Annotated in this window: 46 protein-coding genes and 5 pseudogenes; 26 read left to right on the top strand and 25 right to left on the bottom strand. The window is 60.3% G+C overall.

Going from position 1 to position 56,720, the window contains the following annotated elements; genetic code table 11:
• The coding region (locus tag EOA13_RS27615) for a hypothetical protein (protein ID WP_164780365.1) at positions 1-187 on the bottom strand (187 nt) is incomplete at its 3' end.
• A 49-nt stretch (positions 188-236) separates the two neighbouring features.
• On the bottom strand, positions 237-1,316 hold the full coding sequence (locus tag EOA13_RS27610) for a LacI family DNA-binding transcriptional regulator (RefSeq protein WP_127296741.1): 1,080 nt from the start codon (positions 1,314-1,316) through the stop codon (positions 237-239).
• A 301-nt stretch (positions 1,317-1,617) separates the two neighbouring features.
• On the opposite strand from EOA13_RS27610, the gene EOA13_RS27605 reads away from it, so the two are divergent.
• The 3 genes from EOA13_RS27605 to EOA13_RS27595 all read left to right on the top strand — a co-directional run bounded on the left by EOA13_RS27605 (position 1,618) and on the right by EOA13_RS27595 (position 5,216).
• Complete coding sequence (locus EOA13_RS27605) at positions 1,618-2,406, top strand: ABC transporter substrate-binding protein (RefSeq protein WP_245490501.1); 789 nt, start codon at positions 1,618-1,620, stop codon at positions 2,404-2,406.
• An 83-nt stretch (positions 2,407-2,489) separates the two neighbouring features.
• On the top strand, positions 2,490-4,031 hold the full coding sequence (locus tag EOA13_RS39435) for an amino acid ABC transporter permease/ATP-binding protein (RefSeq protein ID WP_127296736.1): 1,542 nt from the start codon (positions 2,490-2,492) through the stop codon (positions 4,029-4,031).
• A 60-nt stretch (positions 4,032-4,091) separates the two neighbouring features.
• Positions 4,092-5,216, top strand: coding sequence for an FAD-binding oxidoreductase (locus tag EOA13_RS27595; protein ID WP_127296735.1), 1,125 nt, complete (start codon positions 4,092-4,094; stop codon positions 5,214-5,216).
• Positions 5,217-5,466: 250 nt separating this feature from the next.
• On the opposite strand, the gene EOA13_RS27590 is transcribed toward EOA13_RS27595, so the two are convergent.
• The 9 genes and pseudogenes from EOA13_RS27590 to EOA13_RS27550 all read right to left on the bottom strand — a co-directional run bounded on the left by EOA13_RS27590 (position 5,467) and on the right by EOA13_RS27550 (position 16,646).
• Positions 5,467-6,324 carry a hydroxymethylglutaryl-CoA lyase gene (locus EOA13_RS27590; protein WP_127296734.1) on the bottom strand — a complete coding sequence of 286 codons (858 nt, stop codon included), beginning with the start codon at positions 6,322-6,324 and terminating at the stop codon, positions 5,467-5,469.
• Positions 6,324-7,824, bottom strand: a pseudogene (locus EOA13_RS27585) (sugar ABC transporter ATP-binding protein). Before EOA13_RS27585 ends, EOA13_RS27590 begins: the two are co-directional and overlap by 1 nt.
• Positions 7,821-8,963 carry a strictosidine synthase gene (locus EOA13_RS27580; protein WP_127296733.1) on the bottom strand — a complete coding sequence of 381 codons (1,143 nt, stop codon included), beginning with the start codon at positions 8,961-8,963 and terminating at the stop codon, positions 7,821-7,823. Before EOA13_RS27580 ends, EOA13_RS27585 begins: the two are co-directional and overlap by 4 nt.
• The gene (locus EOA13_RS27575; protein ID WP_127296732.1) at positions 8,960-11,074 is read right to left on the bottom strand and encodes an SMP-30/gluconolactonase/LRE family protein; all 2,115 of its coding nucleotides are present in this window, start codon (positions 11,072-11,074) and stop codon (positions 8,960-8,962) included. Before EOA13_RS27575 ends, EOA13_RS27580 begins: the two co-directional genes overlap by 4 nt.
• Before the next feature lie 69 nt (positions 11,075-11,143).
• Positions 11,144-12,148, bottom strand: coding sequence for a sugar ABC transporter substrate-binding protein (locus EOA13_RS27570; protein ID WP_127296731.1), 1,005 nt, complete (start codon positions 12,146-12,148; stop codon positions 11,144-11,146).
• Between the two features lie 32 nt (positions 12,149-12,180).
• The gene (locus EOA13_RS27565) at positions 12,181-13,203 is read right to left on the bottom strand and encodes an ABC transporter permease (RefSeq protein ID WP_127296730.1); all 1,023 of its coding nucleotides are present in this window, start codon (positions 13,201-13,203) and stop codon (positions 12,181-12,183) included.
• Between the two features lie 2 nt (positions 13,204-13,205).
• Positions 13,206-13,958, bottom strand: coding sequence for an enoyl-CoA hydratase/isomerase family protein (locus EOA13_RS27560; RefSeq protein ID WP_127296729.1), 753 nt, complete (start codon positions 13,956-13,958; stop codon positions 13,206-13,208).
• Positions 13,959-15,197: a CoA transferase gene (locus EOA13_RS27555; protein ID WP_245486249.1), complete on the bottom strand. Its 1,239-nt coding sequence runs from the start codon at positions 15,195-15,197 to the stop codon at positions 13,959-13,961.
• Positions 15,198-15,326: 129 nt separating this feature from the next.
• Positions 15,327-16,646: a hydroxymethylglutaryl-CoA reductase, degradative gene (locus tag EOA13_RS27550; RefSeq protein ID WP_127296727.1), complete on the bottom strand. Its 1,320-nt coding sequence runs from the start codon at positions 16,644-16,646 to the stop codon at positions 15,327-15,329.
• Between the two features lie 111 nt (positions 16,647-16,757).
• Here EOA13_RS27550 and EOA13_RS38045 point away from each other — a divergent pair, with 111 nt between their 5' ends.
• Positions 16,758-16,934: a GntR family transcriptional regulator gene (locus tag EOA13_RS38045; protein WP_245490498.1), complete on the top strand. Its 177-nt coding sequence runs from the start codon at positions 16,758-16,760 to the stop codon at positions 16,932-16,934.
• A 44-nt stretch (positions 16,935-16,978) separates the two neighbouring features.
• Complete coding sequence (locus EOA13_RS27545; RefSeq protein WP_164780357.1) at positions 16,979-18,130, top strand: PLP-dependent aminotransferase family protein; 1,152 nt, start codon at positions 16,979-16,981, stop codon at positions 18,128-18,130.
• A 35-nt stretch (positions 18,131-18,165) separates the two neighbouring features.
• On the opposite strand, the pseudogene EOA13_RS27540 reads toward EOA13_RS27545, so the two are convergent.
• The 4 genes and pseudogenes from EOA13_RS27540 to EOA13_RS27525 form a co-directional block, all read right to left on the bottom strand.
• Positions 18,166-18,507, bottom strand: a pseudogene (locus EOA13_RS27540) (ISNCY family transposase); the annotation flags it as partial.
• Between the two features lie 397 nt (positions 18,508-18,904).
• The gene (locus EOA13_RS27535; protein ID WP_127296725.1) at positions 18,905-19,495 is read right to left on the bottom strand and encodes a hypothetical protein; all 591 of its coding nucleotides are present in this window, start codon (positions 19,493-19,495) and stop codon (positions 18,905-18,907) included.
• Positions 19,485-19,781 carry a hypothetical protein gene (locus tag EOA13_RS27530; RefSeq protein ID WP_127296724.1) on the bottom strand — a complete coding sequence of 99 codons (297 nt, stop codon included), beginning with the start codon at positions 19,779-19,781 and terminating at the stop codon, positions 19,485-19,487. The genes EOA13_RS27535 and EOA13_RS27530 overlap by 11 nt, the downstream gene beginning before the upstream one ends.
• 505 nt (positions 19,782-20,286) lie before the next feature.
• Positions 20,287-21,012, bottom strand: a complete 726-nt coding sequence (locus tag EOA13_RS27525; RefSeq protein WP_127296723.1) for a hypothetical protein — start codon at positions 21,010-21,012, stop codon at positions 20,287-20,289.
• Positions 21,013-21,410: 398 nt separating this feature from the next.
• Between EOA13_RS27525 and EOA13_RS27520 the strand changes: the two genes are divergently transcribed.
• Positions 21,411-21,899, top strand: a complete 489-nt coding sequence (locus EOA13_RS27520) for a hypothetical protein (RefSeq protein WP_127296722.1) — start codon at positions 21,411-21,413, stop codon at positions 21,897-21,899.
• Positions 21,862-22,530, top strand: coding sequence for a hypothetical protein (locus EOA13_RS38040; protein WP_164780356.1), 669 nt, complete (start codon positions 21,862-21,864; stop codon positions 22,528-22,530). Before EOA13_RS27520 ends, EOA13_RS38040 begins: the two co-directional genes overlap by 38 nt.
• Before the next feature lie 563 nt (positions 22,531-23,093).
• Here EOA13_RS38040 and EOA13_RS27510 read toward each other — a convergent pair.
• Positions 23,094-23,585, bottom strand: a complete 492-nt coding sequence (locus tag EOA13_RS27510; protein WP_245490499.1) for a LysE family transporter — start codon at positions 23,583-23,585, stop codon at positions 23,094-23,096.
• Between the two features lie 412 nt (positions 23,586-23,997).
• On the opposite strand from EOA13_RS27510, the gene EOA13_RS27505 reads away from it, so the two are divergent.
• Positions 23,998-25,107 (top strand): helix-turn-helix transcriptional regulator, encoded by a 1,110-nt coding sequence (locus EOA13_RS27505; protein WP_127296720.1) that lies wholly within the window; start codon positions 23,998-24,000, stop codon positions 25,105-25,107.
• Between the two features lie 22 nt (positions 25,108-25,129).
• On the opposite strand, the gene EOA13_RS27500 is transcribed toward EOA13_RS27505, so the two are convergent.
• From EOA13_RS27500 to EOA13_RS38915, 3 genes are all read right to left on the bottom strand, one after another.
• On the bottom strand, positions 25,130-25,744 hold the full coding sequence (locus tag EOA13_RS27500) for a LysE family transporter (RefSeq protein ID WP_127296719.1): 615 nt from the start codon (positions 25,742-25,744) through the stop codon (positions 25,130-25,132).
• 129 nt (positions 25,745-25,873) lie between these two features.
• Positions 25,874-26,560: a helix-turn-helix transcriptional regulator gene (locus EOA13_RS38920; RefSeq protein WP_245490497.1), complete on the bottom strand. Its 687-nt coding sequence runs from the start codon at positions 26,558-26,560 to the stop codon at positions 25,874-25,876.
• A 57-nt stretch (positions 26,561-26,617) separates the two neighbouring features.
• Positions 26,618-27,016, bottom strand: a complete 399-nt coding sequence (locus EOA13_RS38915; protein WP_245490496.1) for a hypothetical protein — start codon at positions 27,014-27,016, stop codon at positions 26,618-26,620.
• 336 nt (positions 27,017-27,352) lie between these two features.
• Between EOA13_RS38915 and EOA13_RS27490 the strand changes: the two genes are divergently transcribed.
• The 8 genes and pseudogenes from EOA13_RS27490 (at position 27,353) to EOA13_RS27450 (ending at position 37,865) form a co-directional block, all read left to right on the top strand.
• Positions 27,353-28,639, top strand: a complete 1,287-nt coding sequence (locus EOA13_RS27490; RefSeq protein ID WP_164780354.1) for a YadA-like family protein — start codon at positions 27,353-27,355, stop codon at positions 28,637-28,639.
• Between the two features lie 173 nt (positions 28,640-28,812).
• Positions 28,813-29,319 (top strand): hypothetical protein, encoded by a 507-nt coding sequence (locus EOA13_RS27485; protein WP_245490495.1) that lies wholly within the window; start codon positions 28,813-28,815, stop codon positions 29,317-29,319.
• A gap of 67 nt (positions 29,320-29,386) precedes the next feature.
• Positions 29,387-29,605 carry a hypothetical protein gene (locus EOA13_RS27480; protein WP_245490494.1) on the top strand — a complete coding sequence of 73 codons (219 nt, stop codon included), beginning with the start codon at positions 29,387-29,389 and terminating at the stop codon, positions 29,603-29,605.
• Between the two features lie 405 nt (positions 29,606-30,010).
• Entirely contained in the window at positions 30,011-33,460 is a 3,450-nt protein-coding gene (locus tag EOA13_RS27475; protein WP_127296718.1) for an autotransporter domain-containing protein, read from the top strand.
• Between the two features lie 482 nt (positions 33,461-33,942).
• Positions 33,943-34,102: pseudogene (locus EOA13_RS38370) on the top strand (ATP-binding protein); the annotation flags it as partial.
• A 632-nt stretch (positions 34,103-34,734) separates the two neighbouring features.
• Complete coding sequence (locus tag EOA13_RS27460; protein WP_127296717.1) at positions 34,735-34,914, top strand: hypothetical protein; 180 nt, start codon at positions 34,735-34,737, stop codon at positions 34,912-34,914.
• 175 nt (positions 34,915-35,089) lie between these two features.
• Entirely contained in the window at positions 35,090-35,800 is a 711-nt protein-coding gene (locus EOA13_RS27455; protein WP_127296716.1) for a glycosyltransferase family 2 protein, read from the top strand.
• Positions 35,793-37,865, top strand: a complete 2,073-nt coding sequence (locus EOA13_RS27450) for a DUF2298 domain-containing protein (protein ID WP_127296715.1) — start codon at positions 35,793-35,795, stop codon at positions 37,863-37,865. Before EOA13_RS27455 ends, EOA13_RS27450 begins: the two co-directional genes overlap by 8 nt.
• A 596-nt stretch (positions 37,866-38,461) precedes the next feature.
• On the opposite strand, the gene glf is transcribed toward EOA13_RS27450, so the two are convergent.
• From glf to EOA13_RS27420, 5 genes are all read right to left on the bottom strand, one after another.
• Complete coding sequence (gene glf / locus EOA13_RS27440; protein ID WP_127296714.1) at positions 38,462-39,604, bottom strand: UDP-galactopyranose mutase; 1,143 nt, start codon at positions 39,602-39,604, stop codon at positions 38,462-38,464.
• Between the two features lie 336 nt (positions 39,605-39,940).
• The gene (locus EOA13_RS27435; RefSeq protein WP_127296713.1) at positions 39,941-43,411 is read right to left on the bottom strand and encodes an AAA family ATPase; all 3,471 of its coding nucleotides are present in this window, start codon (positions 43,409-43,411) and stop codon (positions 39,941-39,943) included.
• On the bottom strand, positions 43,408-44,667 hold the full coding sequence (locus EOA13_RS27430; RefSeq protein ID WP_127296712.1) for a DNA repair exonuclease: 1,260 nt from the start codon (positions 44,665-44,667) through the stop codon (positions 43,408-43,410). Before EOA13_RS27430 ends, EOA13_RS27435 begins: the two co-directional genes overlap by 4 nt.
• Before the next feature lie 308 nt (positions 44,668-44,975).
• A complete protein-coding gene (locus tag EOA13_RS27425; RefSeq protein WP_127296711.1) occupies positions 44,976-45,671 on the bottom strand; it encodes an SMC-Scp complex subunit ScpB in 696 nt (231 codons plus the stop codon).
• A gap of 5 nt (positions 45,672-45,676) precedes the next feature.
• On the bottom strand, positions 45,677-46,714 hold the full coding sequence (locus EOA13_RS27420; protein ID WP_127296710.1) for a DUF1403 family protein: 1,038 nt from the start codon (positions 46,712-46,714) through the stop codon (positions 45,677-45,679).
• A gap of 125 nt (positions 46,715-46,839) precedes the next feature.
• Here EOA13_RS27420 and EOA13_RS27415 point away from each other — a divergent pair, with 125 nt between their 5' ends.
• From EOA13_RS27415 to EOA13_RS27380, 7 genes and pseudogenes are all read left to right on the top strand, one after another.
• Positions 46,840-48,048 carry a site-specific integrase gene (locus tag EOA13_RS27415; protein ID WP_127296709.1) on the top strand — a complete coding sequence of 403 codons (1,209 nt, stop codon included), beginning with the start codon at positions 46,840-46,842 and terminating at the stop codon, positions 48,046-48,048.
• 109 nt (positions 48,049-48,157) lie between these two features.
• The gene (locus EOA13_RS27410; RefSeq protein ID WP_245486246.1) at positions 48,158-48,337 is read left to right on the top strand and encodes a hypothetical protein; all 180 of its coding nucleotides are present in this window, start codon (positions 48,158-48,160) and stop codon (positions 48,335-48,337) included.
• 1,215 nt (positions 48,338-49,552) lie between these two features.
• A complete protein-coding gene (gene repA, locus EOA13_RS27400; RefSeq protein WP_127296708.1) occupies positions 49,553-50,755 on the top strand; it encodes a plasmid partitioning protein RepA in 1,203 nt (400 codons plus the stop codon).
• Between the two features lie 77 nt (positions 50,756-50,832).
• A complete protein-coding gene (repB, locus tag EOA13_RS27395) occupies positions 50,833-51,798 on the top strand; it encodes a plasmid partitioning protein RepB (protein WP_127296707.1) in 966 nt (321 codons plus the stop codon).
• A gap of 155 nt (positions 51,799-51,953) precedes the next feature.
• On the top strand, positions 51,954-53,159 hold the full coding sequence (repC, locus tag EOA13_RS27390) for a plasmid replication protein RepC (protein ID WP_127296706.1): 1,206 nt from the start codon (positions 51,954-51,956) through the stop codon (positions 53,157-53,159).
• A gap of 88 nt (positions 53,160-53,247) precedes the next feature.
• On the top strand, positions 53,248-53,670 hold the full coding sequence (locus EOA13_RS27385) for a DUF2384 domain-containing protein (RefSeq protein ID WP_127296705.1): 423 nt from the start codon (positions 53,248-53,250) through the stop codon (positions 53,668-53,670).
• A pseudogene (locus EOA13_RS27380) lies at positions 53,667-54,145 on the top strand (RES family NAD+ phosphorylase). The gene EOA13_RS27385 and the pseudogene EOA13_RS27380 overlap by 4 nt, the downstream one beginning before the upstream one ends.
• A gap of 132 nt (positions 54,146-54,277) precedes the next feature.
• On the opposite strand, the gene EOA13_RS27375 reads toward EOA13_RS27380, so the two are convergent.
• Positions 54,278-55,450 (bottom strand): tyrosine-type recombinase/integrase, encoded by a 1,173-nt coding sequence (locus EOA13_RS27375; RefSeq protein WP_127296704.1) that lies wholly within the window; start codon positions 55,448-55,450, stop codon positions 54,278-54,280.
• 83 nt (positions 55,451-55,533) lie between these two features.
• Between EOA13_RS27375 and EOA13_RS27370 the strand changes: the two genes are divergently transcribed.
• The 3 genes and pseudogenes from EOA13_RS27370 to EOA13_RS27360 all read left to right on the top strand — a co-directional run.
• Complete coding sequence (locus EOA13_RS27370; RefSeq protein ID WP_127296703.1) at positions 55,534-55,836, top strand: type II toxin-antitoxin system Phd/YefM family antitoxin; 303 nt, start codon at positions 55,534-55,536, stop codon at positions 55,834-55,836.
• A 9-nt stretch (positions 55,837-55,845) separates the two neighbouring features.
• The gene (locus EOA13_RS27365; protein WP_127296702.1) at positions 55,846-56,277 is read left to right on the top strand and encodes a plasmid maintenance toxin (PemK-like); all 432 of its coding nucleotides are present in this window, start codon (positions 55,846-55,848) and stop codon (positions 56,275-56,277) included.
• Between the two features lie 224 nt (positions 56,278-56,501).
• A pseudogene (locus EOA13_RS27360) lies at positions 56,502-56,720 on the top strand (hypothetical protein); the annotation flags it as partial.

Below are 56,720 nucleotides of genomic sequence, written 5' to 3'. Positions count from 1 at the left end.
AGAAGGTGGTGCGGGTGGTCGGAATCAAACCGACGCTCCTTGCGAACGATTGGTCATGGATTTCGCCACGCTCGTGGAAAAGACGGCGCGCTTCAGCTTGCACGGCCTCGCCCTTATTTAGGCCGCCCCCGACATCCCCGTAGAGCTTCAGCGTGTCGATCAGTTCCAGAACCTGCGTGCGTTCCATCAGCTTGCCCTCCTGAGCTGCCGCGTCGCTCGCTCTTGACGTTTAACATCTACCGCCCTCTGTTTGAGGGGGGGGCAACGGATTCGCGCTCAATGATCGCGGTCGGCAAAATGAGCCTTTCCGCCGGGCGTTGATCTCCATTCAATCGCCGGATGAGCAATTCCGCGACACTCTTGCCAAGCGCATAGACGGGCTGGTCGATGACAGTGATGGGCGGTGTGGTGACGCTCGTCCAGTCCGCATCATGGAAGGTGATCAGCGAAATGTCCTCGGGGACCCGCAACCCGCGCTGACGGATCACCTTGAATATCTCCAGCGCTATGACGCTGTCGGAAGCGAGGATCGCTGTCGGCCGATCTGGTCCGGACAGCAGCTTGTCGGCAATCCTTCGCGTTTCGACAGGGCTTGTTGCACCAAGGCAAACGTGACGCTCTGGCCGGTCCATTCCGGCCTCTCGGCACACGGTGAGGAAACCGTCGATACGCTCGCGGACCGACGAGGTGTAGATTTGCCCGAGATGGCGGTATTCATGCCCTTCGGCGTCGACCGCCGTCACATAGGCGATCTTTCGGTGGCCGGCATCCGCAAGGATGCTGGTTGCCCGCATGGCGATGCCGTGATCGTCGACGGTGACGGTGTCGACATCCAGATCGGGCAGCGCCCTGTCAAGCAGCGCAAGCGGCCGGCCAGAACGATGGATGTCGCGCAGATGCGAGATGTCACGCGATTCCGACGGCGTAACGATCAGCCCGTCGACACGCTTGCCGATCAAAAGCCGCACGGCTGCCTTTTCGACTTCGATCCTCTCGCCCGAGTTGGCCAGGATCACGTTGAACCCGGCCGCCCTTGCCGCATCGCTGATACCCCGCACCGCCAGGCTGAAGAACGGGTTCTCGATATCGCCGACCACCACCCCGATGATGCCGGACCGGCCGGTCGTCATGCTGCGGGCCAGCTCGTTCGGACGATAGTCTAGTGCCTTGGCCGCGGCCATGACGTCCGCGCGGATCGTATCGCTGACAACGCCGTATCCGCCGAGCACGCGCGCGGCTGTCGCTTTCGACACGTCCGCCGCGCGGGCGACGTCGCTGACTGTTATCGAGCGGGTTTTGGGCGCGGTTCTTTTCATCGGATGAACGACTACAAGAGTTGTTGACGGAAGGTCAATCTGGCGATAACGATTACCAAAGAGACCGGTCTCACACAATAAGAGACCGGTCTCTTTAAGAAATACCTGAGCAGGAGGCATAAGGACAGCCCGCAGTGCGGGCCGCTGCCACGGACGACGAACTATGTGAGGCCTGAAATTACGGCCTCGACGCAAATGCCAAGAAGAACGTGCCAAGAAAAACAAACCTTCAGAGTGGAGAGAAGACATGAGCAGGATTGGAATTCTCAAGTCGTTGATGTCGCCGGTCCAGGCCGGCGCAATGGCTCTTATGGTTGCATGCATCGGAGCGGGTCTGGTCTCGCGGGCCGCAGCGGCGGATGACAATCCCTATGGTCTCATTGACGCCAAGGTGATCAGCGTCGGCACAATGAGCGACGACAAGCCCAGCACTTTCACGCTGGCGGATGGCACATTTACCGGGTTCGATGTCGAACTTTTCCTAAACGTCGCCGGCCGGCTTGGCTTCAAGCCTGAACAGGTGATCTTCACCGGCCAAGAGTTTTCGGCGCTCATGCCATCCGTCGCCAATGGTCGGTTCGACGTTGCCGTCGCCTCAATTGGCACGACGGAAGCGCGCAAGAAGACTGTCGACTTTTCCGATGGGTACCGTGTCGGCTATCTCACGGTCCTTACGGCCGACAAGACGATCACCGACATCCCAGCACTCAAGGGAAAACGCGTCGGGGTTGTACAGGGTACATTGCAGGAGATCTATGCCACAAAAAACTTTACCGGCGCAGATCTCGTTAGGTTTCCCGACAACAACTCGGCTGTGGTGGCGCTTAACAACGGGACCATCGACGCACATTTTCTCGATGACGAGCCTGCCAAGGATTATGCCAAGCGCTATTCCGACCTTAGGCCCGCCATCAGTTTTCCATCCTTCGACGCGCCTGCTGGGTTCGTTGTGCGCAAAGGCAACGACGCCTTTCGCGCTGCGCTGAGCACCGGACTGCATGCTGCAATGGAAGATGGAACCTGGAAGACGCTCTACCAGAAGTGGTTTCCTGGTGCGCCGATGCCGGATCAATATCTTCCCAAGAATTGACAATAGGGCCGCCGGTATAAATCCGGTGGCCTTTCGGTCTTCCACGACAAACGGAATAGCGAAGCGCCGACAGAGGGGAAAGAATGAACTGGCTAGAGAATATGCGCCGCAGTTTCCTGGATTGGCAGGGGATGGCGGAAGTTCTTCCCACCATGATAACGGTTGGGTTGAAGAATACGCTGATCTTGGCTGCGGCATCCACGGTGCTCGGTGTTGTTCTAGGCATGGCCCTTGCCGTCATGGGCATCTCGCAATCACGCTGGTTACGCATTCCTGCCCGGGTTTATACGGATGTTTTCCGTGGCCTTCCTGCAATCGTGACCATTCTGCTGATCGGCCAGGGCTTCGCCCGCATCGGCCGCGAAATCTTTGGGCCTTCGCCCTATCCGCTCGGCATCCTTGCCCTCAGTCTGATCGCCGGCGCCTATATCGGGGAAATCTTTCGTTCGGGGATCCAGAGCGTGGAGCGCGGACAGATGGAAGCCTGCAGGGCTCTGAGCATGAGCTATGGGCAGGCCATGCGCCTGATCGTGATCCCTCAGGGCATCCGCCGCGTGTTGCCGGCTCTGGTCAATCAGTTCATCGGCAACGTCAAGGATTCGAGTCTTGTCTACTTCCTCGGGCTGCTCACGTCGGAGCGCGAGATTTTTCGTGTCGGCCAGGACCAGGCGGTGGTCACCGGAAACCTCTCGCCATTGCTGCTGGCCGGCGTGTTCTATCTCGTCATCACCGTGCCCCTGACCCATATGGTCAATTACATCGACAATTCGCTGCGGGTCGGAAAGCAAAAGGCTGGCCTCGTCACCAGTGGTCTTGCCGAGGTTAGCGAACTGGAAAGCGCCATCGGCGGCCCGTCTTCGCAGACCAGCCCCGAAGACCGCTCGGCGCTTCCACGGTTCAAGGGCGGCAGTCTCGCGGTCAGCAATCTCGACATGGCCTATGGCGACCTCGATGTCCTGAAGGGCGTCAGCCTGACGGTCAAGCCCGGCACCGTCACCTGCGTCATCGGTCCGTCAGGGTCGGGCAAATCGACCCTGCTGCGCTGCCTCAACCGGCTGGTCGAACCCAAGGGCGGTGACGTCCTGCTCGACGGCGCGAGCATCCTGGCGATGAAACCCGAAAAACTGCGCCGGCGTGTCGGCATGGTGTTCCAGCAGTTCAACCTGTTTCCCGACCACACGGCTCTGGAAAACGTCATGCTATCGCTGACCAAGGTCAAGGGAATCCCTGTGCGGGAGGCCGAGCGCATCGCCGAGGCGCGCCTGGCCGATGTTGGCCTGGCGGCCCGCAAGCATCATCGCCCCGGCAGCCTGTCTGGTGGTCAGCAGCAGCGTGTGGCGATCGCTCGTGCGCTGGCAATGGACCCTGAGGTTATCCTGTTCGACGAGGTGACCAGTGCTCTCGATCCCGAACTGGTGAAGGGCGTCCTCAACCTGATGGCGGACCTCGGCAGCCGCGGCATGACAATGGTGGTCGTGACCCATGAAATGGGCTTTGCCCGCAAGGTCGCCGACCAGGTCATCTTCATGGATGAAGGCCGCGTCATCGAGGCCGGCACGCCTGCCGCGATCTTCGACACGCCAAAAAGCGCACGCCTGAAGCACTTCCTGGCCGAAGTGCTGTGAGCCGTACTCGCCTCCGCCCCGGCCGCCCAATCCAACCTCTACCCGGTGAAAGAATATCTCATGGCTAAATTGCATTCTGTCTCAAAGGTCGTCGTTGTCGGCGGCGGTGTTTTTGGCGCGTCCTCGGCCGTTCATCTTGCGCGACTCGGCATCGAAACAGTCCTCATCAATGATGGACCGCTCGCGAAGGGAGCTTCCGGCCGCTCGCTTGCGTGGCTCAATTCCGCGCGCAAGCGGTCGCCGGAGTATCATCGCCTGCGCATGGTCGGTATTGATCGCTACCGAACATTGTCGGCGAGATATCCGGATGCTGCCTGGCTGCGTTTCGACGGTGGCTTGACATGGGACGCGGACGACGCCTCGAACGAGATCGCGGATGTCTTCGCTCATGAAAAGGGCCTCGGCTATGATGCGCAACATCTGTCCGCGGACGCCATAGCGCCAGTCACGCCAGGTGTCTCGGCAAGCGCAGTCACGCCTCAAGGTGCGATTTTCAACCCAGGCGAGGGCTGGGTCGACCTGCCGTCGCTGATCGAGCTCTTGGTTGCGGAATTCATGGAGCGCGGCGGGCATCTGGTCACCGATGCTGGAAGCGCGGCGGTCACGGTCGTCGACGGCAGCGCCACTGGCGTCACCACGACAAGCGGCATCAGCTTCGCTGCCGACGCGGTGCTGCTGGCGACCGGTGGTGATGTGCCGCGAATGGTCGCGGACTCCGGCCAACATGTTGCCGACGGGACGCCGATCGCGTTGCTGGTCAGGACAAAGCCGCTACACTTGCCTCTCCGGGCTGTGCTCAACACGCCGCGCGTCGCCATCCGCCCGACGCCGGACGGAGCCCTGGCGCTTGATTCCGCCTGGTCGGAAGAAGAGGTGGTCGTCAATTCGGATGGTACTTATGGCGTGAAGGGTTCGACCATTCAGGGGCTTCTCGACGAAGCCTCAAAGGTTCTCGAGGGCCATCCGAAGCTGGAATTGGAAAGCTATGGTGTCGGCCCCAAGCCGATCCCCGCGGACGGCGAGCCGGTATTCGGCCAATTGAAGGGCATCAAGGGATATTACGTCGCCTTCAGTCACAGCGGCGCAACGCTTGGCCTGATCGCCGGCGAGCTGCTTGCCGGCGAGATCGCCACCGGAAGAGAGCACCCACTCTTTGCAAACTTTCGGCCAGCTCGGTTTGCTTGAGGTCGTTGCGAAATCTGAACTGCCGCGAACTCATGAAGACGGTCATTGGGCGCGGCGTCGATCTGGTCTTGCGTCGGGATCCAGAGTGGTGCGTCGGCAGCCATGATCGCCTCCACGGTCGCCACCGCTTATGCAAATCGCAGAGCAAGATTTTGCACGAGGGCCGGATCTGAGCCACGTCGTCTCCGAGGCTCAAGCCTTAAAATGCGTTCGCTCAAGCATGGCACTTCTTGGGGTGATCCCAGACTGCTCAAGCCCTTAGTCCCAAGGCAAATGCCTCGGCAAATTCCAACTCGGCAGGATTGATGCCTGTGACGCAGCTTCTTTGTGACAAGTGGGAAACGACGGCTCCCGTAGCAACGTTACCTGCCGATCCGGGAGCGTACGGGCAACCACCAAGCCCACCTGCGGAACTGTCAAAAGTCGCTATCGTTCGCTCCAAAGCAACGTCAATATTTTCCAGAGCTCGCCCGAAGGTATCGTGGAAATGGCAGGCCAGCATCGATGCCGGAACTACTTCAAGCACTCGAGCCAGCATGGCATCCACCTGTTCTGGTGAGCCTCTGCCGATCGTATCTGCGACGGCAATCTCAAAACAGCCAAGTTGCATCAGTCGCGAACAAACCATCGCAACCACATCGGGTGCGATTTCGCCCTCGTAGGGACATTCGACGGCGCAAGAAACGTAGCCGCGAACTGGAATGCCATGCGACTTCGCGAGGCTGATCACCGGCACGAATCGCTCCAGGCTTTCGGCTATGGTGCAATTAATGTTTCTGGACGCGAACGTTTCCGAGGCACTGGTAAAGACCGCCAATTGGTCTGCGCCCGCGGCAATCGCGGCGATGGCACCCTTGTCGTTGGGCACCAGCACGGAGCGTATCAAGCCTTCTCGCGCCGGCGTCCGCCGCATCACCGCGTCATGATCGGCCATCTGGGGCACCCATGCTGGCGAAACGAACGCGGTGACTTCGATACGAGAGAGACCAGCATCAGCCAGCAGACGGATAAGCTTTAGCTTGTCCTCCGTCGAGACGATGCTTTTCTCGTTTTGCAGGCCGTCACGAGGACCCACCTCGACAATCGTGACCTTGCGATCGCCGCTCATCAATGGACGGCCGCGTACATGATCGTTTCTTCCGTAGCAATTCGACGGTCATTCCTCGACGATCTTGCCCTGCCGGGCAATGAGGATGCGATCGGAGAGGTTGAGTATCTCGGGCAGGTAAGACGAGATTACAGCGACAGCGATTCCCTGGTCAGCAAGCTGGTTGATGAAGGTATGGATTTCGGCGATGGCGCCGACGTCGACGCCGCGCGTCGGCTCATCGAAGACCACAAGTCTTGGCTTCTGGACGAGCGCCTTGGCAATCACGACCTTCTGCTGATTGCCTCCGGACAGTTCGATGACTTTCGCGTCCGGGTCGATGGCTCGCACATTGAGACGTTTACGCCATTCCTCGGCAACAGACCGTGCTTGCTTCATCGACACGATGTTGAAGCCGCCAAACGATTGTCCGCCGAGTTGGCCCATATAGATGTTTTCGGCGATGCTCATCGTCTCGAAGAAGCCTTCCGCCTTTCGCTCCTCGGTCACATAGACAATGCCGTCACGCACAGCCGGCGCGGGCACCAGATAGCGCTTGGCTTGGCCATCGATCTTGACTTCTCCGCCATGAAAGAAGTCGCGTTTCAGAACCCCGCATACCACCTTCAGCGTCTCGGTCCGGCCGGAGCCGACCAGGCCGAAAATCCCGGTCACCTGCCCCGCATACAGCGAAAACGATGTGTTGCGCACCATGTTGCCCATTGAGAGATTTTCGACCGAGAGCACTTTTTCGCCACGCGGCCTTGGGGCGCGCATGCGCGAGGCGCCGCTGTAGATCTCATCTGTCAGCGTTCGGCCGACCATGGCCTGAATGATCTTCTGGCGGTCGAACGCCGCAGCCTCGTCCGAGGCCACCAGCCTGCCATCTCTCAGGATTGTAATCCGATCCGCAACCATGAGCGCCTCTTCAAGCGCGTGCGAAATGAAGATGATGGAGACCCCCTCGTCCTTCAGCTTCCTGATTAGCTTGAAGAAATAGCTCTTTTCCTCCGGGGTAAGGGTCGCCGTGGGCTCATCGAAGATGATTACCTTCGCCTTGTGATGCACCGCTCGCGCGATCTCGACCATCTGCTTCTGTGCGGCGCCTAAAGAGCCCACGATGGCTGAAGGATCGACATGGAAGTTCAGTGACTGGAGGAATTGCTGCGCGGAAATGTAAATGCCGCGAAGCCGGTTCAGAGGCTTCTCTTTTCCCAGATAAATATTCTGAGCGACGGACATCGACGGGACCAGGCTGTTTTCCTGGTAGACCATGGCTATCCCTTTCGCGAGCCCCTCAGCCGGGGTTGCGAGCTTCTCCTCACGGCCGTTGATGAACATCTTGCCGCTGCTGAGCGGATAGACGCCGGCAAGGATCTTCGTCAGGGTCGACTTTCCGGCACCATTCTCGCCAAGCAGCGCATGAATCTCACCGGGCAGCAGCCGAAAGTCGACATCCGAGAAAGCGGGATTGCCACGAAAATCCTTTGTAGCGGCCTTGAGTTCGACAATCGGTGTCATGCCGCCGACCCCATCAAGACCGAGAGGTCGTCCGGCTCGGTCGGCGAGAGATGATGGAGCGCAAGGACTTCGCCTCGACCTTTGGAGGCGACGAGCAGCCTGTCGCCGGTCTCGACGCAGGATGTGATGCCGTGCCGCTGGCCGTCGGCCCTGCTATGGGCGCTCCAAACGGGCTGGAAGCTGTCATCGAGGCGAAGCAGAAGACCATAGGAACGGCTCGGTGCCCAGGGTTTGTGGATGCCCAATCGGATAACGCTGCCTGCTTGCAGCGGCTCCTTGAAGCTGCGTCCGCTGGAGAGCGCCGGCGCGACCCAATATTCCGGTGCAATTGTTTTCATCATCTCGCGCCTGTAGCGGTCTTCGCGCAGCACGAATTCCTGCAGCTGGGAGCGCACCGCAAACATCGTCAGCCAGTATCCAGTCTGGCTGGCGGGCTGAATCCGCCCGGGATAGGCGGGCAAATCCGCAACCACGGCAATGCAGTCGCCGCCGGCAATGTCCAGCGTCAAGAGGCGATGTTTCCAGGCTTCAGCCACGACCAGTTTGCCGGCCCCGGCAACGGCAACGCCCGAGGGAAATCCCAGTCCGCCTTTGATGAGGCTTGCAGTTCCCGATCCGAGATCAAGCCTCACGACACTTCCGCTGCGGCCAAGATTCAGGAGATCCCGGCTCCATTCGAGGGCCGAATGGGCGCTTGAACCATTGCAAACGACCAGCGTGTCTTCATCCAGGAAAACAGCGGCCGTCGGGCAGTTGAGCTGCTGGCCGGACGGGTTCGCGGCAAGTCGCTTGCCATGATGGCGACCGCCGACAATCGCGATGCCAAGCCTGTCCAATCCCAGGGCAAGAGCGCCCTGCGGTGATGCGGACAGGAATGTGATCTCGGCATCGAAAGTGCTTCGAATCGATGTGCTTCCGCTGTCGTGAAGCTCAACCAGCCGATTGCCGGAGGTGAGCAGCACCTGGCCACCCCCGATCGTCAGATTATCCGCCGCCTCCACCATCGAGACGCTGGCAATGCGCTCCAGGTAATTGTTGGGCTTGAGCGCGCCGTCCATGACCGGAACCGTGATGGAATGTTCGCCACGCCCGCCCATGAACTTGTCGAAGATCCTGCCGATGCGGCCAGACATGCTCATGCGTTTGCTCCCCAATAGGACGTTTGTGACGTCCAGTCTGGATCAGCATCTGGCAGCTTGAGACGACCTATCCGATCATTGTAGAGCCCGCCGAGATACAGATATCCCTTGTGCTCGCGCATCGACGTCACCATCGGATGGTTCTTGCCTCCAAGGTCCCAATAGGATTCCACGATTTCGCCGTTCGGCTTGAATTTGAGCACGCATCCCGTGTTGATGTTCGGAAAGAGCCATTCATCGCGGGCGACACGCTTGGCCATGCGTTTGCGCAGCGACGGCATTCTCATCGCCAGATCGAGAGCCGGCGATCGCATGCCGACAAGAGCCACCCAGAAGCTTCCGTCCGAGGCCCGATTGATGTTGTCTGGATACCCTGGAAGATTTGGAATCGTCGTCTCGCAGGTGCCCTTCCTGGGACCGTCGAACCAGTAGCGGTTTACACGGCAGCCCCAGGTTTCGGCGAAGAAGAACGATTGACCGTCGCCGGCCATGCAGACCCCGTTTGGAAACTGCAAATTTCTGAGGATCGTTTTCGTCGAACGATCGCGGGGATTAAAGCAGATTAAGCGGCCATTGCCCCGGCTCTCCAGCGCATCCGTCGCCCAGTCGTGCATGTCGTAGCGGATGGTTGCCTCGGAAAAGAAGATGCGGCCATCCGGCGCGATGTCGAGATCGTCGGCAAGATTCAGACGGGAATCGTCGATCACCGAGAGAGCCGTCCGCTTGGTCTCGTCGGTCAGCTTTGTCACCTGCCGATCCGGCGAAACCTGATAGAGGCCCATCCCACCGATACAGACATTCAGGTTCTCGCTGGCGTCAAAAGCCAGCCCCAGCGGGTGGCCTCCGATATGAACGAATATCTCCCATTTGGTGTAGTCCGGCGCGAAGAAGCGAACGATGTCGCCGTGCCGATTTGGAGAGTAGAGATTGTCGTTCCGGTCGAAGATGACGTCCTCGGGACCTTCGATCTCGCCCTTGCCGATGAGCGAAACATCCTTCAATCGATCGTTGAGCGCGTAGGGACTGTCGGATCCCGCGTCGGTCTCGGGAAGGGCCGGGAGACGGAAGTAGCCGGGTGACACGTAAACCTTGTTCAGGAGCTTGTGCCGGTTCTTCAGCCAGCGGACGTCGATGGCCACGACTGCGAGCAGGACAATGCCGAGGATCATCGAACTGATGCCGCCGCTGATCCCGATGCGAACCATGCTGTCAGTCAAAATGAGCACGACAACCGCGCCCAGCACCGATTTTACCACCGAGCCACGCCCGCCCCCGAGACTGTTGCCGCCAAGAACGGCGGCGGTCAGCGCCGCGATCTCGAGGCCGACCCCGGTATCTGATCCCGCACTGCCCAGGCGTGCGGCGAAAAACACGCCGGCCAACGACACGAGCACGCTCGACCAGACATAGGTGGTGAAGATCGTGAACTTGACCCGCAGGCCGGCATTGTAGGCGGAACGACGGCTGCCGCCGACCGCCGTGATATGCCACCCGGCCCGTGCTCTGGTCAGGATGACGTGCCAAAGCCCTATGACGACGATGGCGACGAGGAAAGCGAATGGAATGCTAAGGACCTGACCTTCTCCAATAAAGTACCAAAGGTCGGACTCCGGGAAAACCGCCGAGATCTGGACTGCGTAACGCAGGAGAAGGATGTCGACGATCGATCGGATGATGATCAGCGTGACCAGCGTTGTCAGGAACGCCCGGATGCGCAGATAGCCGATCAGGAAGCCGTTGACCGCACCGCAGAGGGCGCCGACGGCCAGCGTGGCCATCACGGTGGCCCACACCGGCCATCCCAGCAAGGTGATGCAGATAAGGGCCGTGATGTTGGCCAAGGCAAACACGCTGCCGACCGAGAGATCGAGGCCGCCAGCAAGCAAGACAATGCCCATGGCGACGACGACCAGCGAAAACTCCGATAGCTGGCGCGACGTTTCCGTCAGGCTCGACAACGTGAAGAAATGCGGATTGTGGAGAACAAAAAAGCCAATCGTCAAGATCGTCGCAAGCACGGGAACGGCGTTGTCGCTCCAGCGCTTGGTCAGCACTTCGCCAAGCACCTTTTCCGGAAAATAGCGAAAATAGAGGCGCTCGATGGCTTCCATCTAAAGATCCTAACTGCAGACATGGCTGGGAAGGCCTGCCGCGTTTCCACGCGGTGGCCTGATACAAAGTTACTTTTTGAGCTGATCCAAATCCCAGCAGCTGTTCGTCGACATCGTTTCCTTGCTGATGATCTTGTTTGGCGTGTACAGCGCGAACTTCACGGCGCCTGCTGCTTCCTTCGATTGCAGCAACACCTTGATCGCGTTGTTCAGATCGCGGCCCTGGCCTTCGACGTCGTAGGAGATAACCTCCTTAAACGTTCCGTTTTCCACCCCTTGGCATGCCGTCTTGTTGCCGCCACCGGATGTGATCAGATAGATATCCTTGCCGGATTCCTGGATCGCGGCCCCCGTTCCGGCGTCCATCACATCCCAGAAGCCGATGATGCCGCACAGGTCTGGGTTCTGCTGGATCACCGTCTGTGCGATACCGCGCGCCTTCGACTGATCCCAGTCGCCGGTCTGGCTGGAAACGATCTTGATGTCGTCATGACCCTTCAGCGTCTCGGAGATCGCGTTGAGCTGATAGACACTGGCCGCTGCCGTCGCCGGCCCCTGGATGACCGCGATCTTGCCGCTCTTGCCGCTCGCCTTGCCGCACTTCTCGATCATGCGATTGGCAGCATACTGGCCGATGCCAAACCAGTCCGCCCCGACAAAAGCGTCCGTCTGGTAACTCGACTTCATGTTGACCTGGATGACCTTGATCCCCGAATCCTCGGCCTTCTTCAGCGTGCGCGCGTAGGACGCGACGTCGAAATTCTGCACCACGATCACGTCGGGTTTTTCGGTGATCGCCTGGGTCAAGGCACGCGTGCCGGTATCCGTGCTCCAGTTGGCGTCGCGGATATCGAGGGTGTAGCCCAGCCGTGTCGCCTCCTTCTGCATGATCGCTGCCCAACCCTCCGGCAGATCGAAACTCATGGACATCGGCACGAAGATGACCTTCTTGCCGGCGAGTGAATCAAGCGTCGGCTGTCTCAATTCGTCGACCATGCCCTCCTGCGCATGGGCAGCGCCCAATGAGAGCATGCCGGCCACAACCGCTGCCGCGGCATATTTCACTATCATCATGTTGGTTTCCTCCCGTTGGATGATATTGAGCGTCAGATGTCTCCCTGCTGCGACGTCTGTTCATCGCGAGGGTTGAGAAGCGCGTCCACGATCAAGGCTCCAAGCAGCACCGTGCTTTTGACCAGGTTCTGGACGGTGTAGGAGATGTCGAGGATCGTCATGCCGTTGAGCAGGAGACCGATCAGCACCGTGCCGACCAGCACGTTGCGGACGCCTCCCCTTCCGCCGGTGAGGCCGATGCCTCCCAGGATGACCACCAGCAGAACGTCGTAGATGAGCGTGGAATTGACCATCCTCATGTTCATGCTGGCGACGGAGGCCGCCGTCACGCAACCGGCGAGAAAGGCCATGACGCCGGACAGCACGTATTGGAAGATGATCATCGGCCTGACGGGAATGCCCGTGATCCGCGCGGTCGAGATGTTGTCGCCGATGGCGTATATGAACCGCCCGAGCCCTGTCTTGCGAAGAAAGAAATAAAGAGCTGCGGCACAGACGGCGAAAAGCCAGATCGGTACCGGGATTCCAAGCAGGCTGCCGCGCCCCAGGAACAGGAACCAGTTCAAATTGTCCGGCACATTGTTGACATCGAGCGTGGCAATCACGCCGCGCCCCAATCCGTAGACGATCGCCGATACTGCAAGGGTCGCAAAGATGGCGGGGATTTCGACATAGGCGATCAGAAAACCCATGATGATCGCGACAGCGATGACGAAGGCAAGGCCGAGCACCAAGGCCGTTGAAAAGGCATAGCCCTGGTTGGCCAGAACGATCGAAAAGGTCAGCGACACGGCCATCACCGCGACCAGCGAAAGATCGACGCCGCGCCCGATCACGACGACCGCCATGCCAAGGCTCAGCATGCCGAGCATGGCCACGTTTCGGATCAGATTAAGGATGTTGTCCCGGCTGAGAAAGTTGTCGAGCGTGATCGAGAAATAGGCGAAGAGGGCGATCGAGACGAGGAATACGATCAGCTCCTGCGTCACGCCAATGCGATGGCCAGCGCCCTTGCGCGGGGCATTCGATGCCAGGTCTTGGGGAGCGCTCGACATGGTCACTTCCCCTTTCCGGCGAAAGCAGCAAGGCCGCGCTTGGCGTCATCGCTCCTGAAAGTCCGCTGCCCCAGTATCGCTTCCTGGCGAAATGCCTCCGTGAGCGGCAAGTCTTGCAATGTGAGGGCGGCTTCCTTGATCGTCTGGACGGCGGTCGGGCTCAGGCTTGCGATATGTTGCGCCGTTTCAAGAGCGACACGCTCGACGTCCTGGCTATCCACCGCCTGATTGACCACGCCTTTGGCGAGCATCTCGGCCGCCGTAAAACGCCGCGCGGTCAACATGATCTCCATCGCATGGGCGTAACCGATCTGCCTGACGAGACGCACCAGCGTCCCGCCGGCAGGCACAAAACCGAGCGTCGCTTCAGGCAGCTGGAAAATGGCGTCATGCGCCACAATCCGGATATCGGTCGCGAGCATGATCTCGAAGCCACCGCCAAAGCACATGCCCCGGATCGCGCTTATGATCGGCTTGAAGAACCCAGGGAACTTGATGTGGGCCGGGTCCCAGGCAGAGATGTCGAAAGTACCCGCGGCAAGCGCCGGAATGGATTCTTTTAGATCGGCTCCGACGCAGAAGGCGCGCTCGCCGCTGCCCGCGAGGACGACTGCCCGAATGGCATCATCATCCTTGGCGGCCTTGAAGGCGCGGCCCAGATCCTCATACATGGCCAAGGTCAGCGCATTGAGCTTCTCCGGTCGATTGATCCGGACAGTGGCAACGTAACCGTCTTGGGTAAGATCAATCCCCATCTAGATCGCTCCCCCGGCCCTGAGCGCATGCAGCTCCTCTGGAGAAAGGCCTGCCAATTTCCCAAGGATCAGTTCATTGTGCTCTCCTGGCGCGGGCGCCGATTGGGGCGCAGCCTCAACCGCTCCCGAAAGCTTTATCGGCAACCCAAACATGCCGATAAGCTTGCCGGCAATCGGAACCTTGACGATCATGTTCCGCGCGGCGATGTGCGGGTCCTCGACCACTTCCGCAATCGTCTTGATCGCGCTCAGCGGGATCTTGTCGCCCGCGATCTCCTCCAGTTCGGCCTTGGTGTAGCGGCTGAACCAGCGGTTGAGCAGCGGATTGACCTTCGTCTCCGCCACTGTCGGATCGAACCGCTTCTCCATCGTGTCGATGGCAGGGTCGGATGCCTTGTCGGGCTCGCCGAACAGGCCGCAGGTAATCGCCCAGAACTTGTCCGTGTAGCCGCCGAAGAACACATAGCCATCCTTGCAGGGGAACTGGCCGTAGGGGCGCACGAAGGGGTGGTCATTGCCGAGTGGCGAGGCGATTTCGTTCTTCACCGTGTAACGAACAACAGCATTTTCCGTCAGCGTCAGCACGGAGTCCTGTTGCGAGACGTCGACCACCTGTCCGAGGCCGCTTTTGTCCGCCTCGCGCAGCGCTGCGAGAGTGCCGATCGCAGCATACAAGGACGCCGCGAGGTCGCCGATGATAGTGCCCACCCGAACCGGCGGCCGATCCGCATAGCCGTTCATCGACCACAGGCCGCCTGACGCCTGTCCGGTGTTGTCATAGGCAGGCTTTGATGCGTTTGGCCCGCTGCGGCCATAGCCGCTGATCGCGGTGTAGATCAGCTTGGGGTTTTCGGCTTTGAGAACCTCGTATCCGAGATCCAGCCTGTCCATGGTTCCCGGTCGAAAATTCTCGACCAGCACGTCGGCCCGGCGCACGAGCTTTTTCAAGAGCGCCTTGCCGTCAGCGGATTTGAGATTGATCGTGATTCCCAGCTTGTTGCGGTTGAACTGCGAAAAGAAGGCGCTGAGTTCCGCACCCTCGTCGCCGAAGAAAGGAGGGAAGGTACGGGCGTAGTCCGGTTCGTCCGGATGCTCCACCTTGATCACGGTCGCGCCAAGGTCGGCCAGCAACATCGAGCAGAAGGGGCCGGCGACGACACGTGTGATATCGAGAACGGTCAACCCGCTTAGAGGGCCCGTCCGTGTTGGAATCGCGTCATTCCCATAGGCTTCGGTCACGTCATTCTCCCGGAAAACAATCCTGAGAGATATCTGCCCGGATTCTTGGGTCGCGCAATCGAGCATTGCCGGCCGCCGCATCGCCAACCGACGGCAATCGATTTTTCAGCATCGCGGTGCCGCATGATCTCAGACCTTTTCCGCCCGGATCAGCTCAAGCACATCCTTGGCGCGATCGACGCGCACGTCATGGTTGGAGGACAGAGTCGACGCCACCCTGTCGATCTCGTCACCGGTCGCGCCGGCGACGATTGCGATGTTGCGGGCATGCAGCGCCATGTGGCCTCGCTGGATGCCCTCGGTGGCCAAGGCGCGCAGTGCCCCCATGTTCTGGGAAAGCCCAACCGCCACCGCCACCTCGGCAAGCTCCTGGGCACTTTCGACCCCGAGGATCCTGAGGGCGGCGCGGGCTGCCGGATGGGTCTTTGTCGCGCCACCCACAAGGCCTAGGGCCATGGGCATCTCCAGGGTGCCGACGAGATGGCCCTTGGCATCAAGCTCCCAGGTCGACAACGCGGTGTAACGCCCTGAGCGCGAAGCCCACACATGCGCGCCCGCTTCTATGGCGCGCCAGTCATTGCCCGTGGCCACCACGATCGGATCGATGCCGTTCATGATGCCCTTGTTGTGGGTGGCGGCACGATAGGGGTCGACGATGGCGAGGGCGCATGCCTCGACAATGCCGCGGGCGATGCGGTCACCCTTGTATTCGTCGGTCTGCAGCGTCTCGGGGGCGACGGTCACCATTGCGCGCGCGATACGGAGATCGGCGAAGTTCGACAGGATGCGAAGCCGCACCACGCCGCCGCTTATCGCTTCGATCATCGGCGCGACGGCTTCAGCCATCGTGTTCACCGTATTTGCGCCCATCGCATCACGCACATCGACGATCAGGTGAACGACAACCATGGGGCCGGCATTCGTCTGATCGAAGACGTGGACTTCGACATCGCGGCACCCTCCCCCAAGCGATATCAGGACCTTGTCCTTGAGATTTGCAGCGGCGATGATCGCCTCGCGTTCCCTCAGGATGCGGGCGCGGGCACCATGCGGGTCACGCACCTCAAGCACCTGCACCTGAGCCCGCATGATCGGCCCGGTGCTCGACGTGAAGAAGCCGCCGCTCTTGCGGGCAAGACGAGCCATGTACGACGCCGCGGCGACGACCGAAGGCTCTTCGACGGCCATGGGTATCAGGTAGTCCCGGCCGTTGATCGTGAAGTTCGTGGCAACTCCGATTGGAAGTTCGAACGTGCCGATCACGTTCTCTATCATGCCATCGGCAAGCGCAATCGGGAGGCCGCCGCCGACAAACACGCGGCGCTCGGCGTCGGTCAGCGACACGACATCGCCCACCCGGCCAAGTCTCTCGGCTGGCGAAAGATTACGCAGGTTCTCGATGCGCGAATTGATGACGGAACGCTCTCCGCCCTTTTCTGTGCCGGTCACAGATGCCTCCCACGCAATTTGTCATTTTCCTCTTGAAACAAGCATGATCATTGTTACCATCCCAAGAAAGGTACAGATCGGAGAATTTGTCTGAATCTGTACCCATCGGAGGTGACGTTGAAGGCGACAGAACCCGGCGGGAAATCTGGTGCCACTCTTGCGGAGAATGTCGCGGCGCGGCTGGTCGAGGATATTGTCGCCGGCAACCGGGCGCCGGGAAGCAAGCTGCCTTCGATCAGGAATGCGGCCCGCGAATATGGCGTGTCGAAGAACACCATGGTCATGTAACGCCGAAGGCCCGGGCCGGATTCACGGTCAGCAAGACCGCGCAAATGAATGGAACGAGGCCGAGGCACGTATCGGAAGCCGTCGACATCGCTTCGCTCCTCAATGCGCAGCTGGAGGAGAGTTTCGAGATCCGGGTCGGTGACGGCCGCCCGCCCCCGGCATGGGCCGAGGAGTCCGAGATAAGGCGCCATCTTGGGCTGTTCGGTCGCGGCCCTTCCCAAGGAGCGGACGGCTACGGGTCCGCCTGGGGCTTTCCTCCTCTGCGGCAGCAGATCGCGCGACGCCTGTCGAACCAGAACATTCAGGCGACTGAAAAGGAAATCCTGCTCACGTTCGGCGCCAATCATGCGCTCGATCTTGTCGTTCGGGCGTTCCTGGCGCCTGGCGATGTGGTGCTCGTCGACGAGCCCGGATATTACCCGCTCTTCGCCAAGCTCAAACTGGCGCAGGTTCGGGTCATCGGCGTCCGGCGCCTGCCTGACGGACCAGATATCGAAGACTTTGCCGAGAAGGTTTCGGCAGAGCGGCCAAAACTGTTCTTCACGCAATCAATTGGCCACAACCCAACCGGCGGCTCGATTAGCCTATCGGTCGCTCATTCAATTCTCACCGTCGCAGCGAGGCATAACGTCACCATCGTTGAGGATGATCCCTTTGCGGATCTCTCCCTGGTTCCACCCAATCGGCTTGCAACGCTCGACCAACTCAACCACGTGATTTCGATAGGTACTTTTTCCAAAACCCTGTCCGCCAGCCTGAGGTCAGGCCATATCGCAGGCCGCGCCGACAAGGTCGCGGCACTTGCGGAACTGAAGATGCTGACAACGGTAAACAGCTCTGGTCACGTCGAACGGCTTCTTCACCGCCTGATCTCCGAAGGCCACTATGATCGCCACCTCAGGCGCCTCGCCCAACGCATCGAGACGGCAGCAACTCGGGTGCATTCAGCCCTCAGCCAGAATGGGTATTCGATCTTCGCCGGCAACGGCGGCGGCTACTACCTCTACCTTATGCTACCCCGAGGCATAGACGACATAGAACTCGCTCGACTGGGCGCCAAGGAAAGCATTTTCATAGCGCCTGGAAGCGTTTTTTGCATCGACAAACAGAGTCCAATGGCGGCCGGCATCCGCATAAATGTGTCACGGGCGGATGACGAAAGGTTTTTCGACTTCCTATTGAGAAAGCTTTCTTAGTTCCGACCACCGCTCATCGTGACCTAACACTTGCCGATGTGGCGCTCCAGCATCGCCAAGAACCGCTCGCTGTCGGCCGGGTTTCCGGCTTCGATGACGAGGTCAAGGATCAGCCCGCTTCGGCCGGCAGTCAAATTGAGCTTGTGGGCATAATCGACGTCGCGGCTGCCCTTGACGATGATGCCGGCATGCGGCTCGAACAAGCTGACCAGCCTGTCGCCGCACTGTAGCGCCTCGCCGCCCAGGACCCACCGCTCTGTCTGGGCGATGATCTGTTCAATCAGCGGCCGGTAATGGCGGATCTGGGCCTGGCACAGTTGGCCGGCCGGGCCCGTGGCCAGGGCCAACTGCGCAGCTGCCTGCTCGACATAACCCACGACGACGCCGGGCTTGCCCTTGGCATCGGCATAGGCCCAGTCGGCCGCGGCGCTGGAGACCTGCATGGCGTCAGTCCAAACATTGGCGAACACGCTGTTCTTGAGGCCGTGAATGTGTCTGAGCTCCAGTTTCGGGAGATTTCCTTATCAATCCAAGACTGCCATTTATGCGACGTCTTGAGCCACCGACGAGACAGGCCAAGCCGAGCTGCCGCAATACTGAGGCAAGCGAAAATCGCAGTATGGAGCCAGTTCTAATCTGGGGGTATCGAGTTTGACATAACTCCGCAAAACGCAGAAACGCCGGAGTGTTCTGCAGGTGATTAACGTCAGTCGCCGGCGCCCGACCCAGCTGTTCCAGTTCGTGGAAATATCGACAGGAGGGCCGACCGCACGTTCATGATGTCTGCGGTCCCGGCGGAGCTCGATAGAGAATGATCCGTCCGGTCGGCAGAATCTGGGTAAGGAAATCAAAATCGCGGACGTTGCCGGTCAGCACGCCCGCGCCCAACTGACGCGCCTGCAGGAATACGAGGGCGTCATTTACGAAGCGGCGCTCGTGCCCCTCCCCCTTGGGCAGATTGCTCAGCCGGAAGAGCAAGCCAGCCAACACACCGGCCTGTCCCCACATCGCTGCATCCGGGGCATGAAGACGGTGGTCCGGAATGTCCTCCACCGTGGCTTTGATTGTCTCGAGGACAGCTTTTGTGGAGGCATGCTTTGGGTCGAGCCGGCCAAAGGCGTGGGTCAGCTCAGAAAGGCAGACCGTGGAATGGTGGCATCGGCGATAGGTAAGCAGCGTATCGACTTTAACCGGTGCTCGTCCTTGCAGGACATCCAGATAGACGCACGTATCCAGAAACACTGGTCCCCCGATCGCGGGTTCGTTTGCAACCCATGGGAGATCATCGTCGGCCCTACGCTCCAGCGTTCCGGTGTACTTTTGCGGTTTGAGCGATCGGAGGGTCTCGGAAAGATCAAAACCCAAGATCTATGTCCGCCGGGATGCTGCCCTTGCGTCCGACCAAGCGGGCGCCAAAGTCATCTTCGAGAGCCAGGCGCGACAGCGCCAGTTCCAACAGCTCCGTGTCCGAGGTGACATGAGCGCGCTTCTTGGCCGCCTCGATCAACTCCGAAGGCACTCGCCCCGAAAGGCGGGTATTCTTCGCCGCGCCGAGCAGTCCGGCGGCTTTCGCTTGCTCGAGTACAAGCTTATTGCGGGTCGATGCGACCTTTGCTTCGCTTTCTGAAGCGGTCCGTGTTTGCGCGGCCATCAGAACCTCCTGTGTTCAACAGAATATAGATTGCGTTGAACGCATAAGCAAGGCTTAGTAGACCCCGCGAGTTGGGGTTGCATCGGCTTCGCCGACGAGGCCAAGCGCAACCGCTATCTGAGACTGTCCAGCCCCAGTACATTGGTGGCGATCTACGTCACCAAGGGCAAAGGGCCAGAGGATGCGGGGTAAGGTCGGCTGCGCAAGGTGCGAAGGGTATGGCGGTCGGACCTCCTGCAGTTCCCGCTTGGTTATCCCTGCAGTGCCTACGTCCCGAACTTGCAAGGATCGAGTGGAATCATGTTGCGGTGCCCGCAATCGTCTCGTAGGCCGGCGGCCGCCTTTGGAGCGAACTGAACCTCGATGAATGCGTCAGCAATGTCCGCTCCTCGAAGCGGGCTAGAGGCTGTGCACGGCCGACATTGGCGCATTGCAGTCCGGCAGCCTGATTTCTCAGAATTGCCGATAGCGGATCGTTTTACAGTCCACCGTCGCATGTATCAGATCAGGCTGTTATCTTCTCTCCCAACAAGGCTCGCAGCTGCGGTAACGCCGCGTGCGCCACCGCCTTTGGTGGTTGGGTGAACATGCAAGGCGGTTCAGCAGCGCCTAAAAGGCAGGTCTTTTGCCAATCCTCAGTGATGGACCAACAATCGCCGCAGACACGGGGCGCAATATTGATATTGTTTGGGTAGGCGTAATAGCCGATCGGCGTCGGACCGAAAACGACACCACACGGCGTCCCTACACAGCTTGCGATATGAACAAGCCCGCCCTCCATGTCGAAATGCATGGACGAGTTCGCAAGAACGGAGGTGATTTGCGGCTGTGTTGTCTTGGAAGAAAGATTGTAGTCAGCCGAACTGAGGGTGCCTCCTACCACGCCGACTTGAACAACCGGAAGATCCGGCAACTGCACCTTCACCTCTTTCACGACATCATCCATGAACGGATAATCTCGCGTAGTTCGAGGACGACCAGACACCTCGCTGAAGGAATTATGGACGGTAATGTAGGCTCTACGATCCAGTCCCAGGCTTTGAACCAAAGACGCATCCTGAGGCAACGGATATGGATGGCCGCCAAAGGGCACACCGCTGACATGGTTCAGAAAGGTGTCTCGCCCCACGTTATGAAATTGGGCTACAAGTGCAGGATGAAAGTCCAAGCGAGGATGTGCATCAATCGCATGCGAAAGCATTTTCCGGTAAGGTTCGATGCTCTTCAGCATTTCTGAAAGCTTTGGCCACCGTTCAGCAGCGCCAGAACCCACGTGCACAACATCTACAGTGTGTGTGATCTGCAAGGCTAAAATGTATCGGTTCGCGCGGCCTATGTGTTTTCGACGTCAACAGCACTGGCTCACTTCGGCTAGCGCCGGCTTGTGAATGACCGGAAGGGGGCCGGGAGGGGACTGTCCGGTTTCGGCAGCAGGAGCGGAGTAAGCGGTCGTTTGCCGATCGCGATCGGCTAGCCCGTCACGCGCTCGTCGCTGGCGCCTTGTTCGCTGGCACGGTTGCAACAGCAACGACCGCGCCGACTTAGAGGTTCATTGCGCGCGCCGCCATACTTATCTATGGCTCTCGATCCGGCGCCTAAGCGCGTCGCGAACGGGCTTGGACTGCGACAATGGAGAAAACGACGCTGATGAGTCCGCCCCTTTTACCCGGAAATCGGAACATTACCGAAGAGGAGGTTCGCCGCATTCTCAATCTTCTGCCGGGGTCGCGCCGCGCCTCCAATGGCGTGATCGTCGATAATGGGGATGGGACCTCCTACTACATAACCGGCTTCATCACATCGGACCCCGAGATGGCGGATGTGGAGAATCTTCATCTTGCCTATGCAACAAAGCATGAGATCATCCGGCTGCGCGAGCTTCGAACAGCGCTCGACTATCTGCTCCGTGTTCGACTTGAGGCAATCGCGGCCTCACCGCGCGTGGTTCGGACTTTCCGGAAGCGGCGGGCACAGTTCGAAGAGCGCGGGCGGCGCTGGACGCTCACGGACTATTACAATGCGCAGAACATTGACGCGAAGCGCTACGTTTCCCGCTTGAGCCGCCCCCCTTCAGCGGATCGTGAAGTCCATTCCGTACGGCTTGGCACCCATCAATGAAGTGAACGCCGTCGCGCGCAGAACCATGCTCGGCGACGTTGTGATGGTCGCGGAGAACCTGCGCTACTTCTTCTATTTCATGAACATCGCAATGTACGGTCCTTATTCCGAGATACGGACCGACGACTGCATCGACACTGCGATAATCGCGCTGCGCATTATGCGCGGCAGCGAGTCGTTCGATTTCGATCTCGACCCCCGGGCCACTTTACCGGCCCAGATCGAGCGCGAAATCCAATCAAAAACGGGCCGACAGATGGAATTCACCTTTGGCCACGAGTTCGCGCACCTGCTGGAGGGCCACCTAGTCGATCGCCTCGGCAGTGACGATTTGCGGGTCTATTCGCACGAGTGCGAGTTCGCCGCGGATTGCAGCGCGGTGCTGGCGGCCGACTCCGAACATGAGACCAAGAGGACACTCGCTCGTGGAGCATTCGTACCGGCACCCGGCTTGCTGGTCCTTACGGGGACTGGCGGAGAGAACCAATGGAGGCTCATGGGTCGATTATGTCTCCTCGGGCGAGCCTTCTTGCAACGTCCTGTGTATTTAGGACATCCGCCATTTCATTGGCATACTCCATGTCCAGGTCGACGTATGGGTGGCCGTCAATCTCAGCCGGGAGACCGGTGAACACATCGAACACCGTCCACATCCCGTCGATTTCCTTCCTGCGGTCGTACCGTAGAGTGGCCATAGGTAAATCTAGCGTGGGTCGGGAATGTTTGGTGAAAAATTCGCCTGATCCTCAATAATGTACCGCGCCACGCCCCCCGTACCCCGTCCCATTCCGCGATAAGAGCCCGACCGTTTCGCCGTGACGATGACCGTTGCGGTTTACTTGTATCAAGCGGCGGTCCTCGGGCACGAAGAGCGGCGCAAATCGATCACCTTCGGGGTGTATTCACACGGACCGAGCGAGAAACAGCGAAGGGCGTGTGTGGAAGCCGTCAAGTTGCCGGCGGCACGGGCGATCTGAAAGGACCAGATGCTCGGGGCCAAATTAGAGCCTGCCTGCGTCTTGGATGTCTACCTTGACCACGCCGTCCCACACATCACTGTCGAATGGCACGCCGACCGCCGCATAATTACAGAAGGAGTCTCATCATTAAATGCAGCGCGACAGGAACTCTTAGAGCACAGCCCTGCGGCGGCGACCGGTCCTCATCTCTCGCCCCACCTTCTCCCAGTTTCATCTAGGCGGCTAACATGCCCGCAGCCCATTGTCCCTGACGAAGGTAGAATCGCCGCGAGACCGGTTGGGAGATCGAAAGACCGACAAGGCCGAACCAGGTGATCGCGACGATAAACACCACTGGGACTGCGATCGCCGAGATCTTGGTGGTCCCGTGAACATTTAAATTCAGCATGGAGGACGCGAAAAACAATGCGGTCGCAGGATTTGCGGCTGCCGTGGCAAACGCCAGCCTGAAATGGCTAATGATCCGCCTCGGCTTCGGCTCTTCGATCCCAGCACTGGCCGAATGCGCCCTCCTCATCGAGTTCCAGTCGATGAAAACCAGCATCGCACCATAGAGGCTAGTGGCCACCTTGTGTGCGATGCTCCCTACCGGCAGCGTCCCGGCTCCGATCACGATGACGGCCGCCAAGACGCTCGCGCCAAGAGCGGTACCGGTGGCAGCAGATAGGGCGGTCGCGCGCGAAGCTCTTAGCTCGGCCTGAACAATGACAGCAAAGTTGGCCCCGGCAGCATTGCCACCAGAGCATAAGAAACAGCAAACGGAAGCACTTCCGCCGCGACAGCGCGTCCAGTTTCAAACATCGATTGGCCCCGCACAATCAGGACCCACCTCTCAGGCAGACCGCTGCAATCGAAGCGGAAACCTGGACGAAAGTCCTGGCTCTCAACAATCGGCAAATGACGACTGTTGGATAATTTGAAAGGCCGGCCGCAAACCGCATCGGCCGAAGTGGTGTAGGATCTCTCCGCCGTTTGCCTCAAACGGGATCAACCTTCGGCAATCAGCGGTTGACCTCAGTTCTTGGCATGGCATTTTGACAGGTAGGAATCGATTGGCGTCTGGGAGCGTTGGCGATCCGAGCCGGTAGCTTGCTGACTCCGAAAGAGGCTATGCTCTCATGTTCGATGATCTTACGGACAAGATCTACGAGGCCGCCTTCGTTCCCGACTTGTGGCCGGGTGCGCTTGAGGTGGCCAGCGGCCTATCGGGCTCGGCCAGCGGTTCCATCTTCGTTATCAGCGACAATTGTCCAACCCGCGGCAGAATCAGTGATAATTCCTCAGGTCACGGCAAATCCCTCGAAAAGATCCGGCCTGTGTTCGACGAATTCCTGGCCGGCGACTGGAAACTGTCTCCTGGCGTCTTGCGGATGTACGACATGCATCCGGCGAGCTTCGTCCATGTCGAAGCGTTCATGACCGAGGAAGAGATCGAGCGCGACGCGGTGCGGATGCTGCTGAGGGCGTCGGGCATCGGCGCGCACCTTTGTTCGGCGGTAGCCATGCCGAGTGGTGAGCTCGTCACATTCGTCTTTCAACGCTGGACCAAGGATGGCCTTTACGATCAGGCGTCGGTCGATCAGCTCGACCAGCTTCGCCCCCATTTCGCACGGGCTGGCCTGGTATCGGGACGACTTGGAATGGAGCAAGCCAGAGCTACCGTTTCGGCGCTCGAGGCCATCGGACTGCCAGCCGCGGTGATGACCGCATCGGGGCGCGTGCTGACGGCCAACAGCCTCCTGGAACAGATGCCTGAGATTTTTCTGCCGACCGCGTATGGAGGCATGGCAATCGCCAATGCCTCGGCCAACGCGCTTTTCCAGGAGGCCATCGTCGAGAACCGACATCGTTTCCCGGTGCGCTCCATTCCAGTGGCGGCGAACGAAAGCCGACCGGCTCTTGTCCTCCATCTTTTGCCGTTGCGCCGCGCCGCGCATGATATTTTCACGGGTGCGGACATGCTGGTTGCGGCGACAGAAGTCAGCGCCAGTTCCGTGGTGCCGTCGCCAACGCTGCTTGCCGGATTGTTCGACCTGACGCCCGCCGAAGCGCGCCTGGCTGCGGCCCTTTCGCAAGGGCGCCCATTGAAGGACGCCGCGTTCGACTTGAAGATCACGGTAAAGACCAGCCGGACCTACCTGGAACGGATCTTCGCCAAGACCGGAACGCGCCAGCAAAGCCAACTCGTCGCGTTGCTGAAAAGCACAGAACCGCTCAACCGCCGATGACAGGGCACGAAAATATCCCGCTTCAGTGGCCAAATGCGGCAAAGCCGAGCGCCACCAGGGCTCCTCCCAGCACGATGTCCGCATGCTTTCGAAAACGACTGTAAAATTGCCGGATGGCCGGTTCGGAAATACAAAGGCTGAGAAGGCCGAACCAGACGATAGCAATGGCAAAAACCAACACAGCCAAGGATATGTGAGTCGCCCCGCGAGCATCCAGCTTCAGCGTAGAGGACGCAAAAAACAATGCGGTGGCGGGGTTAGCCACTGCCGTGACAAATCCCAGCCGGAAGTAACGAGGGACTGGAACAGGCTTCGGCTCGTTGACGCCAGCCTTGATCGACAGCGCCCGCCGCATCGAATTCCAGCCGATGAAGACCAGCATTGCACCGTAGAGGCTGGCGGCCATCTGGTGTGCGAGGCCCCCGAACGTCAACGCACCAGCGCCAGTCGCGACTATGGCCGCCAGCGAACTTGCACCCAAGGCAACACCGGCGGCAGCAGACAGGGCGGTAGCGCGCGAAGCGGTTAGCGCGGCCTGAGCGACGACGGCGAAGTTGGCGCCGGGCAGCATTGCCACCAGCGCATAGGAAATGGCGAACGGAAGCAACCCCGCGACAGCGTGTCCGGCTTCGAACATCGATTTGCCCCACATCGGCAGTGGGCCGCCTTCTCAAGGCCGGCCGCTGCAATCGAGATCGAAACTTGCACGAACTGCTTCACATCCGACAATCGGCATATGCCGACTGTCGGATGTGAAAATCGGTTGCTACCGGCCGCGCCCGCTGAGCCCTTCCCTGCTCTTGAGCAGCGCGACCAGTTCGCTCTGCTGCCGGGTGCGGGTTTTCGAGAAAATTCGTTCGAGATAAGTGCGGCAGGTTTTCACGGTGATGTTCGAACTTGCCGCGGCTTCTTTTAGCGACCGGCCCGACGCCAATGCCGTCGCAAGCCGCGCTTCGGCCGGCGTCAGGTCGAACAGGCTGCGGACATGCGGCTCGAAGGCATCGGGAATGCGGCGCGCGACCTCGGTAACCAAGATCACCGCGCAACGTTCCGACGCCAGGCCATAGGCGCGGGCATCGACGAATGGCGCAACCGACAGCACCAGCCGCGTCAGGTCGGAGCGCTTGTGGTCCGATGGCACCATCAGCGTTCCTCCGGTTCCCGGCATGGCCCCGTCCCGCAATGAGCAGGCGTCAGCGACCAACCGCTGAAGCTCCTGTGCATCCTTTGCATTGGAAGCGACGATCGTGCCGTCCTTCAGTGCCAGCGGGCTATCGGGCCGCGCCAGCATTGTCTCGGCCGCCTCGTTCATCTGCGCGATCTGCTGGTGGCCGTTGACCAGAAACACACCGAAGGGCAGGTGCGAAAAGGCCGATGCCAGCGCGGACGTGTTCTCCAGACTCCGGCCGATCTGCCCGGCGCGCAGTATATGCGGCACGATCTTCTGCAACACGTCGATGTCGTCGGTTCCGAATGCTTCCTGCCTTGAGCCGCGATGGATATCGAAAAATCAATAGGACCCGTTGGAGGCCAGAAGATTGGAGGCGAGCCCGTGATGCATGTCGCGTGGCCTCATCCAGTCCTGCCAAAGCTCACGGCGGCGGAACCCGGCTCCGTCTTCCGTTATCCTTGTGCGATCAAAGATTTTGCCCACCGGCAGCGCTGCCGCGACCGTGCTGATGGGATCACGCATGTGTGCCGCTGCCGCCTCGGGGGAACACAGCCCCGGATCATCGACAGTCCCCACCGCGCTGAACGCCTGCTGATCAAGCCGCGCGATACAGCTTCGCGATGCCTCGAACAGATCGCGCAGCCGCACGACCACATCAGTCCAGCGCTCCTGATCATAGGCCGCCTCGTAGATCTGGCCGACCACGGCCGAAACCGTTTCGATGGTGACGTCAGCCATGATGTCTTCCATTCACGCACGTTTGGCGAATGAAGCGTAGCACACGGAAACTCTCGCGCAAGTTGCATCGTCGCTGATCAGAGCGATAGTCGCACCCAATCCTGCCGCGTCGATAATTAGCACAAATGAATATGTGTCCTGACGGTAACAGTCTGTTCCGGCAAGCCAGTAGCTGCGCCACAAACCGGCGAACAGTCGTCATATGACGACTGTTAGAACCCTCATCTCACCTTCAGTCTCCCCTTCGCGTGACCAACGCCGCCAATTCGTGGCGATTGGTTCGACGGGGAAGCCAAGGAACCGGGAGCAGGGTTGACGATGGGCTTGGAGCGTAACATGAGTTATTGGAGCATTCGAGCGATCTGCCTAATTGCCGTGGTTCTGGCGTCGGCGCTGGCACCCTTAGGCCCGGCGTTTGCTCAGGTAATAGGCGACGAAGACGGATGCGATGGGGATGACCAATTCGATTTCGCCTGTGGGTCATCATCAAGCGCGGTGGGAGGAGCGAGCATTGCCATAGGCGGTTCTAGTGGGGCGAATTACCAAGGAACAGCCGTCGGCTACAATTCCCAAGCCGGTTTTGGAGCCAAGTTTGCCACCGTCGCAGTCGGATCCAACGCCAGGTCGGTGGGTGAAGGCTCGGTCGCTATAGGTGGCAGTCAAGCGGGGCAGCCGGGAACTCAGGCGTCCGGGGACGGCTCAATCGCGGTGGGAAATCAGGCCGGTGCAGACGGCTATGCGGCCGTGTCGCTGGGTTACCAATCCAAGGCGGGGGGAAGCAGCGCTGTCGCACTCGGCAATGGAGCCCAAGCAAACTTTGATGGGTCGATCGCCGTTGGCAACGGCGTTGTCACCGACCGCGATAACCAGATCGCGATCGGCAATGGCAACCAGACGTACACGATGCGCGGGATTAACCGACAGGCCAGCAAGGACGCGCAATCCGGGACAACCTATCTGGTCACCTCCGATGACGCTGGAAATATGGCCACCTCCACCTTCGACCTTGCGACCCTGGAGAACCTGCCCGATACGGTGGCCGCACAAGGCACGGCCATCACCACCCTGAATTCGGCGGTGAGCACAAATACCCAAAAGATCAGCGACCATACGAACGAGCTTTTCGATCACGAGACGCGTATTGCCAGCAACACGACGCAGATCGGCACGTTGAACACCACGGTCGCAGGCCACACGAACGAGCTTCTCGATCACGAGACACGCATTACTAGCAACACCGATGCGATCGCGGCGCATACCATACAGATCGCCGATCTCGACACCAGGGTGACGACCAACGCCACAAACATCACCCAGCTCGACGGTCGCGTCGGCGCGCTGGAGTCCGGTTTCCAGGATCTCGGCAGCCAGATTGGCGAGAACCGCAGGGAGGCCCGTGCCGGCACGGCGCTGGCGCTGGCCACTGCGGGGCTGCGCTATGACGACCGGCCCGGCAAATTGTCGCTCGCCGGCGGCTTCGGCAATTTCAAGGGGCAGTCGGGCCTGGCGCTGGGGCTCGGCTACAACCCCAGCCTGGATTTCCGCCTCAATGGCGCTATCTCGGCCACCACCAATCACGGCGATGTCGGCGTCAGCCTCGGCGCATCGTGGACGCTAAACTGAAAACGGCCGGGATGATGCGGGGTTTGGGGCTTCAGCATTCCGTGCCGTTTCAGTGGCGGGCGCCCGGTTGGCGGACCACGGGCGCCCGCGGTTTTTTCGCTGCATTGGCCGTCGTGCTGGTCGTCTCGGTGCCTGCACAGCCCGCGCATGCGCAAAGCAAAGAGAAGCGGGTGATGCAAAAGGCGGCGCATCCCGCCAATCTCGACCGCAACGGCGTGCTGATCCTGATACGCGGCACGCTCCTGGCGCTCGACCAGGCCAACAAGACCGGCAACTACACAGTACTGCGCGATCTCGGCTCGCCGAATTTCCAGGCCAACAGCGCGGCAGGGCTCGGCGACATCTTTGCCAACCAGCGCAAGCAGACGCTGGATTTCGGCGCCGTCGCCGTGCTTGAGCCGCAACTGACCTTGCTACCGCAGATCGAGCCAAACGGCATGCTGCACATGGCGGGGGTTTTTCCGTCGGTGCCGCTGCAGGTCAATTTCGAGCTTTTGTTCGAGCCGGTGAACCGGCAGTGGAAGATCTACGGGGTGTCGGTCAATCTCACGTCGGGCGGGCCGCAAGCGCCGGACACGCCTGTCACGGGGCAGCCGAAGCCGACGGATACTGATCCGCCCCCGGATGCGCCTTCGATGGCGGTGCAGCCGAAGAAGGAAACCAAACCAGTCAAGCCGTAGCGTACGGAGCGTATGACGATGCGCCCGCCAAGTCCTTAGCTCGGCCCCGAGGTCGGGAGTACCCAAATTGACCTATGAAAAAAGCCACGCACGGTACGTTTGCATGCTCGACCCGACAAACGCATGGACGGTCTGGGATTGCGAGATGGAGATGCCGGCTTCGCTGGGCGGCGAGCATCTGATCGGCCGACCGAAGGAGCGAGCCGAGGCCGCCTGCGCAATGCTGGAGCTTATCCATCAAAGCAAATCAGCTTGTCTTGCGTGCATGGCGGGCGTCCCCAGCTGACGGACCGAGCGTCGCTCCAGGCACAACCTGCCTCCGGCGCCAGAACTGGTCAATCCAGACGACCAATGCACGAATCCGCCCTGGTCACCGGCGATCATGTTGCACCGAGCCAACAGGGGCCAGCAACCCGTGCCGATGTCGTCAAATGACGACTGTTCACCAAAACTCATTCCGTCACCTTCCGGCCACTCGGCGTCTGTTATCATTAGCAAAAATGAATGTGTGCCCCTGAAGTAACAGTCAGGCTTCCGCGAGCCATCATTCATGCCACAAAGCGGCAACCCGTCGTCATATGACGACTAGGAAAGCCAGCCGCGTTCGATCAGCCATTGGCATTGAAACACCGACGATCGCTTCGGCTTTCCTGCCGAGGGCCGTCTGTCGGGATTTGGGCAAGGGCGGGACATGAATTTCAGCAATCGCGATCGTCGTTATCGCAACCGCTTGCTGGTAAGCACGGCGATAAGTATCACCTTGCCACTCAGCATAGTCGACCTGCTCATTCTCGCGCCAACACCGGCCATCGCGACGGTCATCGACGGCACGACGCAGACGGTTCCGCCCGACTTGCACGTCCCGGACCAACTCATTGTCGGTGACACCAGCACCGGTGGGCTCATCGTCGGGGCGGGCGGCACGGTCACGAACACGGATGGCTATATTGGCCGCGGTTCCGGATCCAACGGCAGCGCGACGGTCTCTGGGGTCGGCGCACTATGGGACAATTCCCTCGATCTCTTTGTCGGCTTTTTGGGCACCGGCGCGCTCAATGTCGAGGCTGGCGGCACGGTCACGAACTGGTTTGGCTTTATCGGCAACAGCAGCACCGGCAATGGCACCGTGACAGTCTCGGGGGCAGGCACGCTGTGGCAGACTTACGGACCCCTCACTGTCGGCGGGTACGGAACCGGCGTGCTCCATGTCGAGGCGGGCGGCACGGTCAAGAATACGGATGGCACTATCGGCTGGGGCTCCACCGGCAATGGCACCGCGACGGTCGCCGGGGCCGGTGCGCTGTGGGAGAATTCCCAGGGTCTTCGTGTCGGCGGTTCCGGCACCGGCGCGCTCAATGTCGGGGCGGGCGGCACGGTCAAGAATACGGATGGCTATATCGGCCAGGGTTCTACCGGCAATGGTACCGCGACGGTCTCTGGGGCAGGAGCGCTGTGGGAGAATTCCTCAGGACTCAGCGTCGGCGATTTAGGAACCGGCGCGCTCCATGTCGAGGCAGGCGGCACGGTCAGGGATACGTTTGGCTATATCGGCCAGGGTTCTACCGGCAATGGCAGCGCGACGATCTCGGGGGCAGGCGCGCTGTGGGAGAATTCTTTCGATCTCAGTGTCGGGTTTTCCGGCACCGGCGCGCTCGATGTCGAGGCCGGCGGCACGGTCAAGGATGCGTTTGGCAATATAGGCATCGGCAGCACCGGCAATGGTACCGCGACAGTCTCGGGGGCAGGCGCGCTATGGGAGAATTCCCAAGCACTCAGTGTCGGCGTTTCCGGCACCGGCGCGCTCCATGTCGAGGCGGGCGGCACGGTCACGAACGCGGATGGCTATATCGGCGTGTATATCGGTGGCGATGGCACTGCAACGGTCTCGGGGGCAGGCGCGGTGTGGCGGTCCCTCGGTCTCTATATCGGACATGGCGGCACCGGCGCGCTCCATGTCGAGGCGGGCGGCACGGTCAAGAATACGTATAGCTATATCGGCGAGGCGCCTACCGGCAATGGCACCGCGACCGTTTCCGGAGCAGGCGCGTTGTTGGAGAATTCCTTCGAACTCGCTGTCGGCCATGGCGGCACCGGCGCGCTCCATGTCGAGGCGGGCGGCACGGTCAAGAATACGTATGGCTATATCGGCTGGGGCTCCACCGGCAATGGCACCGCGACGGTCGCCGGGGCAGGCGCGCTCTGGGAGAATTCCCTCGATCTCCATGTCGGTTATGCCGGCACCGGCGCACTCTTCGTCTCCGATGGCGGCACGGTGCGCGTCGGCACCAGCGGTGCGGGCGCTGTCTCGATAGCCAACGTATCGACCAGCACCGGCACGCTGGTAGTCGGCGCCGCGGAGGGCGATACGGCCGCAGCGGGCACGCTGGAGGCCGCGCAGCTGAATTTTGGCGACGGCATCGGCACCTTGGTCTTCAACCATACCGGCACGGCCTACGAATTCTCCGCGGCCCTCGCCAGCACCGGCACCGGCACGCACACCCTCAACCACTACAGCGGCACGACCATCCTGACCGCCGACAGTTCCGGTTTCACCGGCGCTACCAATGTAAATGGCGGCACGCTGGTGGTGAATGGCTCGCTCGCATCATCGTTGCTGACCACAATCAATGCCGGCGGCACGCTGGGGGGCATTGGCGCGGTCGGCAACACCTTCGTCAACGGCGGTGTGTTCGCGCCAGGCTCGGGTGCGCCGGGCAGCGTCATCACGGTTGCCGGCAATCTCAGCTTCACCGGCGGCACTTATCAGGTGTTCGTCAATCCCATGACGTCGTCGTTCGCCAGCGTGACCGGCACCGCCGACCTGAGCGGCGCTACGCTGGCGGTCAACATTCAGGGGAACCTGATGTTCGGTCACTACACCGTGCTCACGGCGAATGGCGGTGTCAACGGGACGTTCGGCGCGGTGACAGGGCTGCCGCCGAACACGGCCTTTCTCAGTATCGTCGACACATATGACACCAACAACGCCTATCTCGACGTGACCAAGCTGCGCGATTTCGCCGATGCCGGATTGACGCCGAACCAGATCGCCACCGGCGAAGGGCTGGACAGCTTGAGCGGTGGACCCTTGTTCAGCGCCGTCGCCGGACTGGCCACTGACGCGGAAGCCCGCGCCGCCTTCGATCAGCTTTCCGGTGAGATCCATGCCTCGGCCAAGGGCATGCTGGTCGAGGACAGCCGCTTCATCCGCGATGCCGCGACCAGCCGCATCCGCGCCGCCTTTGGTGATGGCAGCACTGCTGCTCTGCCTGTGATGGCCTATGGCCAAGGCGGACCCGAAATGGTCGCCGCCGATACCGACCGTTTTGCGGTCTGGGGTCAGGCGTTCGGCTTCTGGGGCGGTACCGACAGCGACGGCAATGCCGCCGCTTTCGATCGTTCGACGGGGGGCGTGCTGGCGGGCGCCGACACGCTGGTGGGCGGCTGGCGTGTCGGTCTGCTCGGCGGCTACAGCCATTCGAACTTCGATGTCGACGATCGCAACTCCAGCGGCACCGCCGACAACTACCATCTCGGTCTCTATGGCGGCACCAACTGGGGCGCCATCGCCTTCCGCACCGCCGCGGCCTACAGCTGGAGCAGCCTGTCGACAAAACGCTCGGTCGCCTTCAACGGTCTTGCCGATCAACTTTCGGCCGACTATGACGCCGGCACCGCGCAGATCTTCGGCGAACTCGCCTATAAGGCCGATGCCGGGGGCCTCAAGTTCGAGCCCTTCGCCAATCTCGCCTATGTCAGCGTTCACACGGACGGCTTCACCGAAAAGGGCGGCGCGGCGGCGCTGACCAGCAGCAGTTCGACCACCGACGCGACCTTCACCACGCTCGGGCTGCGCGGCTCGACCGATTTTGCGCTTGGCACCATCAATGCGACCGCGCGCGGCATGCTCGGCTGGCGTCACGCTTTCGGCGACACCACGCCGCTGTCGACGCTTGCCTTCGCCGGCGGTGAGGCCTTCACCATCGCCGGCGTGCCGATCGCAAGGGACGCCGCGCTTATCGAGGCCGGCATCGACCTCAAAATGTCGGCCAATGCGACGCTCGGCCTGTCCTATTCCGGGCAGTTCGGCGACGGCGTGGTCGACCAGGGCGGCAAGATTGATTTGAGCGTGAAATTCTAAATTAGAACGAGGTTTGTGGTCGCCAAATCCCCGCTCCGCGGCAATGGCCATGCGCAGACTCATCGTGTTCACGAAGCGCTTGACGTGGCGCGGGTTGCCATGAGCGCCTTCGGTCAAGATCGGTGTAATTTCTGACGCTATCTGGATCGCCTCTTCGAAGTCTCCTGGGATCGCTCCGACCTTTCGACCGATCTCTGCGTGCCTGTTTGCGAAGGCCGCTTAGCTCCGGGATCGATGCCGGCATTCAGGTAGAGCAACAAGGTGAGATAAATCCGCGTCTCCAGATTGCCAAGCGGTCATGATACGCCTGACGACGCCGCGAGGTCCGGGAAATGATCCCGTGGCCATCTCGAACCACCGCCTCATCCGCCTCGACGAGAGTGGCGTCACATTCCGCTACAGGACTCTACCGACGCAACGGTCCCGACTGGCAGCAGATCATGACGCTCGCCACCGACGAGTTCATCCGCCGCTTCCTGCAGGGTCGCTTCATCGATCATCTTACCGGGCTTGACTTCGTGGTGCTCGACAAACTCGCTATCTTCCTTTCATCCAAGTCGACGGGCAATTGCTCTTCCCCCTCGTCTCCAAGCTCTATGAGCGCACCAGCGTCCTCGTACCACCAACCTGGCATTCGGCGAGCCGGAAGACGTTTCGGCCCATGGAGGTGACGATCTCTTGCGCAAGACGAAGATCCGACTCACTACCAAACGATGCGATCGGCTTGGAGGCGGCGAGTGTGTCCGCTTTCGGTTCAAGGCTCCCACTGTCCAAATGACCGAGATCAGGCGCATTGCGGCCTAGCTGCTTTTGGCCGCGAGCTGACGGTCGGCTTCTAGGCCGAATGCACCAGCAAGCGGACGCGCCGCTGGCGGACTCGTTGCGAACGGCGCGGTCCAAGATGGTACGCGAAGGTTAACAGGCGCAGCAGGATCGCAATTCTGGGCTCAGCAGAAGAGCAGATGGAACGGTCTGATTTGTATCCGATATCTTTCAAGTCCCGCGTGCTCAATTGACAGGACTCCAAGCGTTACATTAGAGATTTTCTAACAGGCAAATCAACTTCGGCTTGATCCGGGGTCGCATGAATTGGCTGCGAGGGGCAATTCATGGGACGTGTTGAGAATTCAGTTGGTCGTGGGGCTCCGGCCCCCGGACCGGCATCATCCCTTTCGACCAGACTCGGCAAAATGTGCTCGCAGGCGAGCCACCTTGCCCTGCGATCCGCGCGCGGCGGCACTAGGCTGGCCGCGCCAGTCTGGCTGGCTCTCTCGTTGGCGCTGGTAGCATTCGCGGATGGCGGCAGGGGTGGCGGCCTCGCAACGGGCGTGTCCGGTGGCGCGGATAGCGCGACCCGTGCCGGCGGCGACGGCAGCACCGGCGGTTTCGACGTTTTCGTCACCTCTGGCGGCGGCGCGGGTGGATGGGTCCGCTCGCTTGAACGCCCGGTCTGAGGCGGCAGCAGTAGTTCCGCTTTGGGTGCAAGGGATTAGGATAGCGGACGTTCAACCTCGAAGGTTTATGTTGTGAACTCACCCGTGAGGTAGGGGTGTCGAGTGGGCGTGACAAGATAGTTGCCGCTCAAAAGCTAACGCGGTGTAGTGATGAGCCGGAGTTAATTCACACAAAATGCCAGCGCTATCAGTCGTTCTTCCCGCCTACAACGAGCAAAGTAACCTCGCCGACGCCGTCGAGGAGGTTCTCAAGCACATCGCTTCGGTCGTGTCTGACCTGGAGATCATAGTGGTCGACGACGGCAGCACCGATCAAACGCGGAAGATCCTGGCAGCTTTGGCCTCTCGGCACCCGCAGGTGGTTCCTTTGCACCAAGCGAACTCCGGTCATGGCCAAGCCTTGAGCAACGGTGTGAACAGGGCATCCGGCGGCCACCTTCTCCTCCTCGACAGCGATCGACAGGTGTCTCTGGAGAATTTCGCTGTGCATTGGCGGATGATGAGTGACTACGACGTGCTCCTTGGATGTCGATGGCCGCGTCGAGACCCGGTACATCGCATGTTCGTGTCGAAAGCGTTGCGATTGCTGCTGGCTGCTAAGTTCGGGTTGGCTGCGAAGGACGCTAATGCCCCTTACAAGCTTCTCGCGCATGGGGTTTGGGACGAAGCAATTGGCAGGATGCGCTCTGGATCTGTTATACCATCGGCATTGCTGGCGGCTCGTGCGCTTCAAAGAACCGATATCCGCGTCCTACAAGTTACGGTGGGCTACAGTGAGCGTCCGCACGGCTCGTCTACTTTAAACTTGAGACGCCTTGCGAGATTGTCTGCGAAAGCTGTCGCTGACATTTTCTTTTTCCGGACAGGCTCAAGCGGCCATGCTTGATGCCGCGAGCCTGGAATCCGTAGTTAGGATGTGGCTGGCCATTTTGGTTACCGGCCTACTCGCAGTGCCGATTACAAGCCGCCTTTTTCCCGGCCCCGGTGCCACACCCTACTTCACCGGAAAGATTCTCGGCTGGTTGATTTGCACCTACACGGCTTGGTTACTCAGCAGCTTCAAGCTGATCTCATTTGAACGCTACGGCGTCATCGTCGGCTTGGTTGCGTTGGTAACGATTTCCGCTCTTTGTTCCCTCAGGAACAAATCGATGCCGGCGCTGCCCGAAATCCAACGATGGGAGACAATTTTTTTTCTAGTTTATCTTGCCGGCGTCACACTGCGTTCAGCTAACCCCGACATCAGGAACTTAGAAAAGTTCATGGACTTCGGCTTCATCAATGCCGCGCTACGTGCTGACTATATGCCTCCGCTCGACCCATGGTGGGCAGGCCAATCGATCAACTATTACTACTTTGGCCATGTCGCAGCAGCCTGGCTGACGAAACTTTCCGGGGTACCAGCCGACCACGGCTACAACCTCATGGTCGGCGTGCTTTTCTCCTTCACCGCAATCACGGCGTATTGCATCATTCGAGAGGGGTTGCGGTCGGCCAAGCCGGCAGTCTCTATGGCACTGGCTGTATCCGCAGCGGGGCTTGTCACCCTTGGGGGAAATTTTCACAGTGTTCTTTATGGACCCTTCCGCGCCTTCTCGCCGACCACCTTAAACAGGGAATTTCGATATCCTGATTCGACGCGTTATGTCGGATTCGACCCATCAACAGGCGATAAGGCGTTTACGGAAATGCCAGCCTACGGTTTTACCGTTGGAGACCTGCATGCGCATTTGCTGAACCTGCCCACCGGCTTATTTATTCTTTTAGTTCTGTTTCGCATTGTCGGGCGACGCCTCGCGGACCGATCCTCAGCAGGCGCCACGCCCGGCGAAATATTGGCCCTTGGTTTCCTGTTCGCAGTCAGTGCGATGACAAATAGTTGGGACGCCGTGTCATACGGCATCCTGATGGGACTGGCTGGCTTGTTCCTGTGGCTGCAGCCGGGCGAAGTCAAAGCAAAGAGCTTAACCTTGCTACTGTTCCGGGGCATTGCTGTGATTGCCATTGCCTGCCTGCTGGCTAGTCCCTTTCTAGCGAACTTTAAGCCTATCGCCTCCCACCTTAAGCTTGCCAAAACACATACGCCGATTTGGCAATTGGCGATCATTTACGGCCACGTAGCCGCCCCGTGCCTAATACTTTTGACCGGCCTATTTCTTTGGGCGCGTGATGATATAGCGTGGAAAAGTGCCGCAATGTTGGCCGTCCTGGCGGTGTTACTGGTCGCCTTCCCCGAGGTAGTCTACGTCGAGGACATCTATGGCGGCGAATACGTTCGCGCAAACACCATGTTCAAATTCAGCTTTGCCAGCCAACCAGTGGCGATGTTGGCCAGCGTGCTTTTGATCGGACTTCTGCTTAACAAGGGAGGGGTCAAGGGGTGTGCCTTAGCGGCGGTTCTAGCCATCCCGCTCTTTGCGACACTGTCCTACGCTTGGGCTACCCATGGGGGGATCGGTAAGACCCTAGCCTCAAATGTGCTAACACTGGACGGCCTTGGCTACATCGATCGAGATCGTGCTGCCGATCGGCCATTGCTGGATTGGCTGACAGCTCAGGACGGCAGCCAGCGGATCGTACTGATAGAAGCGTCGGGCGATAGCTACACAGACGCCGGCAGGCTCTCGGCGATGAGCGGTGTGCCCACTGTTTTGGGCTGGCAAAATCACGAATGGCTCTGGCGTGGCGACTATGATGCTATGATCGCTCGTGCCGAAGACGTAACAAGCTTCTATTCCTCGACAACGCTCGCCAATGCCTGCAGAATCCTGGCAAAGTATGGTATCACTCACATCGCCATAGGAACGGTCGAACGGGAGAAATTTGCGACACTGAACGAAAGCCTCTTTCAAAGGTTGGGAAATGTCATTGTGCAAACTGGGCCTTCGATCTTGATCCGTTTCGACCCATCAACCTGCCCAATGGGGAAGTCGACGGGCAGGATGGACTGACAACCTAAAACTGATAAATTGCGATAGGACGGGAAAGCTGTCATCGCCTATATTGGGGACGCTACTTGAAACGCACCTATGCCCGGCCCACGCTAGCTAAATCACCTTTGGTGCTGCATAATTTAGCGGCGGTAAGTATTTTGTCACATAGTGGTGGTGGTGGTGGTGGAACACCTCCGACCCTGACGCCAACTCCAACCCTCACGCCAACGCCTACACCTACACCTACACCTACACCTACACCTACACCTACACCTACGCCTACGCCTACGCCTACGCCTACACCTACACCTACACCTACACCTACACCTACACCTACGCCTACACCTACGCCTACACCTACGCCTACGCCTACACCTACGCCTACGCCTACGCCTACACCTACGCCTACGCCTACACCTACGCCTACGCCATAGGTCGGCTCTAGCTATGGCTTTGCCGACTGCCCCACCATCTGGTTTGAGCCGCAAATTCCATATCTAGCGAGGGTGGCTGAAACTTGGACATTAGCCAAACGGCCAAGCCCTTCCGAGTGTCGTCCCTAAGGTGACGCGATCGGCGCGCGGCCTTCGTCCGCGACGAGGGTTTGCAGCTCCTCAAGAGGCGGTAATGTTGTCCATTCTATCGACTTTGCAAATGGTCCTGAAGAGCGCCAGAGCCGCCCCGACGGCCTGGTCCATATTGTAGTAGCGGTAGTCACCGAGACGGCCGCAGAAGAACACATCATCGCGTCTTTGAGCGAGCTCAAGGTAGCGATTGAGCAGCGTCTGGTTGGAGCCCTGAGGGATCGGATAGTAAGGCTCCGTCACGCCGGGGATATGCGCGGTTGCATACTCATAGAGCAGCGCGCTCCGCGGCCCAGTCTCGCCAGTTAGATGCTTCATCTCAGTGATGCGTGTATAGGGTTCCTTGCCGGGGTAGTTGACCGTGCCGACGGGCTGAAACCGAGCCGCCTCGATCATCCGCTCCTGGAAGCGGATAGTGCGATAGGGCAACTGGCCAAACTGGTAATTGAAGAATTCATCGATAGGGCCTGTAAAGATGATCCGCGCTGACGGATATCGCGTGGCGATGGCGCGGTAGTCGGTGCCGAGCAGCAGAGAAATATTGGGATGATTAAGCATACGGTCAAAAAGAGCAGTATATCCGGCCGCGGGCATCTGCTGCACTTTGTCCTGGAAATAGCGGTCGTCGCGGCTGACAAGCACCGGTACACGCGCGGTCACGGATGGGGAAAGCTCCTCAGGCCTAAGCCCCCATTGTTTGATTGTGTAGGTCAGGAAGACCTTCTCGTAGATGAACGTCGAAAGTTCCCGCATGTGAGGATCGTTCAACGCCATCAATTTTAGAATCGGGATGCGCCCGCCCTCACCGTATCGCTCCGTAAGCAGCGTCGCGTAGCGGGTAGCTTTGCCAACGGGAAAGACGGCATCGATCGTGTTTAAATTGAACGGCAACGGAACCAACTGCCCATCGATCGATGCCCGCACCCTGTGCTCATAGGGACGCCAATCAGAAAAAGGGCGCAAATAATCCCAAACTTGAAGGGAGTTAGTATGAAAAATATGCGGTCCGTACTGGTGGACCAACAGCCCAGCTGCATTGCGTCTGTCATGGGCGTTGCCCCCTATATGGTTTCGTCGCTCGACGACCAGCACTCGCTCGTTGCGCTGGCTCGCAATGCGTTCGGCTAAAGTGGCTCCGGTGAAGCCAGCACCAACAACGACCCAGTCGACCATTCACAGTTCACTCGTTCATGGAGCCCCTTCCAGCGGGAATCGCGTAGAAAGGGTGGCGATTAGAACCCAGCTTGATGGATGTCCGTTAACGGCGCAATCTCGATCGCGCAGGTCCCATCAATGGGATGTCAGCTTTCAAAATGCTACTAAGCCGATTTCCCCGGTCCACATGGCGTCGGCCTTCCGGGCGGCAGCTTTCAGGATTCGGGGCAAGACCGGTTAATGGCGAACATTAGGCGCAAAGCTGACACCAAAGCCGGCGCTTGGAATGTCGATTAGGAGCTAAGGGGAAATCGAACGGCACGGTATTTCCGCAGCGCATCAAGAAGTCCAATCTCATCCGAGCTCATGGACCGCTACGCCCGGCACTACAGCCTTGGCGATCTCGCACAGGTGCTGGTGGTGCGTCAGGTAGATTACCTGACCTGCACTGGCCATCTCCCCAAACAGCCGGAAAACCTCCTCGGACCGGACATGGTCGAAGGTCTCCATGATGTCATCGGCGATGAATGGAACTGAGGGTCGGCACTGTGCGAACTCGTAATACCCGGCAAGCCTGAGCGCCAAGTAGAGCTGAAAACGTGCCCCTTTTGACAGCGCATCGGCGACCTTGGATTGCCCGTCACGCTGCAACGCGATGAGCACTTCCCCACCCTTCACGGGCTGGGTTGTCAGGCCAGAGTACTGGCCGCGCGTCATGAGAGCGAAGGCGTCCGACGCGCGCTCCATCATCCCGGAGCGATGACGTTCACGGTAGACGCGCAAAGCATTGCCAGCCGACATTATTCCCAATTTCAGCTCGATATAGCGGACGGCCTTTTCCTCGATTTCCAGAAGGACAGTGCGCCGTTCGGCATCGATGCGGGCAACAGCGCTGTCGCCGCCAATGGCGCCCAGTTTGTCGGTCGCGCGTGTCTGCCGGATGAGCTGCTGCTGTATCGCCTCGTCAAGGTCGTGAAGCCGTTGCTCGGCTTCGGCCTTCTCGATTGCGAGACTGTCTAGATCGACAGCATCCAATATCGAACGCGCCTGCTCGAACCCTTCCACCGCGAGTTCGGACGACACCTGCTCCTCAAGTTCGGCCACGGCTGTGCGCAGGCGGTCCCTGTCCCGCAGCAGTTCGTCGCGTTGCACGACCTCCGCGAGCGTGGCCACGCCAAAGACGCTCAGGACCTCGTGTTTTCGCCGCTCATGCGCGGAAACCTCGGCATCGAGGATCGCACGCCCATCCTGCAGGCGCTGCAGGTCATTGACGAGGCTTGCTTTGGCCTTGCGCATGCGCTCGGCGCGCTCCAGGCGCTGGGCAAGGCGGATCGCCAGCTGTTCCGGTTCGTCGTCGTCGGCCGCCTCGCCCGCATCGGCTGCAACGGCCGTAACCTCGACCAGAAAATTGTCCCTGTCGGCCACCATCTTTTCGATGCGCAGTTGCATGCCGTGCCGGTCCTGAAGGCTCTTGGACAGTTCAGCCAGTTGATCAAGGACGCCGCCCATGCCGGGCACCGAGATGCCACTCTCCAGCCAGGTCCCCTTGAGCGCTTCGGCAATACCGGCCTGCCATTCATCCTCACGTCGCTCCGCGACTTCGACAGCGCGGCGCCTGGCGGCCAGATCCTCTTGCCTTGTCCCAACCGTCTTGAGCGCCTCGGTGCGCTCTGCGTCCACCTTGAACTGTCTCTCAAGAAACAGCTCTGCCACGGCCATGACCGTCTCCAGGCTGTCACCAGCATCCGAAGCGACGCCGACGCTCGCCAGCGCGCCGCTCAACTCCAGCCGTATTCGGCCTTCCTCATCAACCGCCCGCTCGGCCTTCTTGCGCGAAAGCTCGATCTCCTCCCGGGCCCCGAGCGCATCGATGCGGGCAGCGATGCGATCCTCGATCAGTTCGATCAGCTGCTCGGGGGATGTTTCGTGGCACGGTCCGAGCAGCTCTCTGGCGACCGTGCGTATTTCCAAGAGCAAAGCCTCCCGATCTGAGCCGTTGCGGGCAAGTTGATCATGCGCATGCGCGATGGTGGCCGCAGTTTCTGCGAGGTTGCGGTTTGTGCTGCGAATTTCGACCAGTTCCCGGGCGTTGGCCAAACGGCCTGCGCCGACACTGTCGTCTCGGGCCAGTGTTGCCGCGAAATCATCCGCCGTTTCCCCAGTCAGGCCATGGCGATGCCTTGCCCAGGCGTCGTCGCGGGCACGCCGAACGACGTCGGCCGCATCATCGTCGGTGACATCGACCGAGGCACGAAGGGCATCCAGCCGCACCGACAGCAAGTCGTGATTGTCCTGGTGCTGGGCAAGACGCTCGGAAACGACGCCCCTGCTCTTTTCGAGCTCTGCTGCAAGCGCCTTCCATGCGCCAAGCTGTCCAGCATTCGGAATGGCGACCCTGGCCAATGCCTGAGCATCTCCCGACCAGGGATGCAAGCGCGCGATCGCGGCCTCCCATCGAATTGCGCCGGCATCCACGGCCTCGCGTGCCGCCTTGATTTCCCTCAAGTGCCCACTCGCCCTTGCCGTTGACACAGCCGAGGCCAGTCTTGCCCTGGCAGGCTCGGGCACGGCCCGTTCTTCGCCAACCCGCTCGCGTGCCGCCTGAAGCGCATCAGCGGCTGCCGCAGCCTCGTCGCGCGCGACGCGCACGCTGGTAACGATCCCGGATCGCTGCTCGACCATGGTGCGGACAGCGCCGATGGTTGCAGCAGGCAAGAGCAGTCTGGCAGGTTCTGGCTCGCAGGATCGTCCGAGGGCAGCAAGGCAGATCGTCACGGCATTGTTGAGGATCTGCAGCTCGGTCCTGCGACTTGGCAGGTCCAGACCGGCCGAGACGTAGCGCACTTTGCGGTCGGCCAGACCGCGAACCCGCTCGGAGATCGCCAGGATCACCGCATCCACATCGACCGAGGCGATTTTCGTCGTCACCCGCTCGAGCTCGTCCACACTCGCAGATAGCCGTGTTCTCAGACTGGCGTCGGTCTCGATCATGTCGGCGACGCTGCCCGTCCAGGTCCGTGACGGTGAAGCGATCTCAGGCAGCTCGGCCAGTTGGGCTTCCTTACGTCGGATATCGGCAAGGATCGGGATCGCGCGAAGATACTTCGCGATCGTATCGAGCCGAGCCGACAGCACCGACCGTTCGGCGATGCTGCGGTCGTATTTTTCTGTCGCGTCGAGACGCTCGGCTTCAAGGCTCTCATAAGTCGACGCCAAGGTGTCGATCGCGTCCCTCCCGGACTTCAGTTCCGCAAGCCGCTTCTTGAGCAGCGCAAGCTCGGTTCCGTGTGCCTGCTTGCGATAGAGCCTGTCCGCTTCGGTCTCGAGTACGCTCAATGTATCACTTGCGTGCCCGAGGCCGGCGCTCGCCGTAAACAGCAACTTGCCCAGGTCGCCGCGCGATTCCAGGATTGATTTTCCACCTGCTTCTAGCGTTTCGTCATCAAGCGAGAACATGGTCGCGTAGGCGGCCCGGGACAGACCAGCGAGGTGAGCCGTTATCGCCACTTCGCTGACAGGCTGGCCCGTTGCGTTCAACAACGCGTTGCTGCGCTGTTTCGTCCTTGTGAACGAATGCTCGGCGCCACCGAGTTCGAGCACGCCGCCGATGCGCATGGCACTGTACTCGTGCAGGAAATTGTAACGGCTGCGCTCTTCGATGCCGAACAGCAGGTCGAGATAGCCAGACAGTGCCGTCGACTTGCCGGCCTCGTTCAGCCCGAACACGATGTGCAGGTCGGGCCCGGATTCCGGCTTGGGACCGAATTCGATCGTCCGGTCGGTAAACTTGCCATAGCGGATCAGGTCAAGGCGCCGCAACCTCATTGCGATCCACCTGCCTTGAGGCGGGCGGTGACCAGGTCGGCGCCGCTGTCAAGCACTCTGTCGAGAAAGGCTTCCAACCCGGCCTCGTCCTTGCCGCCGAAGTCGCGCCCGTCGGGCGGCAGGTCGGCAATCATCTTCTGGACGAGTGCCCTCGCCTCGGAACGGAAGGCTTGCGAGCCGGCGTCAGTGCGCATGGATTGAGCGAGTTCGAAAATCGGATCCGCGATGCCCTCGGAGGTTTCCGCTGCGGGCGGCGAGACGTTAAGCTCGAGCTTCTCCACCCACGTGTCACCCGTCTGTTCCGCGACCTGCTCGGCTTCTGCGAGCAGCAGGTCGCGGTCACGGATCAGCGCCCAGGATAGAGGCGACGCTCCGGTCAGGCCGAGACGGACCACAACATGACGGGACCTGACGGCAGTCCTGACGTCTTGCAGCGCGGATCGGATTCGTCCGACGACCTCGGACCACTCGACCGTCCCGGTCAGGTCGACGCTCAGCCGCTCGAATTGTGCAACACTGGTCAGCCTTTCCTCGATTTCGATGGAGCGGTCGTCACGTATCGTCACCAGGGTAACGGATTTCTCGCCGGCCTCGTTGATGTCCCTGCCTTGCGGTATTCCCGGCATGACTGCTGTGCTTGCACCCGGATGGACCTGGCGAGAATGGATGTGTCCGAGCGCCCAGTAATCAAAACCATGAGCATGCAGGTCGGCCACACTGCAAGGCGCATAGATATCATGACCGGGCGATCCGGCCAGGCTGGTGTGCATCATGCCGACATTGACCGCCCCTTCGCGGGCGGCAGGATATTTGGGCAGCAGGCTGTCCGGCGCCTTGGGGCTGGCAAAGCTCAAGCCATGAAATACGACGTCCAGACCGCCGGCCGTCTGCAGCACCGATTGGGGACGGCCGCTGAAGATGGTGACCGTGTCGGGAAACACCAGCTGCTTCGAAATCCGCGACAGGGCGTCATGATTGCCTCGGATCTTGAAAACCCGGATACCGGCCTGGTCCAGCCGCGTCATCTGTGAGGCCAGGAATCGTGCCGTTTTCATCGACGTCTGGTCGCCATCGTAAAGATCGCCGGCGATGACCAGCACATCGACACGCTCCGCAAGGCAGAGATCGACAATGGAGACAAACGCCTGACGGCTGGCGTCTCCGACGAGTTCGGCAAGGTCGCCGTTTCGCATCGCCAGCGAACGCAGCGGCGAGTCGAGATGGATGTCGGCGGTGTGAACGAATCGAAATGGCATGACACTGGCTCCGGTCCGAGCATAACGGCGTTCGGCTGCGGCTCGAAACGAAAAATCTCAAGATACGGGGTGTTGGCTCTCGAGCTAGTGGCGATGTGTAGGGTATGATCCCGGATACCGAGCGGAAGCGTTCCTTCGAGCTGTATCGCAACAGCTTGTCTGGTTTGTCCATCATCACTTTCGACGAGCTGCTAGCGAAGCTGAAATCCCTTCGCGAGCTCCTTTCGGCTAAGCCGGCATAGCGGCATGGCGCTGGACCTCTGCAACGCCAGGGACCCCTGGTATCAACGCGCAGCATATTCGCTCGTCTAGTCTCCGACGTCCTCTTGGTCGGAGGCAAAATCGGGGACGATGTCCCCCGCCAGCAGCTTGTCTTTCGATAGCAGTCCGGCATCCTCGAGCGCCTCGAAATCCGGCAGGTCGCGCAGCGTGTCGAGCCCGAACTCCAGCAGGAATTTTTTCGTCGTCACATAGGTGTAGGGCGCGCCCGGCGTTGGGCTGCGCGGACCGGAAGCGATCAGGCCGGCACCGCGCAGATGACCAATAAAATCGCGACTGATCTCCTTGCCGAAGAAAGACGACAGTTCGGCGCGGGTGATCGGCTGGAAGTAGCCGATGCACATCAGCACCAAAACCTCCGACTGCGTAAGGTCGGCCGTCTTCCCACTTCCACCTACAGCAGCGCGGATGGCGTCTGCATAGGCAGGCCGGGTCAAATGTTTCCAGCCGCCGGCGACGGCGATCAGGTCGTAGGGCCGCCCGCGCAGCTCTTCGCGGATGTCGTCGATGAGAAGGTCGATGCTGCAACCTTTGCCAACGATGCGGGTGAGTATCTCGCGGGTGACCGGCTCGCTGGCGGCAAAAATGGTCGCTTCGACGCGGTTCATCCATTCACGCCACCTTGCCTCCGGCGGCAGATGATCCAGCTCACGGTCAAACAGCTGGTCAGCTGTTCGACGGTCATCTGACTGTCCCTTCCCTTGTCGGCGCGTAGCTTCCGCCATCGCTTTCAGATCCCGTAGATGCGGAAGGTCGCGCGACCTGACAGTTCACGCACGGCACCGAGCTCGACCAGCCGGTCGAACAGGCGGCGCAGGCCGCGATCGCTCATGCCGGCGATTTGTTCCGAGGCGACGATCGCGTCGTCAGAGAGCAGCTTTTCCACGACGACGTCCGCCGCCTTGGCCCTGAGTTTCGGCGCAACCGCAAGCAGCCGGTCCGCGCGGCGCTCAAGTTCGGCGAAAAGATCAATGGCGCGCAGCGCGGCGTGCGCCTGGGCGGCAAGCAGACTTTTGGCGCGCTCAGGATCTGACTCAGTGCTTGTCGCGGCAGAGGCGACTGCCGATCGACGCGAGCGACCGCTTGTGCCCAAAGCCCCCCCCGCGCCCAACAACGGAACGGCGTGGGTCCAGCCCAGCCGTTGCGCCAGCAGGGCGTCCGCGAGCCAACATCCGAAGGCTCGTGCGAAGCCATATCGTTCGGCGGCCGTGAACGCGCCGGTCAGCATGCCGACCATTCCGATGCTCGCGGAAAGCTGTCGAAGATCATCTGCCAGGTCGCCGACTGCGTCGTCGTCGCGGCGGAGACCGAGGTCATCCAGCACCGCGCCGATGCTCGCCTCGGTCAGCAGTTTCTCGGCAGACGTGCCGGCCAGCCGGCGCCAAGCCAGCAGCATCGATCCGGCGGGACCGACGGACAAAAAATCGCCCGGCCGCGTGAGCAGCACCGCATCGCGCAATGCTGCCTCATCTTCGACGCGGCCCGCCTGCTTTGCCGTTGCCGCGGCCGCCGCAAGCGCCAGCCGCTGCCGCCAGGCGCCAGCCCAGCGCTCCTGCCGGCGGACCACCGCATCGAGCGCGCCGATGGCAGCGCCGGCGGCGAGCGCGACATCCTCAAGGTCAGTTAGCCCTACGGCTTGTCCCGCAAGGCTTTGTGCATCCGGGACGGCCCGGCGCAGCCAGGCCGGCACAGTCCCCATCGGCGCGGTGGAAGGGGCACCGGCAAGCGCGGGGTAGTGGTGCGGAAAAGGTTTGGGACGCAGAATCATCGCAACCACGATGAATCACGGCGGCGCTTTTGGCAACCGAAATGGATAGAAAGCGCTGCGCCTGTCGTGCGAGATAAACGAACGATAATGTTGCATTATCGTTCGTTTTGCTCTCTAAGTGAGAAATGGCTGTTTTCATCGAGCAGAAGCCAAGAAATCACCCTCAGCAGGGCTCCGCATTGTCCCACAGCACGGGGGCCGATGTCGATCAACTCGCGGCGCAGACGTCGGCCGACGACCTGCTTGATATTGTCGGTGTCGTGCTCGCTGTGAGCCAGACCGCGCACGATCCCGAGAATGGCGAAAAGTCCTCTGCCCCGCTGCCGGCGTCCGGTTCGGAGCCAACGTTTGGCCTGCCGGCGCATCTGGGAAAACTCGCCGATCGCGCCCGCGACTACGTTGAGGCGGCTAGCTCCGCCAACACCCGGCGCGCCTACGCCGCCGACTGGAAGCATTTTTGCGCCTGGGCGCGCCGCCAGAACATCGAGGTGTTGCCGCCCGATCCTCAGACCGTAGGCCTTTACATCACCGCGCAAGCCTCGGGATCTGGTCGGGAGAAAAAATCGGTGGCGACGATCGAGCGCCGCCTTTCTTCGCTGTCTTGGAATTATAGTCAGCGTGGCCAACCACTGGACAGGAAACACCGCTGCATCGCCACCGTGCTGGCCGGTATCCGCAACACCCACGCCTCCCCTCCCCTGCAGAAGGAAGCCATTCTGTCCGAGGATTTAATGGCCATGCTGGAAACCCTCGACCGCGGCACCCTGCGTGGCCTTCGTGATCGCGCCATGTTGCTGCTTGGCTTCGCTGGTGGCCTGCGTCGCTCGGAAATCGTCGGCCTCGATGTTGGCCGCGATCAGACCGAAGATTCTTCGGGCTGGATCGAGAGTTTTGACAAAGGCATGCTGGTGACGCTGCGGGGAAAAACCGGCTGGCGCGAGGTCGAGATCGGCCGCGGCTCCTCCGACGCCACCTGCCCGGTGGTCAACCTGCAGACCTGGTTGAAACACGCTCGTATCGCGCACGGACCGCTGTTCCGCCGTGTCACTGGCCAAGGCAAGGCCATGGGCGCCGAGCGGCTCAACTCCCAGGAAGTGGCGCGGCTGGTCAAGCGCACCGCGCTGGCTGCCGGTGTTCGTGGCGATCTGTCGGAAGGCGAGCGCGGGACCAAATTCTCTGGGCATTCGCTGCGCGCCGGCCTCGCTTCCTCGGCCGAGGTCGACGAGCGATATGTGCAAAAACAGCTTGGCCATGCCTCCGCGGAGATGACCCGTCGCTATCAGTGCCGGCGCGACCGGTTTCGGATCAACCTCACCAAGGCAAGCGGGCTGTAAACGCCCCTTTAGAGGGAGCCCGCCCCGACCAATAACCTCCGTTCGCGCGATCGCCTTGCTGCAATCACAATATGTCGACAGATTGCGGTTCTATCGACATGATTTGGCGATGTGTCGATGCCAACGGCAATCCGGCATAGCTAAACGACAGGCGGCATCGGTCTATCTGAAGGCCCTCGTCGACAATGGCCTGTTGCAAGAAGTCAAGGCTGGTCGCGAGAACCTCTATATCAATCCGGCCTTGCTGGCGCTTCTTACCGAGCGCGAGCCGGCGCAAGGCGGCCGGTGAAGCCCTCACCTTCCGACCGGCACTAAACCGCCCGGCCGTGCATCTCGCCCTCATCCGAAGAGGACCGTTTGATTGCCCTGGTTCCGGCATGTCTGATTCGTGCCTGGACTTTGTCGTCCGCTACATTTGCCGCCAAAATTGTTCATCCGAGGTCACCGTTGGCCAATGGCCAAGCACGATCCTTTCGGGGGCGCTCCTGCAAGAGTTGGCATGCCCACACCTGCCATTCCCACATTTGCATCCGGTCACCCTGCCAGCATGGTTGGGGCGTGAGCGCCGCCACAGCATCGATTTGACAGCGAACTGCCGCCCACGGCTTTTCGGCCAGCAACTGAGTTTTTTGAGGGACCGCGATCAGCGGCGAGGATGCCCGCTGTCTTCATCCTATCGTCTCACTGGGAGCGGCACGACATTCTCGTGGCTTGGCAGATCGAAAACCATTGCCAATTGGCGTGTCGTGGCCATTCGACGACCAACTCTTCAATGGATTGATCGGGTAAACCGGTCTTGACCCTTTGGCGAACCAGCCCGGCGAGCTTATGCACTTGACCGGAACCATGTGAGGATGCTCATCGAGCAACTTACTGATCTCGATCACCACGTCAGCATCGATGTTCTTTGGCAATTCACACATAGGCGGGCCCTAAACATGAAGATGCGAGCAGTCTGAAAGTGATCTTGCGCACGTGCCCGCCCCGACGTGCCTGCCGGCACTACACCGCTATCGCCCTACACCAAGGGAATGCGTCAGTCAGTCCGGCGAGTCCAGAAATGTCGGCTCGAGCCGGCATCCCCTCCCCAACCCGGTGTATTCTCGCGAGCGAGCGTCCAGACCACGTCCACGGTGATCTGAACTCCGGGCGGCCATTGGCGCGCCCAGCGGTCCTGCCCCGACCTCGACTGAGATCTAGGCGGCCGTGTTCCGCGTGCGGCCGCTTGCAGTCCCTGCCCGACAAGTATGACTTTACTGCCGTAAAAAATGGCATTTGTTGCAGAGAAAACATGTGTTTAGCTCAGGAGAGCGGGACAAATATGGGCTTCCGCACATGAGCATTGGCTTCATGACCTCAGCTGCAACCGGCAGTAAAAAGCGCCTCGGGCTCGTTGACCTTTTGTTAACCTAAAACTTCTTGCCGCGGTTGGCCGAATCGGAGCTTAATGGCGCTTGTTGAGTGGATTGCTTACAAAAAGCGCCAATTCAGGTTTTGACGAGAAATGAACATTGCCATGCGGCTGCCACGCTTCGAGTTCGATAACACGATCATCGAGCAGGGCGAAGAGATATCGCGGCGACTGAATCAGCTTCGTATGGAGAAGTTCCCGCCCAATGCGACCAAGACCCTCCGGTCCTTTTCGATGGCGGAGGTAGCCCACTATCTCGGAGTATCGCAGAACAATCTGAAGCGCCTCCATCTGGAACGCAAGGGCCCCCTGCCCGAGCAGATACCGTCGGGACGCCGATCCTATACCGCCGAGCAGATGCTTGAGCTGCGTCATTTCCTGGACCGACACGGCAGGACCGAGGTCAAGAAATACGTCCCGCACCGCAAGCCTGGCGACAAGCTCCAGGTTGTCGCTGTCGTCAACTTCAAGGGTGGCAGCGGCAAGACAACCACCGCAGCTCACCTCGCCCAGCATCTAGCTCTGACGGGCCATCGCGTCCTTGCCGTCGATCTCGACCCGCAAGCCTCGCTGTCCGCCTTGCATGGCTTCCAGCCGGAACTTGATCGGAACCTCTCTGTATATGAGGCGATCCGTTATGACGACGAGCGCAAGCCGATCTCCGACGTGATCGTGCCGACGAATTTTCCCGGTCTGGATATCATTCCAGCCAGTCTTGAACTGCAGGAGTATGAGTACGACACGCCGCTCGCCATGCAGGACAGAACGTCGAACGTAGGTCGCCAGTTCTTCACCAGGCTTGCAGGGGCGTTATCGGAGGTGGACGACCGCTATGACGTCGTGATTGTCGATTGCCCTCCGCAACTCGGCTATCTGACTTTGACGGCGATGTCGGCGGCGACATCTGTCCTCATCACGGTTCACCCTCAAATGCTCGACCTGATGTCCATGAGCCAGTTCCTGCTGATGCTCGGCGGCATCTTGAAGACCATCAAGGCGGCCGGTGCAGCAATCGAGCTCGATTGGTTTCGCTACCTGATCACGCGCTACGAACCGACAGACATCCCGCAGGCGCAGATGGTTGGCTTCATGCAGTCAATGCTGGCTGGCCAGATTCTGGAAAATCCGATGCTCAAGTCGACGGCCATTTCGGATGCGGGGCTGACGAAACAGACACTCTACGAGGTCGAGAAGTCGTCCTTTACCCGCTCTACCTACGACCGCGCACTGGAATCACTGGATGCGGTGAACTCAGAGATCGCGACGCTCATCCATCGCGCTTGGGGGCGGTCATGACGGCGGGTTTTACGGCAGTAAATAATGGGAATTTTAGTCGTGAAATCAGTCGACTAACCGAGAATCGGAGCGATTGAATGGCACGCAAGGACATATTTGGCAGCGTTATGGGCCCCGCGGCGTCGGTCGCGAACGTCAAGGACGTCTCAGCCTATGCCGCTCGCGGCGCTTCCCGCTCGATTATGCAGTCGTTCGAGGAACTCTCGAAGAGTTCGGTCGTCGATCTCGATCCGGCATTGGTCGATACGTCATTCGTTTCCGACCGCATGGACGATGACGATGAGGCTTTCCAGGAACTGCTGGCAGCTATTCGTGAGAGAGGGCAGGATTCGCCGGTTCTGGTCAGGCCTCACCCCGAGGTTTCGGGCCGCTTCCAAACCGTCTTTGGCCACAGGCGCGTCAGGGTCGCGCGCCAGTTGGACCGACCGGTCCGCGCCGTCGTCAAGAAGATGGACGATAGGGACCATGTCATCGCCCAAGGCCAGGAGAACGCCGCCAGAGCCGATTTGTCCTTCATTGAGCGAACGCTTTTTGCAGACCGCATTCTCAAGCGAGGCCATTCCCCGGATACAGTGAAATCAGCTCTTTCGCTCGACGACACGACTTTCTCGAAGATGCGTTCTGTGATCAGCACCATTCCAGAGCAGGTGATTGTTGCGGTGGGTGCGGCCAAGGGCATTGGCCGAGACCGCTGGTGGCAGCTTGCCAAGCTCATGGAGCATCCTGGTGCTGCGGCGAGGGCAGCCGAGTGCGTGGCAATCGCGGATTTCGCGCAGTCAGGCGGTGAGGCCCGTTTTGCCCGTCTGTTCGACTTTGTGAGCGCCCCGGTGAAGCGCCCGCAGGCGGCATCGAAGCCCCAGGAGCGGGCTTGGGTACCCCAGGATAAATCAGTTCGAGCCAAGATCACCGACACGGGAAAAGTGTTCACGCTTGCCTTGAAATCCAAGGAAGCGTCGCCCTTCGGCGCATTCATTGCCGGCAAGCTCGATGAGCTTTTCGAAGCTTTTCGGGAGTCGGAAATGGCGAAGAAAACAGGAGACTAAGACCGCAAAAGAAAAAGGCCCCCGAACGTCACCGTCGCGGAAGCCCTTCTCAAGTCTGTAGCAAGCTGAGAATCGCACTTCCCCGAATCACTGTCAAGAGTCGTGGTGCCGTTTCGGCGAGCAGATTTCTTTTGCCTGATTGAAAGGTGAGGGAAATGGAGAGTGGGTATGGAACGACGCCTTTTGGGCGGCGGCCGATGACGCTTGCGCTGGTGCAAGCGAACGCGGCATCACGAGAGATTCCTGATGGAGCCCTCGTCGAGAAGTGGCAGGTCTATCGTTGGTTGTGCGAAGGCAAGGTTGTCGTAGGTGTGGGAGATCGCGCTCTGGCCGTGCTGAGCGGGCTCTTGTCCTTCTATCCGGACGACCAGATCAGCGAGGAGAACGGTCTGATGGTCTTCCCCTCGAACGCACAGTTGTCACTGCGCACACACGGTATGCCCAGTTCCACATTGCGGCGACAACTGGCCGAGCTGGTGAGTTGCGGCCTGATCATCCGCCGCGACAGTCCAAATGGCAAAAGGTTCGCCCGGAAAGGGAAGGGTGGCGCCATTGAGGAGGCCTTCGGATTCTCACTGGCGCCGCTGCTGACACGGGCCGCTGAGTTTCAGCGTGCTGCCGAACAGGTGCGCGCCGACAGCCAGGCGCTCAGGCTAATGAGGGAGCGGATAACCCTCCATCGTCGCGACATCCACAAACTTGTCGAGGCCGCGATCGAGGAGGGCGTTCCTGGCAACTGGGAGGCCGTCTGGAGACGGTTCAGAGCCATTGTAGATGCAATCCCGCGACGGGCAGGGCTGTCCGAACTGAAGGCGATCGTTGCCGAATTGACCAGACTTCATGACGAAGTGGATATGATGCTGGAAAACTTCATGAATTCCATGAATCCTAGCGCCAATGAGTCCCAAAATGAGCGGCAGCAATCTGATTCAAACACAGACTCCATTTTTGTATTTGAACCGGCTTTCGAGAAAAGCAGGGCGGCGGTCGAGCCAAGCCAGGCAGCCGCCGAGAAACCGAAGAGCTATCCGATCGGACTGGTGCTGAAAGCCTGCCCGGAAATTTCAGACTATGCCGTGCAAGGCATTGGAAATTGGCGCGATTTGATGATTACCGCCGTCCAGGTACGAGGCTACCTTGGTATTTCGCCCTCAGCATACGAGGAGGCTTGCCATGTGATGGGCCAGGAGACCGCCGCCATCGTGATTGCCTGCATCTTGCAAAGGGCGCAGCACATCAACTCGGCGGGCGGCTACCTGCGGGTTCTAACCGAAAAGGCAAGGGCAGGGGAGTTTTCGGTCGGGCCTATGCTGATGGCGGCGTTGAAGGCGAACGCTGTGACAGCAAAAATGGCCGGGTAGCCGTTGGCGGATCGGTCCGCGCTGATGCGGGGCTTGCATAGCGCATCATGTGAGACGATGTTTTGCCTCACATGGAATGGAGCGTGAGATGCTGGCGTTTGGAGATGTCGCCGACGTGTTGGGGCTGCCCATTGAGGAGGTGGCGTTGCGGTCGCCTTTCGGGCTGATCTCCCGGATCGAGAATGGACTTCCCATCGGGGCGCTCGAGCGCGTTGCGCATCTTCTGGCGCCTGGCGATTCTCAGTTCAAATACCGACTGATCTCCAAGGCGACCTACGAGCGGCGCAAGGCGGCACATCGTCTCTCGTCGGACGAGGGCACACGATTGGCCCGCGTCTGGAGTCTTGCTGTCGATGTCTGGCAGAACGAAGAGGAAGCGCGCGATTTCTTGTTTCGGCCGCACCCGTTGATTGAGGACAAGCGACCGATCGACATCGTTATCCTGAGCGAGTTCGGCGCCGAAATCGTGGTCGATATCCTCGCAGGTCTGAAGTACGGCAGGGCTGCGTGACGGCGCAGACTCTCGATCGCAGGCTATCGTCCTTTCGTATCGGTGGTCCGGCCGGCACCTACCGATCTTGGATGCGACCGGTTCGACAATCGCCAGGGCGATGGAACACCCGCGGATGTCCTATCATCTACACGAGCGAGCACTATTCGACGGCCCTGTTGGAAAAGCTGGTACATGGCAGTGGCCGCCTGCCGCCCAACCAGCACGACATCGAAATCTCGATCCCGCGCGAACTCAGCTACAAGGTCTTTTCGCAGCCGTCACTGCCCGGCTGGGACACCATGCCGGCGACCGTGAGCAAGGCATTTGGCGAAACCTGGTGTTTAGAACGGCGCAGCGTCATCCTGCTGGTGCCGAGTGTCGTGGCGCGTCTCGATTGCAATGTGCTGATCAATCCGGCGCATCCGGAGTTTCGAGGATCCAGACAGGTTTGCACCAGCCCGTCTACTGGGACAAGCGGCTGTTTGGCGCGTAACGGAGAACAGGAGAGGCTTTCTGTCGGCTGCAACCGGAGGCCGCGCGCACGCCGCGACAAGCGCGGCTGTCTCGGAACCAACAGTCCTGGAGCTGAAGCCGTAAGCTGTGATGTGTCGGATCGATCTGCGACTCAGACGATTATCCGCGCCGCTCGCCCGAGCGTGCGTTCGGCATCGTTGTAGTAGTTCGACGCCTGTTGCACCGAGCGATGCTGCGACTGCTGCATGGCTTCGGGCAGCGGAATGCCGCGGCGGGCGGTTTCGGTGAGATAGCCGGAGCGAAGGCCGTGGGCGGAAAACGCCGTTGGGTCGAGCCCGGCCTCGGCGACGCGGCGTTTCAGGATTAGATTGACCGCCTGCGGCGTCAGCGCGCGTTTTTCAAGATTGCCCCAACGGTCGATGCCGCGAAACACAGCGCCTTCGGTGACGCCGGCGCGCTCGAGCCAGTCCTTCAAAACCAACACCGGACGGCCGACGAGCAGAACGAACGCGTCGCTTTCGGCTTGTGTAGTCTTGGTGCGGCCAAGTCGGATCGACAGGCACGGCAGCTTATCGCCGTCGGGATTCTTCGGATTGGCCGGCACGGGCTCTTCTTCGACGATCTGCTCGAACCTGAGCGAAGCCATTTCGCTGCGGCGGCGGCCGCCCGACGCGAAGGCGGTGATGAGAAGGGCGCGGTCGCGCACGTCCACGAGGCGATCGCCGGCGCAGGCTTTAAGCATGACGGCCAGAATATCGGCGGTCACCGCCTTTTTGCTCTTGCGGCCGCGGGGACGGGCGCTGGCGCGCACCGCCAGTTTTACGGCGCTCTGCAGCCCCGGCCCATTGAATTTTCCCCTAAGACCGCGCCACTTGGTCAGCGTCGACCAGCTCGACAGACGCCGGCGCACGGTGGCGGGCGCGTGCGGTCCATCGCTGCGCAAAAGCCCTTGGGATTTCAGCGTCGCCGCAACGTCTTCGGGCATGCCGTGCGCTGGATCGGTCTCGCGTTTCGCGAAATCCCACAAATGGTGGGCGACGAATTTTATCAAAAACGCCTCCGGCGCTGGCCAGGGCAGCGGCTGCCCGGTCGCGGCGAGCGCCCAAGCCTCAAGATAGCCGAGGTCGGAGGCCAGCGCCCGCAGAGAATTTGCGCCGATGCCTTCTTTAGCCAGATGGCGCAGGGTGGCGACGTCGTCATCGGTCAAAAGCCCGGCGAGAAAATCGCGACGGTCGAAGGGCAGCACGGAATCGAGCGCGTCGAGGGCTTCGGCCCGTCTCGCGACGATTTCAGCGGTCTTGGCGTTGGCAAGCTGCCCTGTCATTAGCTTGGTTCCATCTGGTTACCGCCCGATATTTGCGAAAAGCCCGTAAAGCCCGTATATTCCGGAACAAAGGAGTTTTGGCCATGACCACCACCGTCACCGCCGCCGCCGTCTCGAAAAACTTTGGCGCCTATCAGGATGCCGCGGTCCGCGATCCGGTCATCATCACCAAGAATGGCCGCCCGCGCACCGTGCTGCTGGCCTACGAGGATTTTGTCCGGCTGTCGAAGCGCGACCGGCGGGTCGAACCGACAGCGGAGCTCAGCGCGGACGAAATCGCTTCGGTCGAAGCCTCCGAAATGGAGCCGGGTTTTGACCATCTCAACGACGAGCTCTCTGGGGCAAAACCCTCTGGGTCAAAAAATTCTCCGGGGCAAAAAGCCTGACGGAAAAAAATGCTGCCGGCTGAAATCAAGGTCGGCCATGTCTTCGGTTATTCCTATCTCTGGCGTTGGCAACACCGCGAGGGCCGCGAAGAAGGCGGCAAGGATCGGCCCTGCCTGGTGCTGGCGCTGGTCGCCATGCAGGAGGACGGCACTCCGGTCGTCCGTGTCCTGCCGATCACCCACACGCCGCCGTCCGTTCCCGCTGATGCCATCGAGATCCCGACCGCAGTCAAGCTGCGCTTGCGGCTTGACTGCGAGCGGTCGTGGATCGTTTTGACGGAAAGCAACCGGTTCGCCTGGCCAGGCCCCGACATCCGGCCGCTGGAGACGGAGAGCGGCTATTACGGGCCGCTGCCGCCGGCGTTGTTTGCCGCGGTCAAGCGCCGGTTTGTCGCCATCGCGACAGGCCAGGCGCACACCAGCACGTCGCGTACGGCGTGACGTCGGCAGGGCAGGGGCAGTCTCCATTAAGGCGTCTTCCAAGCGGGTTTCTGCCGCCCTCGCGGCCGGTGCTCGCGCCGAATCTAGCGCCTTTGGACTGCCAAGGCCATCACTATCGATAAGAGGTGATTATCGATAGTGTTATTTCTCCCTGAACAAATACGACGTAAGTCCAGGTAGATGCCCACTAGCTTGACCAACGCGAATCAGCCATCATGAAAACAATGGCTTACGCGCTCGACAAACTGCGCTTGGAAACCCTGATCGGGCCGGTTGCCCGCGCGACCGAGGTTTTGGTGCGCCTCGACGAGCGGATCGCCCGTTCGCCGATCCGCGACGGCTTGGTCGAGCGCCAGCATTTTGCCGACGCGGCTTCCGCGCTCTGGCTCGAGGGCGAACTCGTCCACCTCGAGGACCTGGTCCTGCACGACGCCCACATGGAC

The sequence above is a fragment of the Mesorhizobium sp. M7A.F.Ca.US.011.01.1.1 genome (assembly GCF_003998295.1).
In the GTDB taxonomy this organism is placed as follows: Bacteria; Pseudomonadota; Alphaproteobacteria; order Rhizobiales; family Rhizobiaceae; genus Mesorhizobium.
This window is presented reverse-complemented; position numbering and strand designations above follow the sequence as displayed.

What these genes read in the sequence shown, in the direction of transcription:
- EOA13_RS27610 (WP_127296741.1), bottom strand. Translation starts at nt 1,316, where the DNA reads ATGAAAAGAACCGCGCCCAAAACCCGCTCGATAACAGTCAGCGACGTC.
- EOA13_RS27605 (WP_245490501.1), top strand. Translation starts at nt 1,618, where the DNA reads ATGGCTCTTATGGTTGCATGCATCGGAGCGGGTCTGGTCTCGCGGGCC.
- EOA13_RS39435 (WP_127296736.1), top strand. Translation starts at nt 2,490, where the DNA reads ATGAACTGGCTAGAGAATATGCGCCGCAGTTTCCTGGATTGGCAGGGG.
- EOA13_RS27595 (WP_127296735.1), top strand. Translation starts at nt 4,092, where the DNA reads ATGGCTAAATTGCATTCTGTCTCAAAGGTCGTCGTTGTCGGCGGCGGT.
- EOA13_RS27590 (WP_127296734.1), bottom strand. Translation starts at nt 6,324, where the DNA reads ATGAGCGGCGATCGCAAGGTCACGATTGTCGAGGTGGGTCCTCGTGAC.
- EOA13_RS27580 (WP_127296733.1), bottom strand. Translation starts at nt 8,963, where the DNA reads ATGAGCATGTCTGGCCGCATCGGCAGGATCTTCGACAAGTTCATGGGC.
- EOA13_RS27575 (WP_127296732.1), bottom strand. Translation starts at nt 11,074, where the DNA reads ATGGAAGCCATCGAGCGCCTCTATTTTCGCTATTTTCCGGAAAAGGTG.
- EOA13_RS27570 (WP_127296731.1), bottom strand. Translation starts at nt 12,148, where the DNA reads ATGATGATAGTGAAATATGCCGCGGCAGCGGTTGTGGCCGGCATGCTC.
- EOA13_RS27565 (WP_127296730.1), bottom strand. Translation starts at nt 13,203, where the DNA reads ATGTCGAGCGCTCCCCAAGACCTGGCATCGAATGCCCCGCGCAAGGGC.
- EOA13_RS27560 (WP_127296729.1), bottom strand. Translation starts at nt 13,958, where the DNA reads ATGGGGATTGATCTTACCCAAGACGGTTACGTTGCCACTGTCCGGATC.
- EOA13_RS27545 (WP_164780357.1), top strand. Translation starts at nt 16,979, where the DNA reads ATGAATGGAACGAGGCCGAGGCACGTATCGGAAGCCGTCGACATCGCT.
- EOA13_RS27530 (WP_127296724.1), bottom strand. Translation starts at nt 19,781, where the DNA reads ATGGCCGCGCAAACACGGACCGCTTCAGAAAGCGAAGCAAAGGTCGCA.
- EOA13_RS27525 (WP_127296723.1), bottom strand. Translation starts at nt 21,012, where the DNA reads ATGCTGAAGAGCATCGAACCTTACCGGAAAATGCTTTCGCATGCGATT.
- EOA13_RS27520 (WP_127296722.1), top strand. Translation starts at nt 21,411, where the DNA reads ATGGAGAAAACGACGCTGATGAGTCCGCCCCTTTTACCCGGAAATCGG.
- EOA13_RS27505 (WP_127296720.1), top strand. Translation starts at nt 23,998, where the DNA reads ATGTTCGATGATCTTACGGACAAGATCTACGAGGCCGCCTTCGTTCCC.
- EOA13_RS27500 (WP_127296719.1), bottom strand. Translation starts at nt 25,744, where the DNA reads ATGTTCGAAGCCGGACACGCTGTCGCGGGGTTGCTTCCGTTCGCCATT.
- EOA13_RS38915 (WP_245490496.1), bottom strand. Translation starts at nt 27,016, where the DNA reads ATGGCTGACGTCACCATCGAAACGGTTTCGGCCGTGGTCGGCCAGATC.
- EOA13_RS27490 (WP_164780354.1), top strand. Translation starts at nt 27,353, where the DNA reads ATGAGTTATTGGAGCATTCGAGCGATCTGCCTAATTGCCGTGGTTCTG.
- EOA13_RS27485 (WP_245490495.1), top strand. Translation starts at nt 28,813, where the DNA reads ATGCAAAAGGCGGCGCATCCCGCCAATCTCGACCGCAACGGCGTGCTG.
- EOA13_RS27475 (WP_127296718.1), top strand. Translation starts at nt 30,011, where the DNA reads ATGAATTTCAGCAATCGCGATCGTCGTTATCGCAACCGCTTGCTGGTA.
- EOA13_RS27455 (WP_127296716.1), top strand. Translation starts at nt 35,090, where the DNA reads ATGCCAGCGCTATCAGTCGTTCTTCCCGCCTACAACGAGCAAAGTAAC.
- EOA13_RS27450 (WP_127296715.1), top strand. Translation starts at nt 35,793, where the DNA reads ATGCTTGATGCCGCGAGCCTGGAATCCGTAGTTAGGATGTGGCTGGCC.
- glf (WP_127296714.1), bottom strand. Translation starts at nt 39,604, where the DNA reads ATGGTCGACTGGGTCGTTGTTGGTGCTGGCTTCACCGGAGCCACTTTA.
- EOA13_RS27435 (WP_127296713.1), bottom strand. Translation starts at nt 43,411, where the DNA reads ATGAGGTTGCGGCGCCTTGACCTGATCCGCTATGGCAAGTTTACCGAC.
- EOA13_RS27430 (WP_127296712.1), bottom strand. Translation starts at nt 44,667, where the DNA reads ATGCCATTTCGATTCGTTCACACCGCCGACATCCATCTCGACTCGCCG.
- EOA13_RS27425 (WP_127296711.1), bottom strand. Translation starts at nt 45,671, where the DNA reads ATGGCGGAAGCTACGCGCCGACAAGGGAAGGGACAGTCAGATGACCGT.
- EOA13_RS27420 (WP_127296710.1), bottom strand. Translation starts at nt 46,714, where the DNA reads ATGATTCTGCGTCCCAAACCTTTTCCGCACCACTACCCCGCGCTTGCC.
- EOA13_RS27415 (WP_127296709.1), top strand. Translation starts at nt 46,840, where the DNA reads ATGGCTGTTTTCATCGAGCAGAAGCCAAGAAATCACCCTCAGCAGGGC.
- EOA13_RS27410 (WP_245486246.1), top strand. Translation starts at nt 48,158, where the DNA reads ATGTGTCGATGCCAACGGCAATCCGGCATAGCTAAACGACAGGCGGCA.
- repA (WP_127296708.1), top strand. Translation starts at nt 49,553, where the DNA reads ATGAACATTGCCATGCGGCTGCCACGCTTCGAGTTCGATAACACGATC.
- repB (WP_127296707.1), top strand. Translation starts at nt 50,833, where the DNA reads ATGGCACGCAAGGACATATTTGGCAGCGTTATGGGCCCCGCGGCGTCG.
- repC (WP_127296706.1), top strand. Translation starts at nt 51,954, where the DNA reads ATGGAGAGTGGGTATGGAACGACGCCTTTTGGGCGGCGGCCGATGACG.
- EOA13_RS27385 (WP_127296705.1), top strand. Translation starts at nt 53,248, where the DNA reads ATGCTGGCGTTTGGAGATGTCGCCGACGTGTTGGGGCTGCCCATTGAG.
- EOA13_RS27375 (WP_127296704.1), bottom strand. Translation starts at nt 55,450, where the DNA reads ATGACAGGGCAGCTTGCCAACGCCAAGACCGCTGAAATCGTCGCGAGA.
- EOA13_RS27370 (WP_127296703.1), top strand. Translation starts at nt 55,534, where the DNA reads ATGACCACCACCGTCACCGCCGCCGCCGTCTCGAAAAACTTTGGCGCC.
- EOA13_RS27365 (WP_127296702.1), top strand. Translation starts at nt 55,846, where the DNA reads ATGCTGCCGGCTGAAATCAAGGTCGGCCATGTCTTCGGTTATTCCTAT.